This is a genomic window from Acinetobacter sp. YH01009 (assembly GCF_013420765.1).
Classification (GTDB): domain Bacteria; phylum Pseudomonadota; class Gammaproteobacteria; order Pseudomonadales; family Moraxellaceae; genus Acinetobacter; species Acinetobacter amyesii.
On record NZ_VOYE01000001.1, the window covers coordinates 403,238 to 460,148 of the forward strand.

The 56,911-nt window shown below is 39.5% G+C and carries 63 protein-coding genes, 2 tRNA genes and 2 pseudogenes (1 of these 67 only partly in view); 37 read left to right on the forward strand and 30 right to left on the reverse strand.

Features of this window, described 5'->3' with window-relative positions:
- The 10 genes from lepA to FTT76_RS02060 all read left to right on the forward strand — a co-directional run.
- Positions 1-1,009: the 3' portion of a translation elongation factor 4 gene (lepA, locus tag FTT76_RS02015; RefSeq protein ID WP_168378033.1), read on the forward strand. The gene continues 809 nt to the left of window position 1, outside the view; only the last 1,009 of its 1,818 coding nucleotides appear in the window; its start codon lies beyond the left edge, outside the window; the stop codon is at positions 1,007-1,009.
- Positions 1,010-1,030: 21 nt separating this feature from the next.
- On the forward strand, positions 1,031-1,858 hold the full coding sequence (lepB, locus tag FTT76_RS02020; protein ID WP_078192004.1) for a signal peptidase I: 828 nt from the start codon (positions 1,031-1,033) through the stop codon (positions 1,856-1,858).
- Positions 1,859-1,878: 20 nt separating this feature from the next.
- Positions 1,879-2,250 (forward strand): DUF4845 domain-containing protein, encoded by a 372-nt coding sequence (locus tag FTT76_RS02025; protein WP_180007637.1) that lies wholly within the window; start codon positions 1,879-1,881, stop codon positions 2,248-2,250.
- Positions 2,222-2,920, forward strand: a complete 699-nt coding sequence (gene rnc / locus FTT76_RS02030; protein ID WP_111883979.1) for a ribonuclease III — start codon at positions 2,222-2,224, stop codon at positions 2,918-2,920. The genes FTT76_RS02025 and rnc overlap by 29 nt, the downstream gene beginning before the upstream one ends.
- Positions 2,920-3,948, forward strand: coding sequence for a GTPase Era (gene era, locus FTT76_RS02035; RefSeq protein WP_180007638.1), 1,029 nt, complete (start codon positions 2,920-2,922; stop codon positions 3,946-3,948). Before rnc ends, era begins: the two co-directional genes overlap by 1 nt.
- 33 nt (positions 3,949-3,981) lie before the next feature.
- Positions 3,982-4,176: an NF038104 family lipoprotein gene (locus tag FTT76_RS02040; protein ID WP_180007639.1), complete on the forward strand. Its 195-nt coding sequence runs from the start codon at positions 3,982-3,984 to the stop codon at positions 4,174-4,176.
- An 8-nt stretch (positions 4,177-4,184) separates the two neighbouring features.
- Positions 4,185-4,901 (forward strand): DNA repair protein RecO, encoded by a 717-nt coding sequence (gene recO / locus FTT76_RS02045; RefSeq protein ID WP_180007698.1) that lies wholly within the window; start codon positions 4,185-4,187, stop codon positions 4,899-4,901.
- 9 nt (positions 4,902-4,910) lie between these two features.
- Complete coding sequence (gene pdxJ, locus FTT76_RS02050; RefSeq protein ID WP_180007640.1) at positions 4,911-5,636, forward strand: pyridoxine 5'-phosphate synthase; 726 nt, start codon at positions 4,911-4,913, stop codon at positions 5,634-5,636.
- 16 nt (positions 5,637-5,652) lie between these two features.
- On the forward strand, positions 5,653-6,306 hold the full coding sequence (locus FTT76_RS02055; protein WP_078191997.1) for a tRNA-(ms[2]io[6]A)-hydroxylase: 654 nt from the start codon (positions 5,653-5,655) through the stop codon (positions 6,304-6,306).
- A 136-nt stretch (positions 6,307-6,442) separates the two neighbouring features.
- On the forward strand, positions 6,443-7,267 hold the full coding sequence (locus FTT76_RS02060) for a DUF4198 domain-containing protein (RefSeq protein WP_180007641.1): 825 nt from the start codon (positions 6,443-6,445) through the stop codon (positions 7,265-7,267).
- Positions 7,268-7,329: 62 nt separating this feature from the next.
- On the opposite strand, the gene FTT76_RS02065 is transcribed toward FTT76_RS02060, so the two are convergent.
- Positions 7,330-8,403 (reverse strand): hypothetical protein, encoded by a 1,074-nt coding sequence (locus FTT76_RS02065; protein ID WP_180007642.1) that lies wholly within the window; start codon positions 8,401-8,403, stop codon positions 7,330-7,332.
- A gap of 88 nt (positions 8,404-8,491) precedes the next feature.
- A tRNA-Asn gene (locus tag FTT76_RS02070) sits at positions 8,492-8,567 on the reverse strand.
- A 251-nt stretch (positions 8,568-8,818) separates the two neighbouring features.
- Between FTT76_RS02070 and FTT76_RS02075 the strand changes: the two genes are divergently transcribed.
- Positions 8,819-9,277: a hypothetical protein gene (locus tag FTT76_RS02075; RefSeq protein WP_180007643.1), complete on the forward strand. Its 459-nt coding sequence runs from the start codon at positions 8,819-8,821 to the stop codon at positions 9,275-9,277.
- Between the two features lie 51 nt (positions 9,278-9,328).
- Here FTT76_RS02075 and FTT76_RS02080 read toward each other — a convergent pair.
- From FTT76_RS02080 to map, 3 genes and pseudogenes are all read right to left on the reverse strand, one after another.
- Positions 9,329-9,758: pseudogene (locus tag FTT76_RS02080) on the reverse strand (PaaI family thioesterase).
- A 287-nt stretch (positions 9,759-10,045) separates the two neighbouring features.
- Positions 10,046-11,272: a pyridoxal phosphate-dependent aminotransferase gene (locus tag FTT76_RS02085; RefSeq protein ID WP_111883988.1), complete on the reverse strand. Its 1,227-nt coding sequence runs from the start codon at positions 11,270-11,272 to the stop codon at positions 10,046-10,048.
- 270 nt (positions 11,273-11,542) lie between these two features.
- Positions 11,543-12,370: a type I methionyl aminopeptidase gene (gene map, locus FTT76_RS02090; RefSeq protein WP_168378021.1), complete on the reverse strand. Its 828-nt coding sequence runs from the start codon at positions 12,368-12,370 to the stop codon at positions 11,543-11,545.
- 207 nt (positions 12,371-12,577) lie between these two features.
- Here map and rpsB point away from each other — a divergent pair, with 207 nt between their 5' ends.
- The 3 genes from rpsB to FTT76_RS02105 all read left to right on the forward strand — a co-directional run bounded on the left by rpsB (position 12,578) and on the right by FTT76_RS02105 (position 15,025).
- On the forward strand, positions 12,578-13,324 hold the full coding sequence (gene rpsB / locus FTT76_RS02095) for a 30S ribosomal protein S2 (protein ID WP_078190314.1): 747 nt from the start codon (positions 12,578-12,580) through the stop codon (positions 13,322-13,324).
- A gap of 141 nt (positions 13,325-13,465) precedes the next feature.
- A complete protein-coding gene (gene tsf / locus FTT76_RS02100) occupies positions 13,466-14,341 on the forward strand; it encodes a translation elongation factor Ts (RefSeq protein WP_180007644.1) in 876 nt (291 codons plus the stop codon).
- Positions 14,342-14,515: 174 nt separating this feature from the next.
- On the forward strand, positions 14,516-15,025 hold the full coding sequence (locus FTT76_RS02105; RefSeq protein WP_180007645.1) for a DUF3465 domain-containing protein: 510 nt from the start codon (positions 14,516-14,518) through the stop codon (positions 15,023-15,025).
- 253 nt (positions 15,026-15,278) lie between these two features.
- Here the strand turns inward: FTT76_RS02105 and FTT76_RS02110 are convergent, their stop codons facing one another.
- The 7 genes from FTT76_RS02110 to FTT76_RS02140 form a co-directional block, all read right to left on the reverse strand.
- Positions 15,279-15,734, reverse strand: a complete 456-nt coding sequence (locus FTT76_RS02110; protein WP_180007646.1) for a DUF962 domain-containing protein — start codon at positions 15,732-15,734, stop codon at positions 15,279-15,281.
- 152 nt (positions 15,735-15,886) lie between these two features.
- Positions 15,887-16,501, reverse strand: coding sequence for a septal ring lytic transglycosylase RlpA family protein (locus FTT76_RS02115; RefSeq protein WP_180007647.1), 615 nt, complete (start codon positions 16,499-16,501; stop codon positions 15,887-15,889).
- A gap of 287 nt (positions 16,502-16,788) precedes the next feature.
- Positions 16,789-17,790 carry a lytic murein transglycosylase B gene (mltB, locus tag FTT76_RS02120; protein ID WP_180007648.1) on the reverse strand — a complete coding sequence of 334 codons (1,002 nt, stop codon included), beginning with the start codon at positions 17,788-17,790 and terminating at the stop codon, positions 16,789-16,791.
- 786 nt (positions 17,791-18,576) lie between these two features.
- Positions 18,577-19,227 carry a hypothetical protein gene (locus FTT76_RS02125; protein WP_180007649.1) on the reverse strand — a complete coding sequence of 217 codons (651 nt, stop codon included), beginning with the start codon at positions 19,225-19,227 and terminating at the stop codon, positions 18,577-18,579.
- A gap of 17 nt (positions 19,228-19,244) precedes the next feature.
- Positions 19,245-20,063: an NADPH-dependent 7-cyano-7-deazaguanine reductase QueF gene (gene queF / locus FTT76_RS02130; RefSeq protein WP_180007650.1), complete on the reverse strand. Its 819-nt coding sequence runs from the start codon at positions 20,061-20,063 to the stop codon at positions 19,245-19,247.
- Positions 20,063-20,836, reverse strand: coding sequence for an ABC transporter permease (locus FTT76_RS02135; protein ID WP_078190306.1), 774 nt, complete (start codon positions 20,834-20,836; stop codon positions 20,063-20,065). Before FTT76_RS02135 ends, queF begins: the two co-directional genes overlap by 1 nt.
- A complete protein-coding gene (locus FTT76_RS02140) occupies positions 20,833-21,768 on the reverse strand; it encodes an ABC transporter ATP-binding protein (RefSeq protein ID WP_180007651.1) in 936 nt (311 codons plus the stop codon). Before FTT76_RS02140 ends, FTT76_RS02135 begins: the two co-directional genes overlap by 4 nt.
- Positions 21,769-21,947: 179 nt before the next feature.
- Between FTT76_RS02140 and FTT76_RS02145 the strand changes: the two genes are divergently transcribed.
- From FTT76_RS02145 to FTT76_RS02170, 6 genes and pseudogenes are all read left to right on the forward strand, one after another.
- A tRNA-Arg gene (locus FTT76_RS02145) sits at positions 21,948-22,023 on the forward strand.
- Between the two features lie 468 nt (positions 22,024-22,491).
- Entirely contained in the window at positions 22,492-24,306 is a 1,815-nt protein-coding gene (gene atzF / locus FTT76_RS02150; RefSeq protein WP_180007652.1) for an allophanate hydrolase, read from the forward strand.
- Between the two features lie 19 nt (positions 24,307-24,325).
- Positions 24,326-27,925: an urea carboxylase gene (gene uca, locus FTT76_RS02155; protein ID WP_180007653.1), complete on the forward strand. Its 3,600-nt coding sequence runs from the start codon at positions 24,326-24,328 to the stop codon at positions 27,923-27,925.
- A gap of 2 nt (positions 27,926-27,927) precedes the next feature.
- Positions 27,928-28,617, forward strand: coding sequence for a GntR family transcriptional regulator (locus FTT76_RS02160; protein ID WP_180007654.1), 690 nt, complete (start codon positions 27,928-27,930; stop codon positions 28,615-28,617).
- A 159-nt stretch (positions 28,618-28,776) separates the two neighbouring features.
- Positions 28,777-29,178, forward strand: a pseudogene (locus FTT76_RS02165) (guanosine-3',5'-bis(diphosphate) 3'-pyrophosphohydrolase); the annotation flags it as partial.
- A 536-nt stretch (positions 29,179-29,714) separates the two neighbouring features.
- Complete coding sequence (locus FTT76_RS02170; protein WP_180007655.1) at positions 29,715-29,852, forward strand: hypothetical protein; 138 nt, start codon at positions 29,715-29,717, stop codon at positions 29,850-29,852.
- A gap of 28 nt (positions 29,853-29,880) precedes the next feature.
- Here the strand turns inward: FTT76_RS02170 and FTT76_RS02175 are convergent, their stop codons facing one another.
- Positions 29,881-30,576, reverse strand: a complete 696-nt coding sequence (locus FTT76_RS02175; protein ID WP_180007656.1) for a pirin-like bicupin family protein — start codon at positions 30,574-30,576, stop codon at positions 29,881-29,883.
- 192 nt (positions 30,577-30,768) lie between these two features.
- Positions 30,769-31,989: a L,D-transpeptidase gene (locus tag FTT76_RS02180; protein ID WP_078190280.1), complete on the reverse strand. Its 1,221-nt coding sequence runs from the start codon at positions 31,987-31,989 to the stop codon at positions 30,769-30,771.
- A 205-nt stretch (positions 31,990-32,194) separates the two neighbouring features.
- On the opposite strand from FTT76_RS02180, the gene hemE reads away from it, so the two are divergent.
- From hemE to FTT76_RS02205, 5 genes are all read left to right on the forward strand, one after another.
- Positions 32,195-33,265, forward strand: coding sequence for a uroporphyrinogen decarboxylase (hemE, locus tag FTT76_RS02185; protein ID WP_180007657.1), 1,071 nt, complete (start codon positions 32,195-32,197; stop codon positions 33,263-33,265).
- Between the two features lie 40 nt (positions 33,266-33,305).
- A complete protein-coding gene (locus tag FTT76_RS02190; protein WP_180007699.1) occupies positions 33,306-34,097 on the forward strand; it encodes a DUF817 family protein in 792 nt (263 codons plus the stop codon).
- A gap of 150 nt (positions 34,098-34,247) precedes the next feature.
- Complete coding sequence (locus FTT76_RS02195; RefSeq protein ID WP_078190276.1) at positions 34,248-34,718, forward strand: DUF3015 family protein; 471 nt, start codon at positions 34,248-34,250, stop codon at positions 34,716-34,718.
- Between the two features lie 109 nt (positions 34,719-34,827).
- Positions 34,828-36,702 (forward strand): DUF4105 domain-containing protein, encoded by a 1,875-nt coding sequence (locus tag FTT76_RS02200; RefSeq protein WP_373685449.1) that lies wholly within the window; start codon positions 34,828-34,830, stop codon positions 36,700-36,702.
- Between the two features lie 106 nt (positions 36,703-36,808).
- On the forward strand, positions 36,809-38,185 hold the full coding sequence (locus FTT76_RS02205) for a diguanylate cyclase (protein ID WP_180007659.1): 1,377 nt from the start codon (positions 36,809-36,811) through the stop codon (positions 38,183-38,185).
- Between the two features lie 80 nt (positions 38,186-38,265).
- Here FTT76_RS02205 and FTT76_RS02210 read toward each other — a convergent pair whose 3' ends face one another.
- From FTT76_RS02210 to FTT76_RS02265, 12 genes are all read right to left on the reverse strand, one after another.
- Complete coding sequence (locus tag FTT76_RS02210) at positions 38,266-38,622, reverse strand: cupin domain-containing protein (protein ID WP_180007660.1); 357 nt, start codon at positions 38,620-38,622, stop codon at positions 38,266-38,268.
- 118 nt (positions 38,623-38,740) lie between these two features.
- Positions 38,741-39,289 carry a GTP cyclohydrolase I FolE gene (folE, locus tag FTT76_RS02215; RefSeq protein WP_171262632.1) on the reverse strand — a complete coding sequence of 183 codons (549 nt, stop codon included), beginning with the start codon at positions 39,287-39,289 and terminating at the stop codon, positions 38,741-38,743.
- Positions 39,290-39,384: 95 nt separating this feature from the next.
- Positions 39,385-40,074 carry a Smr/MutS family protein gene (locus FTT76_RS02220; RefSeq protein ID WP_180007661.1) on the reverse strand — a complete coding sequence of 230 codons (690 nt, stop codon included), beginning with the start codon at positions 40,072-40,074 and terminating at the stop codon, positions 39,385-39,387.
- A gap of 111 nt (positions 40,075-40,185) precedes the next feature.
- Positions 40,186-41,169 (reverse strand): hypothetical protein, encoded by a 984-nt coding sequence (locus FTT76_RS02225; RefSeq protein WP_180007662.1) that lies wholly within the window; start codon positions 41,167-41,169, stop codon positions 40,186-40,188.
- A gap of 105 nt (positions 41,170-41,274) precedes the next feature.
- The gene (gene trpC, locus FTT76_RS02230; protein WP_180007663.1) at positions 41,275-42,081 is read right to left on the reverse strand and encodes an indole-3-glycerol phosphate synthase TrpC; all 807 of its coding nucleotides are present in this window, start codon (positions 42,079-42,081) and stop codon (positions 41,275-41,277) included.
- A 16-nt stretch (positions 42,082-42,097) separates the two neighbouring features.
- On the reverse strand, positions 42,098-43,144 hold the full coding sequence (gene trpD / locus FTT76_RS02235) for an anthranilate phosphoribosyltransferase (RefSeq protein ID WP_180007664.1): 1,047 nt from the start codon (positions 43,142-43,144) through the stop codon (positions 42,098-42,100).
- Between the two features lie 18 nt (positions 43,145-43,162).
- Positions 43,163-43,747 (reverse strand): aminodeoxychorismate/anthranilate synthase component II, encoded by a 585-nt coding sequence (locus FTT76_RS02240; protein WP_218945341.1) that lies wholly within the window; start codon positions 43,745-43,747, stop codon positions 43,163-43,165.
- Positions 43,748-43,863: 116 nt separating this feature from the next.
- Positions 43,864-44,067, reverse strand: coding sequence for an AlpA family transcriptional regulator (locus FTT76_RS02245; RefSeq protein ID WP_111884584.1), 204 nt, complete (start codon positions 44,065-44,067; stop codon positions 43,864-43,866).
- A gap of 94 nt (positions 44,068-44,161) precedes the next feature.
- Entirely contained in the window at positions 44,162-44,383 is a 222-nt protein-coding gene (locus FTT76_RS02250) for a hypothetical protein (protein ID WP_180175847.1), read from the reverse strand.
- A gap of 32 nt (positions 44,384-44,415) precedes the next feature.
- The gene (locus FTT76_RS02255) at positions 44,416-45,585 is read right to left on the reverse strand and encodes a hypothetical protein (protein WP_180189964.1); all 1,170 of its coding nucleotides are present in this window, start codon (positions 45,583-45,585) and stop codon (positions 44,416-44,418) included.
- On the reverse strand, positions 45,582-46,703 hold the full coding sequence (locus FTT76_RS02260; protein WP_180189965.1) for an ATP-binding protein: 1,122 nt from the start codon (positions 46,701-46,703) through the stop codon (positions 45,582-45,584). Before FTT76_RS02260 ends, FTT76_RS02255 begins: the two co-directional genes overlap by 4 nt.
- On the reverse strand, positions 46,703-47,128 hold the full coding sequence (locus FTT76_RS02265) for a hypothetical protein (RefSeq protein WP_257235007.1): 426 nt from the start codon (positions 47,126-47,128) through the stop codon (positions 46,703-46,705). Before FTT76_RS02265 ends, FTT76_RS02260 begins: the two co-directional genes overlap by 1 nt.
- A gap of 230 nt (positions 47,129-47,358) precedes the next feature.
- Between FTT76_RS02265 and FTT76_RS02270 the strand changes: the two genes are divergently transcribed.
- Entirely contained in the window at positions 47,359-47,706 is a 348-nt protein-coding gene (locus tag FTT76_RS02270; protein ID WP_180073661.1) for a hypothetical protein, read from the forward strand.
- On the opposite strand, the gene FTT76_RS02275 is transcribed toward FTT76_RS02270, so the two are convergent.
- The 4 genes from FTT76_RS02275 to FTT76_RS02290 form a co-directional block, all read right to left on the reverse strand.
- Positions 47,703-48,032 (reverse strand): hypothetical protein, encoded by a 330-nt coding sequence (locus tag FTT76_RS02275; RefSeq protein ID WP_180073662.1) that lies wholly within the window; start codon positions 48,030-48,032, stop codon positions 47,703-47,705. The genes FTT76_RS02270 and FTT76_RS02275 overlap by 4 nt on opposite strands.
- A gap of 123 nt (positions 48,033-48,155) precedes the next feature.
- A complete protein-coding gene (locus FTT76_RS02280) occupies positions 48,156-49,226 on the reverse strand; it encodes a tetratricopeptide repeat protein (protein WP_180189967.1) in 1,071 nt (356 codons plus the stop codon).
- A 335-nt stretch (positions 49,227-49,561) separates the two neighbouring features.
- Positions 49,562-50,596 (reverse strand): hypothetical protein, encoded by a 1,035-nt coding sequence (locus FTT76_RS02285; RefSeq protein ID WP_180189968.1) that lies wholly within the window; start codon positions 50,594-50,596, stop codon positions 49,562-49,564.
- 65 nt (positions 50,597-50,661) lie between these two features.
- On the reverse strand, positions 50,662-51,309 hold the full coding sequence (locus tag FTT76_RS02290) for a LexA family transcriptional regulator (protein ID WP_180189969.1): 648 nt from the start codon (positions 51,307-51,309) through the stop codon (positions 50,662-50,664).
- Between the two features lie 100 nt (positions 51,310-51,409).
- Here FTT76_RS02290 and FTT76_RS02295 point away from each other — a divergent pair, with 100 nt between their 5' ends.
- The 11 genes from FTT76_RS02295 to FTT76_RS02345 all read left to right on the forward strand — a co-directional run bounded on the left by FTT76_RS02295 (position 51,410) and on the right by FTT76_RS02345 (position 56,325).
- Complete coding sequence (locus tag FTT76_RS02295; RefSeq protein ID WP_180189970.1) at positions 51,410-51,613, forward strand: Cro/CI family transcriptional regulator; 204 nt, start codon at positions 51,410-51,412, stop codon at positions 51,611-51,613.
- Positions 51,614-51,634: 21 nt separating this feature from the next.
- Entirely contained in the window at positions 51,635-52,081 is a 447-nt protein-coding gene (locus FTT76_RS02300) for a phage regulatory CII family protein (RefSeq protein WP_180189971.1), read from the forward strand.
- Positions 52,082-52,136: 55 nt separating this feature from the next.
- Complete coding sequence (locus tag FTT76_RS02305; RefSeq protein WP_257235008.1) at positions 52,137-52,394, forward strand: hypothetical protein; 258 nt, start codon at positions 52,137-52,139, stop codon at positions 52,392-52,394.
- On the forward strand, positions 52,391-52,696 hold the full coding sequence (locus FTT76_RS02310) for a hypothetical protein (protein WP_180189972.1): 306 nt from the start codon (positions 52,391-52,393) through the stop codon (positions 52,694-52,696). The genes FTT76_RS02305 and FTT76_RS02310 overlap by 4 nt, the downstream gene beginning before the upstream one ends.
- On the forward strand, positions 52,693-53,049 hold the full coding sequence (locus FTT76_RS02315; RefSeq protein ID WP_180189973.1) for a hypothetical protein: 357 nt from the start codon (positions 52,693-52,695) through the stop codon (positions 53,047-53,049). Before FTT76_RS02310 ends, FTT76_RS02315 begins: the two co-directional genes overlap by 4 nt.
- Entirely contained in the window at positions 53,046-53,924 is an 879-nt protein-coding gene (locus FTT76_RS02320; protein ID WP_180189974.1) for a hypothetical protein, read from the forward strand. The genes FTT76_RS02315 and FTT76_RS02320 overlap by 4 nt, the downstream gene beginning before the upstream one ends.
- Positions 53,921-54,664 (forward strand): ATP-binding protein, encoded by a 744-nt coding sequence (locus tag FTT76_RS02325; protein ID WP_180189975.1) that lies wholly within the window; start codon positions 53,921-53,923, stop codon positions 54,662-54,664. Before FTT76_RS02320 ends, FTT76_RS02325 begins: the two co-directional genes overlap by 4 nt.
- Positions 54,661-54,903: a hypothetical protein gene (locus tag FTT76_RS02330; RefSeq protein WP_180189976.1), complete on the forward strand. Its 243-nt coding sequence runs from the start codon at positions 54,661-54,663 to the stop codon at positions 54,901-54,903. The genes FTT76_RS02325 and FTT76_RS02330 overlap by 4 nt, the downstream gene beginning before the upstream one ends.
- Positions 54,903-55,313, forward strand: a complete 411-nt coding sequence (locus FTT76_RS02335; protein WP_180189977.1) for a hypothetical protein — start codon at positions 54,903-54,905, stop codon at positions 55,311-55,313. Before FTT76_RS02330 ends, FTT76_RS02335 begins: the two co-directional genes overlap by 1 nt.
- Complete coding sequence (locus FTT76_RS02340) at positions 55,310-55,750, forward strand: hypothetical protein (RefSeq protein ID WP_180189978.1); 441 nt, start codon at positions 55,310-55,312, stop codon at positions 55,748-55,750. The genes FTT76_RS02335 and FTT76_RS02340 overlap by 4 nt, the downstream gene beginning before the upstream one ends.
- 422 nt (positions 55,751-56,172) lie before the next feature.
- Entirely contained in the window at positions 56,173-56,325 is a 153-nt protein-coding gene (locus tag FTT76_RS02345; RefSeq protein WP_180189979.1) for a hypothetical protein, read from the forward strand.
- Positions 56,326-56,911 lie beyond the last annotated feature (586 nt).

Sequence of the window (56,911 nt, forward strand, 5' to 3'; positions counted from 1 at the left end):
TATTAAAGATATTTTTGGTGCTCCAGTTGGTGATACGATTACCTTGGCAACTACACCAGAAGTTGAAAGCTTACCGGGTTTCAAAAAAGTGAAACCACAGGTCTATGCAGGTTTATTCCCAATCGATTCAAGTGAATTTGAACCCTTCCGTGAGGCGCTGCACAAACTGCAAATTAATGACTCAGCGTTGTTCTTTGAACCTGAAAGTTCAGATGCACTTGGTTTTGGCTTCCGTTGTGGCTTCTTGGGTATGCTGCACATGGAAATTGTACAAGAACGTTTAGAACGTGAGTATGATCTGGACCTGATTTCTTCAGCACCAACCGTAATTTATGAAGCGGTGATGAAAAATGGTCAAACCATTTATATCGATAGTCCTTCTAAAATGCCGGATGGTTCAACAGTTGAAGACTTACGTGAGCCAATTGCTGAATGTCACATTTTAGTACCGCAAGAATACTTGGGTAATGTGATGACTTTATGTGTTGAACGTCGCGGCGTTCAAAAGAATATGAAGTTCATGGCGAACCAAGTGGCCATTACGTTTGAAATTCCAATGGCTGAAGTGGTAATGGATTTCTTTGATAAGTTGAAATCATGTTCACGTGGCTTTGCATCGCTTGACTATAGCTTTGTCCGTTTTGAGAGTTCATCTTTGGTTAAGGTGGATGTGTTAATCAACGGTGAAAAAGTTGATGCCTTGGCCATGATTTGCCACCGACAAGATGCTCGCCATCGTGGTATTGCACTTGTGGAAAAAATGAAAGATTTAATTCCACGTCAAATGTTCGATGTGGCTATTCAAGCAGCGATTGGTGCACAAATCATTGCACGTTCAACTGTAAAAGCGATGCGTAAAAACGTTTTGGCTAAATGTTATGGTGGTGACGTGTCGCGTAAGAAGAAACTTCTTGCGAAACAAAAAGAAGGTAAGAAACGTATGAAACAAGTGGGCAGCGTCGAAATCCCACAAGAAGCGTTCCTTGCTGTATTGAAAGTAGAAAGATAATAAATAGAGGTTTATGAGCTCATGGATTTTGACTTTAATTTGATCCTTGTTCCTGCCACAGTCATTTTTTTCTTAATTTGGCTGTTGGATAAGTTTGTCTGGAAGCAACGGCAGACCAAAGGTAAGGGGAATGAAAATGTCGTTATCGCATGGGCTTATGATTTCTGGCCGATTCTAGCGATAGTTTTGGTGATGCGTTCATTCTTATATGAGCCATTTAATATTCCATCAGACTCTATGGTTCCAACTTTAGAGACAGGTGATTTTATTGTGGTGAATAAATATCAGTATGGCGTACGATTACCTATTATTAATAAAAAAATTCTTGATGTCGGTGAACCTGAGCGTGGTGATGTCATTGTATTCCGTTATCCACCACAACCAACCATCAGCTATATTAAACGAGTGGTCGGTTTACCAGGTGATCATATTATTTACGATCATGGTCAACTGAGTGTGAATGGTCAAAAGGTGGCAAAAGTTCCTGTAGAATTTAGCCGTGAAAAAGATCAACTTGATACACCTACATCGATTTATCATAAAGAAACCATGGGTAAGCATACGTTTACCATGCGTGAGCTTGAAGGCGTCAATGTTGCGCGCCAAGCACCATTTATCAACTATGTTGAAAATGGTAAATATTCAACAGAAAATGGTTTATATTGGGAAGTTAAGGTTCCTGAAGGTCACTATTTCGCGATGGGGGATAATCGTGATCAAAGTGCGGACAGTCGTTTTTGGGGCTTTGTACCTGAAGAAAACCTCACTGGACGTGCTTTTTACAAGTGGATGCATAAGGAACCTGGTTTAAAACTGCCTTCATTTAGTCGTAATGGCAGTATTGATTAGTCTTACATCAGGAAAATAAAATGAGACATCAACGGGGAACGTCTTATATAGCAATTTTAATTGCTATTATTGGTTTTGCTTTTTTAGCTAAAGCTTTAATTGCGGTTTGGGGACCGTATGTTGACGACCGTCTCGTCAACAATGAAATTGAAGATTTGATGAAGAGCAGTCCTAAAAATATTGCTCCTAGTAAGTTTGAGTCACAAATGTCACAACGCTTAGATATGAATGGTGTGCGTGATTTAAACTTTAAAGATATTGCTCAAGTCACTAATGTAGACGGTCTACAAGTGAAAACAGATTATGAAATAAGAAAACCTTTCTTATTGAATATTGATATTGTGTTGAAGTTCGAGAAAAGTTTTGATCAAAGCTCAGTCCAAGCTAAATGAAGCTCGTTTAGCAAGTCGTATCGGTTATCAGTTTAAACAACCTGAATTGTTACAACTGGCCTTGACCCACCGATCGGTGAGCCATAAATACAATTATGAACGCCTAGAATATCTGGGCGATTCATTATTGGGTATGATAATTGCCAATTATCTGTACCATGCCTACCCGCACGAAAATGAAGGGCGTCTAACGCGTATGCGTGCAACACTGGTTCGTCAGGAAGCGCTAGGTAAAATTGCCAATGACTTAAAACTCAGTCAAGAATTAATCTTGAGTACAGGTGAGTTGAAATCTGGCGGTCATCATCGTGAGTCTATACTTGCAGATACCGTTGAATCGATCATTGGTGCAATCTATGTCGATTGTCAGGATTTAAAAATTCTGGAACCGATTGTTCTTAAATGGTATGTACCATATTTAGATCATATTGAACCGACCGATCAACTAAAAGATCCTAAATCACGTTTGCAAGAGTATTTACAAGCACGTAAAAAACCTCTCCCGGTTTACGAGGTTGTAGATATTCAGGGTGATGCTCCGAACCAACATTTTAAAGTTGAATGTACAGTCGAAGGGCTCCCTGTTAAATACGGTGAAGGTTCAAGCCGTCGCTTTGCTGAACAAGCTGTAGCGGCAGAAATCTTAGAAATTTTGGAGAAAAAGTCTTAATGACTACTCATTCCGATCACGTAGATGCTGATCACGAGTCGCAAGGCGACAGCAACGATTTAATTAGTCAGTTTTTTAGTGCACAAGGAACTGAAATTCCTGCCGATTTTAAAAGTGGTTTTGTGGCGATTGTTGGTCGTCCAAACGTGGGTAAATCAACGTTAATGAACCATATTTTGGGTCAAAAACTTTCAATTACGTCTCGTAAACCACAAACGACTCGTCATAAAATTGTGGGTATTGACTCACGTGAAAAGTCTCAAGCGGTATTTGTTGATACGCCTGGGATGCACAAAAAAGAAGTCCGTGCCATCAATAAAATGATGAACCGTGCGGCGCATTCTGCACTTCGTGATGTGAACTTGGTTCTGTTTGTGATTGATGCAGACAAATGGACACAGAATGATGATTTAGTGTTAGAAAAGCTAAAAAATGCCGATATGCCGGTTATTCTTGTGATCAATAAAATTGATACGCTAGAAAACAAAAACCATGCATTACCATTGATACAAGAACGTGCAAAATTGATGAATTTTGCGGAAATTGTTCCTGTATCAGCGTTACGCGGTGCAAATTTGGATCATTTGCGCAGTACTATTGAGAAATATCTGCCGTTCCAACCACCACTGTATTCACTTGAGCAATTGACCGATCGTTCAGAGCGTTTCCTTGCCTCTGAAATTATCCGTGAAAAAATCATGCGTCAATTGGGTGAAGAGCTGCCTTATGATTTAACGGTTCAAATTGAGTCGTTTAAAACAGAAGAAGCAACAATTAATCCAAAAACAGGTCGTCCTAAAGCGGCGTGTACCTATATTGATGCGACGATTTTTGTCGATCGCTCTGGCCAAAAAGCCATTGTGATTGGTGAGAAAGGTGCCAAACTGAAGAAAATCGGTATGGATGCACGTGTGGATATGGAAAAAATGTTCGAGCAAAAAATCATGCTAACACTTTGGGTGAAAGTTAAAGGTGGTTGGTCTGATGATGAGCGTGCATTGAAAAGCTTGGGTTATAGCGATATTTAATTGCTAGAGATTTAAAACTTTGAGGGAAGAGTAATGATGAAAGTATTGGCCGTAGTTGCATGTGTTTTGTTTCTACAAGGGTGTATTCATAAAATCGTTACTGTTCCTGTCAAAGTGGCTTATAAAACCACAAAAGGCGTGGTTAAAGGTACTGCTGCAGTTGTGGGTGCAGTCATTCCAGATGGGGATGAAGATGAAGACGACAAGAAAAAGAAAGGCAAGGATTAATATTTCAAATCATGCGTAATGAGATACTGCATGGTTATTTAATTCACCATCGTAAATATCGTGAAAAAAGTCATATTGTGCACTTGTTTACTCAGGAGCATGGTCGAATTGATGGTATTCTCAGGCAAACGCCACCTCCCCAGTATCAACCAATTTGCTTGCAAGCATCTGGTAAGTCCGAACTTAAAAACTTTAGTAAACTCGAAATTGTAAATCAACCGATTTTCTTTTTTGGTGATGCTTTTTTTTCAGGGTTTTATCTGAATGAAGTCTTATTGAGATTATGTCCCTTAGAGGTTGAGATGCCTGAGACATTTGCTCAATATGCACACACCTTGGAAAAACTTCAATGCATGTCTGTCCAGGCCCACCCAGATCTATTCTTACGGCAAATCCTTAGACAATTTGAGCATGTGCTGCTTGAAGAGTTGGGTTTTGCGTTGGATTTTTCAACTGATGCAAATCAACAGCAAATTCAGCCTCATGAAAATTATCAATTTCATTTAAACGAAGGTTTTCAACCTGTCATTAAAGCCTCACGCGCAACATTGTCAGGTCAACATATTTTAAGTATGTGTGATTATGAAAAAGGTGGGGAATTTAATCCTGAACAGTTACAATTACTGTCTAAGTTGTACCGACAAATGATTACTTCCTTGCTTGGCGATCGTCCATTAAAAAGTCGTCAATTGTGGATACAGAATTCTCAAACTCAACGTCATTAGGAAAGAATTATGGCAGCTTTGCTTGGTGTAAATATTGACCATGTGGCAACACTACGAAATGCACGTGGGACAACTTATCCAGATCCTGTGAATGCCGCAATTATTTGTGAGCAAGCGGGGGCGGAAGGGATTACGCTGCATTTACGTGAAGATCGTCGCCATATTAAAGATGATGATGTACGTCGTATGCGTTCTGTATTAAAAACCCATATGAACCTTGAAATGGCAGTGACCAATGAAATGGTTGAATTTGCCAAAGAGATTCAGCCGCATCATGTATGCTTTGTTCCTGAAAAGCGTGAAGAAGTCACGACTGAAGGCGGTCTAGATGTGGTTGGGCATTTTGAAGATGTGAAAAACGCGACTCAAGCACTCGCGGCGATTGGTTGCGAAGTTTCATTATTTATTGATGCTGACTTTGCTCAAATTGATGCAGCGATTGCCTGTGGTGCGCCTACGATTGAGTTGCATACAGGTGCATATGCAGATGCTGAAACACCTGAAGCGCAGAAAGCAGAGCTGGAACGTATTATTCGAGGTGCTGAATATGCGGCATCTAAAGGATTGATTGTGAATGCTGGTCATGGCTTAAATCTTGAAAATGTCACTCCAATTGCGCGCATTGCTCAAATTCATGAATTGAATATTGGTCACTCGATTATTGCTGATGCTGTATTTATTGGATTGGCACAGTCTGTAAAACAAATGAAAGCTGCGATTAAATCTGCACGTTAATTTTTAAGTAAAGTATATGTCAAATATTGATTATGATGCCCTAATGAAGCCAGTCATTGGCTTCTTGGGGTGTGAAACACCAAAAGCATGGCTAGATGAAGCTTTAAATAATTTGGATATCCTGATGCAGGATCATGCCAATTGTGAAAAGAAAGCAGCAAGTACAGCAATGAATTTGATGTTTCGTTATAGTTTTTTCTCGGATTTACAAATCAAACTGGCACAGCTAGTACGTGAAGAAATGCTGCACTATGAGCAAGTGCTGGAACTGATGGCAAAACGTGGTCAGGAATGGACTGCAATCAGTGCTGGTCGGTATGCAGGTGGTCTACGTAAAGAAGTGCGGACTTACGAGCCAGAAGCGTTAATTGATATCTTGGTGATTGGCGCATTTGTTGAAGCACGGTCATGTGAGCGTTTCTATGCGCTTGCACCACATGTGGATGAAGAGTTGGGGCGGTACTACCGCTATTTGCTAAAGTCTGAATCACGCCATTATGAGGACTATTTAGCATTGGCCATGGATGTGGCGACGACCAATAAGCTAAAGAACCCGAAAGAAGATATTCAGATGCGTATTGAGCATATTCGTGAAGTTGAAAAAAATCTGATTAGCAGCCCAGATGATTTATTCCGCTTTCATAGTGGTGTGCCAGTCAAAGCAGCTTGATAAAATAATCCTCCAGAATGGGGGATTTTTTATGCACTTAAAATAAATGATAATAAGAATTATTTACAATTATCTTGGGTGAATCTAAAATGAAACGATCTCTATGAATCAAACAATTTAAGCTCACTTATTTAATATGAAATTACAATTCACTTTATTCTGTATCGCTTTGTGTGCGGTTGGTCAGGCTGAAGCGCATTATCCTTATGTGGCGCCATTAAACTATCAAATATTTAATAATCATAGTGCCATTCTTTCTGGTTTTTATGACAATCCGTTTGTTTCTGAAATAGCCATTAAAAACTTTAATTTCCATGTACATACACCATCAGGTGATAAGCTACATTTAACAGATGCTGATTGGGTAAAAACGCAAACGGTCAGCAGCTATAGTTTAGAAAATAAGCAGGATGGTACATATCGTATTCGCGGTGAAAAGCAAGGAAGTACAGCGCGTTTTGCTTATGATCAAAAGCAGTGGAAAGCGTTAATCAATGGTGTGCGTGATCCTCAAAAAGCTGCGAATGCAAATGTCATTTATACAGCCGAGTTGACTAAAAAGTCGCAAATCAAAAGTATTCAAACGCAGGAAATCATTGAAACTTTTGTATCGCGCCGTGTAACGTCTACAAATGTAGTGAATCATTTGCATGATGGTTTTGATGTGCAATTTAAAACTCATCCGAATGCCATTATGCAAAATGAGCCAGTACAACTGAAAGTGCTAGATCAGAAAAAAGCGGTTGCGGGTTTGCAGATTGAAATTTTGCAGCAAACGACGGATTACAGCCGTGAAGGAAAGGTTTATAAAACGCTTAAAACTGATCAAGATGGAAACTTGAATTTTAGCCTATCAGATCGTGGTCAGTATTTACTGAAAATTGACTATCAGCAGCCTTTTGAAATGAAGGGAGACGCATTAAAACGATATAAATATACTTTGAGTTTTAATGTGATCTAAAGCGAAGGGTAGTTAAATGAGAAAAAGCTCTGCGATTTGCAGAGCTTTTTTATGAAAATGATTTAGCTATCTTTAGGTTCAAGATAAAACATCGATAAACCTATCAATAAAATTAAACTGGTTTGAGCGAAAAAGTGTTTATTAAAACCGCCATAATATTGCTGCGAATAGCCTGCAATTAGTAAATAACCCGTTAAATAAAGCAATCGATAATATCGGCTCTCAAAACAATAACAGACACTTGCAAAACATAAAATCAAACAACCAATCACCATATAGTGGATATCCCAAATGATGGTGTTGATTACAAATAAAAGTGCTGAAAGTGCGCCGATAGATAAATTACGAAGGCTTTCAAACCCTTGAAAAATGTGCATCAAAGCGAATATGAAGAGTGGCAATAGAGCAAGTGCATATTTTATTTTCATACTGTTTTGCGTCATGACCATAAAATTTTGCTGTTTCTCAACAATGGGGCTGGTACCGATACTTAGCCTAAGCCATTGCAGGGTTAAGTGTTCAGGGATGTTGGCTTTAACTAAAAATTTGAGTGTGGCTTGCGGTGGAATAATATAATTTTCTTGGAAATCCTGGCCATAAAACATCCAAGATTTATTGGTCTCCAATGTGTGATATTGCGTATTTTTTTGAGTTGAGATGTTAAAGATTTGCCCACTTGCATTTAACCCAGCTTTCATACATGGCGTTTCTTTTTCGTTAACAATGCATAATGGGAGTACCGAAATTTCAAGATCTTTTCGTGTTTGTTGCTGACCTGCAAAATCTATATGGACATACAGTTGATCTGATTGGTTTTGCAGCGTAATCGGTGTGCTTGACCAATATTGTCCTTCTGTCATCTCGTTCAATACAGATTCAGATATTTCCGGAATAGTATTGTGATTTTGAATCTGCTGAGGTGGAATCAACCATTGTAGGCTGCTGTCAAGAAGGGTGTTGGTTTCACTATTATATAAATTGGGTGGCGTTTTGAAATGTTGCTCAATTTCACTTTCGGGTGTGCAGCTCACCAAATAAATTGCAAATGGGCTGATAATAATTAAAAGAAAAATGAATGCAGTGAGGTAGTGTCTTAAGGCAGTTTTATTTGATTCAGCATCAACTTGAATGAACATTTTTTTTATTTTAATGACAATGACTTATAGATTATATGTAAATCATAGGCATTAAAAAAGCCCATTTAAATAAATGGGCTTTAGAATTTGGCTCTCCAACCTGGGCTCGAACCAGGGACCTGCGGATTAACAGTCCGTCGCTCTACCGACTGAGCTATTGGAGAATCTGAATGCGATTATAAGCAGATTTTGAAGAGGGTCAAGCTAAAAATACCAATATGAGGAGAAATGCGTGATAGATGTTTTTTATTTGAACAAAAAGAAGGATTTTTTAGAAAAAATGAATCTTAGGCTTGCAAAGAAAAAATTCAATTGATAGTCTGAATGCAACAACAGAGCGTTTAAACATATGTTTAAACAGTGTGGATTTAAACCCAACTTGCCAGCACTAAAATGGCTAAACAGGAGAAAGCGAATGAATACGCTGACTATTTCTCAGATTTTTTCAAATTTTTCTTTTTACCAAGAAAACTATCTTTCCATTATTAGTAATCAAGAGCAATATCAAACACCTGTCGAAGGTGCGTACGTTGACGTTTGGCCTTTGGGTCGACGTGACTTGGCATTGGGTGATTTATTACAACTGTGGTTTAGTGAAAAATGGTTGATCAACACGCCATGTCATTTACGTTTTGAACATCAAGATGATGGCCGTCGTGTGCCTTTGCAACGCAAGCAAGATTTGTATTTATACCAATTGGCCGGTAATGCGTTATCAGGCTCAAATCGTTCTAAAGTATGGTCTATTTCAGAACAACAAGAACTTCGTGTTGAGTTAGATAGTGCTTTAAAATATTACTGCTTTCAAAAGGGCAGTAATCGCATTGATCTAAGCGAAGGCCAATTAATTCGCGCCTTACATTCAGCAATTTAAGTTTGAATCATCATCTGCTCGCATTGAATTGCGAGCAGAAAAATAAAAATATTAAGGACGTATAATCATGCAAGTTGCAGTTGCATGTGCATAAAGTTTGCCATTGTCATCAATAATTTTCCCTTCAGAAGTCCCTAAATTTTTACTGATATTAATGACTGTTCCTATCGCTGTAAGTTCAACATTCTTTGGGATTGGGCGACACATTTTTATATTTAAGTCGATGGTGCCATAACCTACACCTGCCTCTAATAACGTGTGAATGGCACAACCTGTCACAGAGTCGAGTACAGTAGCAGCAAAGCCACCATGCACGCCGCCTAGCGGATTTAAGTGTCGTGCATCTGCTTTAGCCTTAAAGCTAATACTGCCCTTAGATACTTCATAAGGCAATAGTTTCGCTAATACTTGCAGGAGGAATTTTCCCTGCACACATGGCTTGTAGAAGTTGCAGTCCGGTCATTTCTTTTGGGTTCATTATTCTGGCCTATTTTACGAGTTCTAAAAAGGAATCTAAGTTTAACATAGCTAATTGTTGAAATTATTGTCAAGTTGATTCTTTGAAGCTTTCATTGAGTAATCTTGCATTTAGTATTTTGGTATCGGCTAAAATCGGTGAGGAGTGTGTTCAGGAGGCATGGCATTTAACTGGCATACGCCGTCGTCTTATTATCCTTAAATGGAAACATAGCAAATATTATAAAATGGCTCAGATATAAAAAAACCCGCGAATATCGCGGGTTTTTTTGATTCGATCTTTAGATCAAATTATTTTTCAGCAGCAATTGAAGCAATCGCAGCATCTACGCCTTCGATTGAATCAGCAGCTTTCTTAATACGTGCAAGCGCATCTACAAGTACTTCGTCTGCAGTTGCATAAGAAATACGCATGTAGCCACCAAGACCGAACGCATCGCCAGGAACTACGGCAACACCAGTTTCTTCCAATAACCATGCAGAGAATTCTGTGCAAGATTTTAAACCTTTTGCACGAATCAATGGACGGATGTTTGCGTATGCATAGAATGCACCATCAGCAGGAAGGCAAGTGATACCGTTGATGTCGTTCAAGCCTTTCACAACTAGGTCGTGACGGCGTTTGAATGCTTCAATCATTGGCTCAAGAACGTCTTGAGGACCATTCAATGCAGCTTCAGCAGCAACTTGTGAAATAGAAGTTGGATTTGAAGTTGATTGAGATTGGATTTTTTTCATCGCACCAATAAGTTTAGCAGGGCCCGCTGCGTAGCCAATACGCCAGCCAGTCATTGCATAAGCTTTAGATACACCGTTAAGAACGATTACGCGATCGTAAAGGTCTGGTGCAACTGTTGCGATGTTGTAGAATTCGTCGTCCCAACGGATTGGTTCGTACATATCATCAGAAGCAACTAAAACTTCAGGGTATTTACGTAGAACGTCAGCTAAAGCAAGTAATTCTTCTTTAGTGTAGATCATACCTGTTGGGTTAGAAGGGCTGTTTAGAACCACTAAACGAGTTTTGTCAGTGATTGCAGCTTCTAATTGAGCAGGCGTAATTTTGAAACGTTGGTCTTCACCACATTTCACGATTACAGGAGTACCTTCAGCAATGATCACCATGTCTGGGTAGCTTACCCAGTAAGGAGCAGGGATAATTACTTCGTCACCTTTGTTTAACAAAGCAAGTGCCAAGTTAAAGAAAGATTGTTTACCACCACAAGAAACCAAGATTTGGTTTGCAGCGTAATCAAGGTTATTGTCGCGTTTTAATTTAGCAATAATTGCTTTTTTAAGACCTGGAGTACCGTCAACAGCTGTATATTTAGTGAAGCCATTGTTGATAGCAGCAATTGCAGCATCTTTGATGTGTTGTGGGGTATCGAAATCCGGTTCACCTGCGCCTAAACCAATTACGTTTTTACCAGCAGCTTTCAATTCAGCAGCTTTGTTAGTAACAGCAAGTGTAGGGGACGGTTTGATGCTATTTACACGATCAGACAGACGTACGTCCACGGCAGTATTCCTTCTTATAGGGATTAAAAAATAAAAAGCACACTATCTTAGCTTAAATGCACAGTAATGGGGAGTGGCAAAATCAACAATGTGCAAAAAAGTGTGATATTCTATCCTAACCATATAATTGAGAAAATTTACATTGAGTTACTTAAATTTTTAATCAAATTTTATGGCAAATTCTTAAAGTCACGGATAAAAAAAAGGCATAAAAAAGGCCACAATATCTGTGACCATTTTTAATAAAATTTTGTGCTTCAAATACTTTGCTTATTGAACAAAACGCGATAGATCTTCTTCGGGGCGAGCAGTTAGCACTTCTACACCATTTTTTGTTACAAGTAGCGTGTGTTCGTACTGTGCAGACAAGCTATGATCTTTAGTAACGACAGTCCATTTATCACCAAGAAGTTTGGTTTTCCAGTCGCCACCGTTCACCATTGGTTCGATGGTAAAGGTCATGCCTTCTTCTAAGATCATGCCTGTATTGGGTTGACCGTAGTGTAAAACTTGTGGTTCGTCATGGAAAACAGTACCAATACCATGACCACAATATTCACGTACAACGCCAAAACGTTCTGATTCAACATATTGTTGAATGGCATTACCAATATCACCCATGGTTGCGCCTGGTTTTACCACCGCCATACCACGGTACATGGCTTCTTGAGCAACTTTACATAAACGGTTCGCTAAAATAGATGTTTCACCGCCTACGATATACATCATGTTGGTATCACCGTGGTAACCATCTTTAATCACAGTGACATCGATGTTTAAGATGTCACCTTTTTTTAACTTTTTGCTTTCAGATGGAATACCGTGACACACCACATGGTTCACTGAAGTACAGATCACGTGCTGGAACGCTGGACGACCCGGCGCAGCACCATAACCTAAACAAGCAGGAATAGCTTCTTGTTTGTTGACAATATAGTCATGACAAATCGTATCAAGTTCTAGGGTAGTCACACCTGGAACAATATGCGGTTTGATCATATCCAAAACTTCTGCCGCCAGTCGACCCGCGACGCGCATTTTTTCAATTTCGTCAGGCGTTTTAATTAATCGACGTGGAGCTTCGTAAGTACTGTTCATGATCTCTAAAAACTTTTGGAAATTTGTATGTGACTATGGTATAAATAGCCGCCCATTTTATCAAATGCTTTTTCGTGAATATCTTTCACGAGCTTTGTGCGATGGGGCAATAAAATCCGCACATATATCGACACATTTCTCTGGGTGCCTTTTTAGGTGGAGAATGCGGGTATATGGAGGCCTAACCCAAACTTTAAGGTAAAGAAAATGGCAGATTACAACGTAAGCATGCGCGACCTTCTTCAAGCAGGCGCACACTTCGGTCACCAAACACGTTTTTGGAATCCAAAAATGCGCGAATACATCTTCGGCGCGCGCAACAAAATTCACATCATCAACCTTGAGCACACTGTTCCTGCGTTAAATGATGCTTTGAACTTTGCTAACAACTTGGCTAGCAAAAAGAACAAAGTTTTGTTCGTTGGTACAAAACGTGCAGCTTCTGCAATCATCCGTGAACAAGCTCAACGTGCAGGTCAACCATATGTTGATCACCGCTGGTTGGGTGGTATGTTGACTAACTGGAAAACTCTTCGCCAGTCAATCAACCGTCTAAAAGACCTTCAAACTCAATCTACTGACGGTACTTTCGCTAAACTTACTAAACGTGAAGCTTTAGAACGTACTCGTGAGATGGAAAAACTTGAACGCGCTCTTGGCGGCGTTAAAAACATGGGTGGTTTACCTGACGCATTATTCGTAATCGATGTTGATCACGAAGCAATTGCAATTAAAGAAGCTAAAAACCTTGGTATTCCTGTTATCGGTATCGTTGATACAAACTCTAACCCAGACAACGTAGACTACGTTATCCCTGGTAACGACGATGCGATCCGTGCAGTTACTCTTTACGCTTCTGCTATGGCTGATGCGATTCTTGCTGGTAAAGAATATGCTCAATCACAAGCAAATGCACAAGCTAAAGGCGAAGAAGCTCCTGCTTCTGAGGCTTAATGCGTTTGACGTAAGCTTGTCATTTTTGCGACACGTGATGGTGGCAAAGTAAGCGTCATGTATGCAGACGGCCCAAGAGACAGCTCTGGGCCGTTTCTGTTCTAAAAAGAATTCATTTTCTACCGTATTTAGGAGATTAACATGACTGCAGTTACAGCAAGCATGGTTAAAGAATTGCGCGATCGTACTGGTCTTGCAATGATGGAATGTAAAAAAGCATTAACAGAAGCGGGCGGTGACATCGAATTAGCGATCGACAACCTTCGTAAATCTGGTCAAGCTAAAGCTGCTAAAAAAGCGGGTAACATTGCTGCTGACGGCGCGATCACTATCGCTCAAGAAGGCAACAAAGCAATCCTTGTAGAAGTTAACTGTCAAACTGACTTCGTTGCTAAAGACGAAAACTTTGCTGGTTTCTCTGCTAAAGTTGCTGCTGCTGCGCTTGCTGCTGGTGTAACTGACGTTGCTCAAATTGCTGAATTGAAACTTGAAGATGGTGCTACTGTAGAAGAAGCTCGTATCGCGCTTGTTCAAAAAATCGGTGAAAACATCCAAGTGCGTCGTGCTCAAATCGTTGAAGGCGACAACCTTGCAGTTTACAAACACGGTTTAAAAATCGGTGTTGTAGTTGCATACGCTGGTGATGCTGATACTGGTAAAGGTTTGGCTATGCACATCGCTGCATTCAACCCAGTTGCTGTAAACGAAGCTGGCGTTTCTGCTGAACTTATCGCTAAAGAAAAAGAAATTGCTGAAGCCAAAGCAATTGAATCTGGTAAACCAGCAAACATCGTTGAAAAAATGGTAACTGGTTCAGTTCAGAAATACTTGAACGAAGTTGTTCTTGAGAACCAAATGTACGTTATCGACAACGATAAGAAAGTTGCAGAAGTTCTTAAAGCAACTGGTACTACTGTTGCTAACTTCGTACGTTTCGAAGTTGGTGAAGGTATTGAGAAAAAAGCTGAACTTTCTTTCGCTGAAGAAGTTGCTGCTGCTCAAGCTGCTGCAAAATAATCTCTGATTATTTGTAGAAAAAAGCCCTCGTTTTAGAGGGCTTTTTTTATGGCTGTAGCTTTACTGATTTCAAAGCTATTTAAACTTTATATTGTGTGCATTCTTGTGCATAGATTCTATTTTTATCCATATTAATGACTATAATGAGTTGAAAATTTAGATTTAAACTATCTTATGGCAAACAAAACAAATTTAACCATCGGCGGAATTATTGTTGCGCTTACAGCCGCTTATTTCGGAATCGATTTACAACAACAAAAATCTGCACCAGTTCAGACGACAGCGGAACAAAACGCACAGCCAAAAATAGAATCAGTACAACCTGTAGATGCTCAACAAAAAGGGCAGAGTGCTGAAGATATTATTGCACATGCATTTAAAAATAAACTCAGTAATGTTCAGGTTGAGGGTGCAGGTCAAGTCAAAGCGGTACTTCGAGATGATAATGAAGGTAGCCGACATCAAAAGTTCATTTTGACCTTAAATAATGGTCAAACGCTTTTAGTCGCACATAATATCGATCTTGCTCCACGCATTGATGACTTGGAAAAAGGCGATACAGTTCAATTTTACGGTGAATATGAATATTCAGATAAGGGAGGTGTGATGCATTGGACACATCACGATCCGAATGGACGTCATCAAGATGGTTGGTTAAAGCATCAAGGTAAAACCTATCAATAAAAATCACGTAGTCATTTTTAACTTTAGTCATTTAAATGATCATGATTCAGATGAAGCTATCAACATAAAATTGGATTAACCATATTGAGTAAAAGCCAGTGTTTAAACACTGGCTTTTTGGTCGTATAAATAGAAAAAATGATTGGAAATACCAGAGATAAATACACCTATAAACAATAGGGTTTTAAGCATCGAATATGAAGAAAACCAATGTCGAATAAGTGAAAAAGAGATCTATGAAATTAATCGTGCTCTAAATGCTCTTTATTTGCGATTTATGGTGTGTTTTCCAATTACTAAGTACTTTGCTTGCAAATGTATCTAAACACCAAATAGGGCCAATGAGGAGGAATTGGAGATCTTTGAAAAAAGAGGGCTTTTTACCTTCAATTTTATGGCCATAAAATTGACCAATCCATGCGAATACAAAGAGTGCGATATAAAAGCCATAACCAACTGGTAGTACCCAAATTAGCCATACCATGATTAACGTTAACGCGGCCATTGCAACAGCAAGGACAATGTCTAAACGTGCGTAAAAGATAAATGCTAAAGCAAGTAAGACAGCAGTAAGTAGCGCGCTAAAATGTGCCAATATGCCAACGATTGAAAAATAAATCGTGGGTACGCAAATCCAGTGAATAATTTTATTGGTTTTATTTTGATGACTTTCGCTGTATTCATCAAACCATTCGTTGATTGTTTTCATGATAGTCCTTAATCATGGGGAAGGACTTCAATATAAACAAGAATGCGGGAAGGGTCAAAATCAGGATTACTGAAGATTAGAAAGGCTAAGAGGCTTCAAATAAAAAACCACGCTAGGCGTGGTCTGTTAAATGCAGTCACTTCATTGGAGAATTAAGAATTTGGACCGTCTACGCGCTCAATGCTCACATTTGCAGTACCCGCACTGGTAATACCCAATTGCTTAGCAGCACCATAAGATAAATCAAGAACACGGTTACCATGGAATGGACCACGGTCATTTACTTTCACCACGACGCTTTTACCATTATTGCGATTCGTAACACGAATAAAGCAATTAAGTGGCAGGCTACGATGTGCTGCTGTAAGTGCGTTCATGTCAAACGTTTCACCGCTTGCTGTTTTACGACCGTGGAATTGACGACCGTACCAAGAAGCAGTACCTGTTTGAGTGAACTTACGAACAGTATTCGATGCAACAGTATTTAACTTTTCAATCACTGAAGGCTCATCTTCAGGAATTTCGATTTTAGCAGCGATTGTTTGACGACGAATTTTATCGCCAGAACGCTCAGTGATTGAAAGGCTACTTAAATTCGTAAAGTTTGAATTGAAGCTTTGAGCTTCTTTATTCAATACACGAGCTGCAAGACGAGAGTTGTCATTATCATGATTGAATGATGATGACTGAACCATCTCAGCTTGTGACTGACTTAGCGCAACTGCCGTGGCAAGCGCTAAGGCATATTTAATAATTGATGACTGCATTGTTTATCTCCCAATGGCATATTTACTGGTTCAACTAAGTCGCTGATATCCATGTAAACACGTCTGATATTTCACTTTTGCAACTATATTTAACGAGATGGATAATATTCATGCCATCAATAGGCTGTCTAGTGTTTAATTAAAATACTTTGAAAATGTCTAAAAAATTAACAATAGTTGGTTAAAAAATAATCAATAATGTAACAAGGTGTGTAAAATGTCGAATAAATGCTCATTTTGGTGAAAATATTTGTTGACTTTTTTGCTCTATAAGAAAAAAACCAGTCTTATCGACTGGTAACTTCAGTGCCTAAAAGCCATAGTGCAGTCGCATACATACGGCTTTTGTTATAGGTTGTAATGACCTGAAAATTTGGATAAGTAATGTAATAAATTGGTCCATAACTATCTTGCAATTGGATGACATTGACTAAATCGAGATCATCGATTTTTACCAATGGATTCATAGGGGTTACACCTTGAGCCTTGAGTACACCATAGGGTGTTGGCTGGTTTAAATCCTTTGCAATAATAGCATCTGGGTTATTTCCGCTATAGCGAGCAGCAAAAGCAATCGGTTGATTACGCTGCCAACCATAATTTGCTAAATAATTTGCAATTGAACCAATGGCATCGACAGCTGAATTACGCAGGTCAACATGACCATTGCCATCGTAGTCCACACCAAATTTTGGAATGTTACTTGGCATAAATTGAGGATAACCCACAGCACCTGCATATGAACCGACGACAGAGTTGGTTGGAACACCATCTTTATATGACCAAGCAATCAGTGCAGCAAGTTCATCTTGGAAATATTGCGCACGGCGTTCATAGCCAAAACCAAGGGTCGCCAAAGCATCACGGGTAATAAAATTACCTTTATTGCTGCCATAGCCTGTTTCAACACCCAAAATGCCTAAAATCACGGATTGAGGCACACCAAATTGTTGTTCTGCACGATTTAAAGTGTCGGCATATTGATTTTTGAAGCGAACACCGCGTTGAATTGTACTTTCAGCTAAAAAATTGGTTTTATATTGATACCAAGGCTTTGATTCGCCGGGTCGATTCATAATGCTAATAATATTGGGTAGGTTTTTACTACCTTGCATTGCCCAATCAATTTGACTCTCACTTAAACCATAGGTTTGCATGGTATTTTGTTTAAAAGCTGCATAGGCTGGATGAGACTGAAAGTCGTTGGCTTGACAGAAACTAGTCAGTGAAATTGAACCGGCCATAATGGCAATATGTGATAGTTTTTTATAAAAATTTCGATTTAGCATAAATAAAAAATTTCCAGTTGCTTTAGCGATGAGTATGAACAAAATTTCGAGGGGAAAAGATCCTGAAAATTGTGATGACCTTCTGGTTTCATAGCTCATTAAAGGTAAACGTTACCAATAGCAACTAAGATACCACTGACAGCGCATGCTTTCATAAATAGATATACAAAAAAAGACAAAGCAAAGGGTTTTTTCGCAGTTAACATATTGAAAAGTGACATATTCATTTACATAACTTTCAAATATTCACAAATCATTTGAAATAAAGATGACTCTAAAACTCATGCGTCATAAAAACGCAGAACGAGTAAACTTTATCGCGTTGCGAAATACTGTTTAGAAGCTACAAAAGTTGCAATGTTATATCTAAAAATAAAGGGATAGGATTAAAAAGGTATCGGTCTAAAACACCCATATGCAAGCAGTGTTTTATTCATTACATAGTTTTTGTTCGCCAGCGCTTCAATGCTGTTGAAAACGTCGCTATATAGTAGAAATATAGACTGAATGATAAAAAAGAAAGAGATTGAATATTAAAATGGACGCATTGAAATTTAAGCCAAAATGACGGCTCACATTAAAATATGATCTATATTCAGGTTCTTCCTGTTCTTTGTAGATTTTTAAAAATTGTGGATATCAATGTACTGTCTTTCTTTTAATAAAAATCTGTTCAATTCTAGAACTGTGTTTGCATGACTATATAGTCATTGTATCGGGATTCGATTTTATGCGTTTAGCCATAAAAAAACCTAGCTGAAGCTAGGTTTTGACGAGTAGTGCGATTTATTTGTTAAACATCGAATCATGTGCTTCTGCAAGGGCACCTAGCTCTTCTTTGGTCAGATTTGGGAAAATCTTATCAATTGCAATATGAATAGCTTTAATCACAGCAGAAGAACCGATATCGGCTGCTTTACGCTTAATCATGCCTAAATCGAGTGTTTTATTAAAGTCATTCATAAAATGACGCACTGCAGCTTCAGCAAACTGTTTATACAGTTCACCAAAAGCAGCTTTATTGATATCTACACCCGATTTAATTTCGGCATAACTGTTCTTAAGGTTAGTGACCAATCCTGCATCTAAGCTCAGACCTACACGATAAGTGCCAGTCGCGTCTTGAAATAAACTTCGTTCTGAAAATTCAATGGATTGTTTCACCACATCATTCGGAGATTTACCCAATAGCTGCTTTAACAATACAGCGACTGTTGATTTGACATAGCCAGCCAGTTTTTCTGCTGTGTCGCGCTTATCGCTTGCAGGAAACAGATGAACAGGAGCTAATATAGTTGCACCAATGATTTCTTCATTAATCAGCAAAGCTGTTTTATCACGTAAAGGATAAAGGGGTTCACTCGAATTTTTTTTCGCGTGACCATTTTGGATACTGCTTAGAAGTTCCTCAGAAGGAATAAAACCAAAAAATGGCATCACTAACCTCAATTTTTTTATTGTCGCGCCAATCGAATGGGGCGAGGCATCCATGTTAAATCCGATACACGACAAGGGTTGATATCCAATCCACCACGGCGTGTATAGGCAGCATATACCATCAGCTGACTTGGTTTTAAATGTTGCCAAATATCGGCAAACATTTGCTCCACACATTGTTCGTGGAAACCATTATGCTGACGGTAAGAAATAATATAAGCCAGAATACTACGATAACAAGGCTTAGTACCTTTATACCTTATAAATACCGTTCCCCAATCAGGTTGACCCGTGACTGGGCAGTTACTTCTTAATAAATGTGAATAAAGTTGAATTTCAACTTCTTCTTGCGCTGCATCTTCGTCTAAAGAGAGTAAAGCTGCATTTGGATGATTTTCTAACTGGGTGGGTTCTAAGTCATCAATACAGATGCCTTGCGGTTTTGAAATTTCAACTTCATCAACATGAAATAGATCAATAGTCACAGCGGCATTGGCTGCAGCAGATAAGTCTTTTTCAACGGTTGCTTTAAACGCTGCCTGAGAATCAAATTTGGTAAAGTTCATACTATTAAAGTAGAGCTTTAAAGATTTCGATTCGATGAGGTTGTCTGAACTTGCAGGCAAAGTTAAACGGCCAATAGCGACTTGAGGCACACCAGAAGCATTTAACCAAGAAATTTCAAAAACATGCCACCAGTCTGTACCTTGGCGGATGCCTTCCACATGGGCATATTGTTCACGTGCAGTGGCACGTGCAATCGGAAACAGAATAGCAGGTTGATATTCTGTTGGGTAATTGGTGTCTTTGCCTAAAAGGGATTGCTCTACACTCATTATTCACGCATTCCTGAACCACGAGAAAGTAAATGATACGCCACGCCATAAAGTACAACGCAACATGCAGTAATAACTGTCAATGAAATGCCGACATTCACATCGCTATGACCTAAAATACCGTAGCGGAATGCATTGACCATATACACGACAGGGTTGATTAAAGAGAGATTTTGCCAAAAAGGACTCAGTGATGAGATGGCATAGAAAACACCGCCTAAATAAGTCAGCGGAGTCAGGACGAAAGTCGGGATAATCGAAATGTCGTCAAAAGACTTTGCATAAACAGCATTAATAAATCCGCCAAGAGAAAACAGCAGCGAAGTAATGAGAACTGTATATATAGTTACGAAGATATTGGTCAGGTGTAATTCAGTAAAAAATAGGCTCATCGCAGTGACAATAAAGCCGACTAAAACACCACGGCAAACACCACCGATCACATAACCCCAAAGCACCATGTGTAACGGCACTGGACTCATGATTAATTCTTCGATGCTTTTTTGAAATTTTGCACTAAAGAAACTGGATGACACATTGGCATAGCTGTTGGTAATGACCGCCATCATAATTAAGCCGGGCACGATGAACTGCATATAGCTAAAACCACCCATTTGCCCAATGCGTGAACCGACTAAATTACCGAAAATCACAAAGTACAAACTCATGGTGATTGCCGGTGGGAGAAGGGTTTGCGGCCAAATACGCATGAAACGGCGAATTTCTTTATACACTAAGGTGTAGAGGGCAATACACAGTTGGTTAAAATTCATTGTGCTGCACCTTCAAGATTTTTTTCGACCATACGGACAAACAGTTCTTCTAGTCGGTTAGATTTATTACGCATACTTCGAACCTGAATACCTTGAGATTCCATGAGTTGGAATAAATCATTTAAGGTATGAGCTTTATCCATGGTGACTTCTAGGGTCACTGCATCAATTAGGTTGAAACGTACACCAATAATATCTAAATGAATGGGTTGAATCGGTTCAGCTAAATCAAAAATAAAAGATTCTTCACTTAACTGGTTTAAGAAGTTTTTCATTGAAGTGTCTTCTTTAATCACACCACGATCAATAATCGCGATACGACGACACAACATTTCCGCTTCTTCTAAATAGTGGGTGGTGAGAATGATTGAAGTGCCTTTATCATTCATTTCTGTCAAGAAATCCCACATTGAACGACGCAGCTCAATATCTACACCTGCAGTGGGTTCATCCAAAATAAGCAGTTTCGGCTCGTGCATCATGGCACGTGCAATCATTAAACGACGTTTCATACCGCCAGACAGCATTCGCGCTTGAGTGGCACGTTTATCCCATAAACCCAGTTTTTCTAAATATTCTTCGGCACGTTGCTCGGCAACTTTTTTAGGGATGCCGTAATAGCCTGCTTGTGTGACCAAAATATCAAAGGTCTTTTCAAACTGACCAAAGTTAAATTCTTGCGGTACTACCCCTAAACATTGCTTGGCTTGGGATGGTTGGGTATCTAGATTATGCCCAAAAATTTCGACGGTACCTGCAGTTTTTTTGGTAAGAGAACTGATGATGCTAATGGTTGTAGATTTACCTGCACCATTGGGTCCAAGTAGGGCATAAAACTCGCCTTCAGGAACGGTCAAATTAATTCCTTTCAGTGCTTGGAAACCATTTCGATAGGTCTTTGACACGTCCCTTAACGTCAATGCATCAGTCATGAAATTCTCACTTGAGGAATAGAGCCACTATTGTGAGCGATCCACGTCAATAAACCAAGTAAGTTACATGGAATTCTATGTTGCAAGTTTGGAACATTGTTTAAAGCATAAGCATAAAAATACGTAACTTATATATAGTTGCTTTACCTTCAGCAATTTTTTGTTATGATGTGCAGCGCGCGCTCATAGCTCAACTGGATAGAGTACAGGTCTCCGAAGCCTGTGGCGTGGGTTCGAGTCCCGCTGAGCGCACCATTTTTTAGTTTTGATTGTTGAACTAAATTTTGCGAATCAATAGCTTTTATTATTACTACTTTTCTATTCAACCCGATCAATCTCAAAGCCCAATATTGCTTTAGCCATCATTGATGTATCTTTTTCTATATATAAAATTCAAAATATTTCTCAGTTCTTTTTATTCTAAGTTCAAAGTCATACAAAACATCTAAATTGAAAGCTTATAAAGAGTGAAAATAGAAAGTTCACTGTATTTATATCTGCATCTAAATGAAAAGAATCTATTGAAAACACGATTATAAAAGTCATGCACCAAAATAGTGGAGCTTGGAAACTTAATAGAACATTTATCCTTTTGTACTGGCTAAATAAAATAGGCAAATGATTGATAAAATATATTAAGATATTGAAAAATAAATAATAATTAGAGTTGGCATGATGTGTGCAACACAGTATTCAAACTTGAATACAAGAATGAGCACATCAATGAACTCAATAAAAACTTTAGGCTGGACCTTAGCGGAATGGAAAGCGGCCTACACGAATAACACAATTCAACTTGAAGACTTATATGCCTTGGTCGAGCAATTTGATCGCGTAGACCCAGCATGGATTTCCATTGCATCTATAGAGCAATTAACTTCTCAGATTAAAGCTTTAAAACAAATTGAAAATGCTACGGCCTTACCTTTATTTGGTGTGCCTATTGCAGTGAAAGATAATATTGATGTGGTGGGCTTTGCATCGACGGCTGCGTTTAAATTATTTACGGACATTAAAACTGAAGATGCCTCTGTGGTGCAGCGCTTAAAACAAGCAGGTGCCATCATTGTAGGTAAAACCAATTTAGATCAATTCGCTACTGGTTTAGTCGGTACGCGTTCGCCATTTGGTGCCGTGCCGAATACTGTTAATCCTGACTATGTAAGCGGTGGTTCAAGCTCTGGTTCAGGCAGTGTAGTAGCACGTGGTTTAGTCCCGATTGCACTCGGTACAGATACTGCAGGTTCAGGACGAATCCCTGCAGCTTTCAATAATATTGTCGGTTTAAAGCCGACCAAAGGTCGCTTTTCAAATACAGGCTTATTGCCTGCCTGTAAGAGCTTAGATTGTATTTCAATTTTTGCCTTAACCGTCGCTGATGCAACTGCAGTGGCAGAAGTTATGGAAGGTTTTGATGTAACCGACAGCTATTCACGTGTGAACCCAGCAACAGCGCCTGCAAAGTTCAGCGCACAATTAAAGTTAGCCATTCCAAAACAGTTAGAATTTTTTGGCGATGCTCAATCTGCTGATGCATTTCAGCAAGCACTAACTGAATTAAAAAACTTAGGTGCAGTACTAACTGAAATTGATTTCAGTCCTTTTGCAAAATTGGCTGCACAACTGTATCAAGGGTCATGGGTAGCAGAGCGTACGGCAGCCGTAGCTGAAATTTTAGACAGCCATGCAGATGACTTTGATCCAACAGTTTTAGAAATTATTCAAAAAGGGCAGCAGTACACTGCGGTGGATGCTTATAACGCCGAATATTTAAAGCAAGATTTGGCACGCCAAATTCAGCAAACCTTAGCGCAATTTGATGCTTTAGTGGTGCCAAGTTCGCCAACCATTCACACACTGGCTGAAATGGCAGAAGCGCCAATTGAAAATAATAGCCACTTTGGCACCTATACCAACTTTACTAATTTAGCTGACCTCAGTGCCATCGCTGTACCTACAGGCTTTCGTGCCGACGGGCTGCCTTTTGGAATCACATTCATTGCGCCGGCTTGGCACGATACGGCTCTAGCAGACTTTGCAGAAAAATGGCAAAACCACCTGCAATTACCGCTGGGTGCAGTAGCTAAAACATTGCCTGACGCAGCTTCAGTCATTTCTGCACCATCAGCACAGCATTTTCGTGTTGCTGTTGTAGGCGCACATCTCACAGGTATGCCACTCAATTTCCAACTGACAACACGCCAAGCCGTGCATGTTGAAACCACAACGACTTCTGCCGATTACGCCCTCTATGCACTGCCGGGCACAGTACCGCCGAAACCAGGTTTAGCGCGTCAGGAAGCGGGTCAAAAAATTATTGTCGAGCTTTGGGATATTCCAAAAGCACGCTTTGGTGAATTTGTCGCCGAAATTCCAACACCACTAGGTATGGGCAATGTCGAGCTTGCCGATGGACGTTGGGTGAAAGGCTTTATTTGTGAACCTTATGGCCTAAACGGTGCAAAAAATATCAGTGAATTTGGCGGCTGGCGCGCTTATATCCAATCACTGCAAGCAACAACAGCAAAATCAAATTAAAAAAATCGGGGAAATAATCATGTTTAAAACAGTTTTAATTGCAAACCGTGGTGAAATTGCTGTTCGTGCGATTCGTACTCTAAAAAAATTAGGTGTGAAATCTGTTGCCGTGTATTCAGAGACCGACCGTTATGCACAGCATGTGTTAGATGCAGATGTAGCGGTTTCACTTGAAGGTGTTAAACCTGCAGAAACTTATTTAAGTATTGAAAAATTGATTCAAGCAGCCAAACAAACTGGCGCTGAAGCAATATTTCCCGGTTATGGTTTTTTATCTGAAAGTGCCGACTTTGCCCGTGCATGTGAGGAAAATAACATTGCTTTTATGGGGCCAACGGCTGAACAAATTTTAGAGTTTGGTTTGAAGCATCGTGCACGTGAATTGGCTGCGGCCGCCAATGTACCCATGACACCAGGCACAGGTTTATTGGCAAGTTTGGATGAAGCACTCGCATCTGCTGCAGAGATTGGCTATCCAATCATGCTGAAAAGCACCGCAGGTGGTGGCGGAATTGGTTTAACCCGCTGTGATGATGAACAATCATTAAAAGATGCGTATGAAAGTGTAAAGCGTCTAGGCGAGCAATTCTTTAAGGATGCAGGTGTTTTCCTCGAACGTTTTGTCGATAAAGCCCGTCACGTAGAAGTACAAATTTTTGGTGATGGTTTAGGTCAAGTCGTTGCCTTTGGGGAGCGCGATTGTTCATTGCAGCGCCGTAACCAAAAAGTCGTTGAGGAAACACCTGCACCGCACTTACCAGAAGCAACCCGTCAAAAATTGCACCGTGCTGCTGTAGAGCTTGGTCAATTGGTGAAATACCGCAGCGCAGGTACGGTTGAGTTTATCTATGATGCTGCCCGTGATGAAGTGTATTTCCTTGAAGTGAATACCCGTTTGCAGGTTGAACACCCAGTCACTGAAATGGTGACGGGCTTAGACCTGATTGAATGCATGCTGAAAGTGGCGGCAGGTGATGCTTTAGATTGGGAAAAACTCAGCAATATTCAACCCAATGGTGCTGCCATTGAAGTGCGAATTTATGCGGAAGATCCAGTGAAAAACTTCCAGCCAAGTCCGGGTGTGTTGACGGATGTGTATTTCCCTGAAGATATTCGTGTGGATACTTGGGTGTCTACAGGTACTGAAATTTCACAATATTTTGACCCGATGATTGCCAAAATTATTGTGCATGCTGCAGACCGAGACAGTGCGATTGCCAAGTTAAAAACAGCCTTGGCTGAAACCCGCTTGAATGGCATCAGCACCAACTTAGACTATGCGCATACCGTAGTGTCTGATGCACGCTTTGAAAATATGCAAATTTGGACACGCCTGCTGGATGATTTTAAATATGTGCCAAATGTGATTGAGGTGCTGCAACCAGGTACACAAAGTACGATTCAGGATTATCCGGGGCGTGTGGGCTATTGGGATATTGGTGTACCGCCATCAGGCCCAATGGATGATTATGCATTTCAGTTGGCCAATCAAGTTGTGGGTAATCCAAAATCGGCAGCAGGCTTTGAATTTACCTTACAAGGACCAAGTCTTAAATTTCATGCCAACAGCATCGTAGCCTTAGCAGGTGCGCCATGCAGCGCGGCTCTAGATGGAGTAAATGTCGATTTTTGGCAGCCGATCAACATCAAAGCTGGGCAAACTTTGGTACTAGGACAAGTTGAATCGGGTTGCCGTACATATCTTGCAATCCGCAATGGGTTAAATGTACCTAAATATCTAGGCAGTCGTTCAACCTTTGCATTGGGTAATTTTGGCGGTCATGCAGGGCGAGTGCTGCGCGCAGGCGACATGATTAAAATGGTCAACCCTAGCCTGCCTTTGGATGGATTGGAAATTGCTACAGCAGCACCACAAGCTTTGGCAGCAGAGCGTATTCCAAGCTATGGCAAAGAATGGAAAATTGGCGTGCTGTATGGTCCGCATGGTGCACCCGATTTCTTTAAACCTGAATATATTGAAGAATTCTTTGCTTCAACATGGAATGTGCACTTTAATTCAAACCGTTTAGGTATTCGCCTAACAGGTCCGACACCAAGCTGGGCACGTGAAAATGGCGGTGAAGCAGGTTTACATCCATCCAATGTGCATGATTGTGAATATGCCATTGGGGCGATTAACTTCACCGGTGATTTCCCTGTGATTTTGGCTAAAGATGGCCCAAGCCTCGGTGGCTTTGTTTGCCCAGTAACCATTGCCAAAGCAGAACTTTGGAAGATTGGTCAGCTTAAAGCAGATGACAGCATCAGTTTCTATCCGATGAGTGTTGAACAAGCCAATGCCTTGGAAGTTCAACAAATTGCCGATATCCAAAACTTTGCTCAAGCACCTGAAGCAAAACAGGCGGCAACTTTTGAATGTAAGCCAGAAGGGATATTGGCAGTGCGTGAAGCAGATGCGTATGCGCCGAAAGCTATATATCGTCAGGCAGGTGACAGTTACATCTTGCTGGAATATGGCGAAAACGTTCTCGACCTTGCATTGCGCTTACGTGTTTATCGACTGATGCAGCTGATTCGTGAAGCGAATATTGATGGCATCTTAGAGCTTTCACCAGGTGTACGTTCACTGCAAATTAAATATGATGGATTGCGTTTCAGCCAAGCGAATTTGATTCAGTTCTTATTGGGTCTCGAAAATGAGATGGGCGATTTGAGCCAAATTAAAATTCCATCCCGTATTATTCACTTGCCGATGGCATTTGAGGATTCGGCAACTTTAGGTGCTGTAGAACGTTATCAAGAAAGTGTTTGTGCCAAAGCGCCATGGTTGCCAAATAACGTCGATTTCATTCAGCGTATTAATGGCTTAGACAGCCGTGAGCAAGTCAAAGACATCATTTTCGATGCAAATTACTTAATTTTAGGTTTGGGCGATGTGTATTTAACTGCACCTTGTGCAGTGCCAATTGATCCGCGTCATCGTTTGCTCAGCTCGAAATATAACCCTGCACGTACTTTTACTGCAGAAGGCACAGTGGGTATTGGCGGTATGTACATGTGTATCTATGGCATGGACTCACCAGGCGGTTATCAATTGATTGGCCGTACACTGCCTATTTGGAATAAGTTTAAAAAGAACAAACAGTTTGGCGATCAGCAATGGTTCTTACGCTTCTTTGATCAAATTAAATATTATGAAGTAACCGAAGCTGAACTGGATCAATTCCGTGCTGACTTTGCCAATGGTGTGGCGGAAATCAAAATTGAAGAAACTGAATTTGATTTTGCAGCCTATCAAGCCTTTTTAGAAACAGAAAAGGACAGTATTACCGAATTTAAAGCGCAGCAGCTGCAGGCATTTACAACTGAAGTTGAACGCTGGAAAGATGAGTTTGATGCGCCTGCGGAAATGGAAATCCTGCAAGATGATACCGACTATAGCCAGTATGCAGCCTTGAATGCATCGATGACCGGCAACATTTGGAAAATTTTTGTCGAAGCGGGACAGTCTGTGAAGAAAGGTGAGACTGTAGCCATTATTGAAGCGATGAAAATGGAGCTTCCAGTCTATGCCGATGATGATGGTATCGTGAAAGCGATTATCTGCCGTGCAGGACAAACGGTACATAGCGGTGAGCCGCTGGTTTATATGGAATAAACATGACCACAACCACCATTGTTGGGAAAAGCTCAGACAACTTGTCTGAGCTGGTTTTCCAAAAAATAAAAAACGATATTTTTGATTTCCAGCTCAAACCGGGCGCACGTTTTACCGAATCTGAAATTGCCGAGTTGTATGAAGTGAGCCGTACACCCGTACGTCAGGCTTTATACCGTTTACAGCAAGATGGCTATGTAAGAGTACATTTTCGTAGCGGTTGGGAGGTGAAGCCGCTGAACTTTAAAGCTTATGAAGAACTGTATGATTTGCGGATTTTGCTTGAATGCTATGCCATTGAGCAGCTCTGCAAAATGGAAACAGAACAACTCAAACAGGCTTTACAAGACTTGGTGAATCTGTGGTGTATTCAGCCTGAGCAGTATTTGCATGATTTAAAAACTTTATCGATGCAAGATGAAGCATTTCACTGTCAATTGGTTGAAGCAATAGGCAATAGTGAAATGGCAAAGGTGCATCGGGATGTGAGTGAAAAAATCCGTATTATTCGACGTTTAGATTTTTCTAAAGATTATCGAATTGAAGCCACTTATGCAGAGCATCAACAAATTTTACAATTGATCTTTGGACATAATGTGACAGCGGCATTGGAGAAAATGCGCAGCCATATTCAGCAAAGTAAAGAAGAGGTGAAAAAAATTACTTTGGAAATGTTGGCGCGAATGGCATAGAAGTATTTGCAAAAGATCTACCTCACGATAATTCACGGTAGATATGTATTTTACGAGTCAATCTGTGTCGTTCGAGTAGCGCTTAGAGTTACAAATATCTGTATTCATTGGTTAATATGATGGAGAAAAATAAAAAAGACCACGAAGGGGAGATTCTTTATTTCAACTTTAGAAAATGCGATTTCTTTGGCGACTGAACGCCATTTCGGACAAGTCGATAAAGCGGGACAAGCCTATATTCAACATCCACTTCGTGTGATGCAAAATGTGCAACATCCCGACGCTAAAATCGTCGCTGTATTACATGACATTTTAGAAGATACAGAGACAACAACGGATGAGCTTCATGCTTTAGGTTTTCAAGCCCATATTATCGACGCAATACAGGCACTAACTAAAACAACAGGTGAGAACCGATTTCAAGCGGCGCAGCGTACTGCTAAAAATGCAATAGCGTGTGAAATAAAACTCAGTGATTTACACGACAATATGGATTTGTCTCGCTTAACTTCGGTCACAGTAAAAGATAAACGTCGGTATCAACAATATGTAAAAGTTAAACATAGATTAGAGTGTGCTCGGAGCGTCCATTTACATCTGATCAATTTAAATCTAACAACAGATTATCCGAGATTTCAATTTCAAAGTTCACAGCAAAATTTTCAATATCTTCTCAATGCGATGTTTGATCTAGAGCATTCATTAGGTGGCGTTCAGATTGGAAGTCCACAGGAATGGTGGATTTTATTTGAAGATGTCAGCGCATATTTTGCATATTGCCAAAGAAAGGGAGTAGTTCCCAAGCAGGCAACATTCTTAGATTTAATTTTAACTACAGATGGGGACTATTTCGGGGGCATTTTTCAAACTGAACAAGATCGGCAATTATTTGCCTCTATGTTTTGCGTCTTTATGCAAAATCATTTTTATCGCGTGGAAACCGAAGGTTGATTAGATAGATTGCATCAGCAATAGAATAAAATCACCTTTGATTGATGAATTTTATCTAGATAATTAGATGCTGAGTGTCATTTAAGAATATCTCGAAATGCGTGATTTCGAGACGTTTAAAGTGATTCCATCCATTGACATCTCCAATGAAACATGTGGCCATGCTTGCTGAACCTTATGCCTCAATCCTACATGGCATCATGGTGACTGCGGGATTTATCATTCCAACTTTGGTGTTGATGTGGTTGTATAAACGCAGTGAACGCCTGAGACAAACTGTATAAAAAAGCCCTCACATTTGAGGGCTTTTAATTATTTAACTTCGGGTAAATCAAACCAAATCACTTGAGCATCTTCAAGCGCTTCAATTTGGCTATCTTCTAAGAACGCAATTGCACCACCAGCTTCAACTTTATGTTCAGCAATTTGCACTGAACCTGAAATAACATGGATATAGTTGATATGCTGCGTTGCACGGATCTCTAAAGATTGACCTTTCGTCAAAAATGCGGATTTAACTTCCGCTTGCTGACGAATATACATAGCTGCATCGTCATTTGGACCGACAATTAAATGCCATTGATTGGGTTGATCGCGTGGATCACATTTAATTTGTTGATAGGTCGGTTCAGCATCACGTTCATTTGGAACGATCCAAATTTGTAGTAAATGTACATCTTCATCACCTTGGTTCATTTCGCTATGACGCACACCTGTACCTGCGCTCATCAGCTGCCATTCACCTGCAGAAATGCCACCATGGTTGCCCATACTGTCTTTATGCGTAATGGTGCCTTTTAACACACAGGTTAAAATTTCCATGTTGTCATGTGGGTGTTGACCAAAACCTTCATGTGCTGCTATTAAGTCATCATTAATTACACGAAGTGCACTAACGCCCATGTATTTCGGGTCATACCAGTTACCAAAAGAAAAGCTGTGTTTAGACTCAAGCCAGCCCATTTTTACGTGACCACGGTTTTCACTTGGATGTAAAAAAGCATTCATGGCATTCATCCTTATCTTAATTATTGAACATGTACCTATTTTAAGATTGAACTAAATTGGGATATATAGTTTTTTAGCGACAATTCATCCTATTTTTGCAACGCTCAGCCAAGATTGAGTCTTTTGTTATGCATGAATGCACAGCTATAAAAAAAGCCTGCACGATGCAGGCTTTTTTAAATATGACTAAAATTATTCTAAGAATTTAACAGTCACACCAGATTTCACTTTCTTACCTAAGTCATTTGCATCCCAGTTGGTCAAACGAATACAACCGTGTGACGCAGTTTTAGAGATAGCAGATGGGTTCGGTGTACCGTGAATACCGAATGATTTTTTGCTCAAGCCAATCCAGATATTACCAACAGGGCCATTTGGACCAGGTGGTAATGAAAGTGGTTTTTTGTTGTTGCCTTGAACAAAGTTAGACGGTGAGTAGCTGTACCAAGGGTTTGGTGCAACACCTGTGACTTTATATGTACCTGTAGGCGATGGAGTATCAGAACTACCAATCGTTGCAGGGAATGAACCGATCATTTGGTTGCGGCTATTAAACAAGTAAAGTTGTTTCGCGCCTTTATGTGCAACGATCAGGTGAATATCTTCAGGAACTTCGTTACGAATATTCGCTACTAAGATTTTTTCACCAGCTTTTTTAAATGTCGCTTTGGGATTCAACTTTTTCAAAAAGTCTTCATCCATGTGGAATTTTTCACCCAACATTTCAGTCACACGTGTGTAGTACAAGCCTTTCATTTTTGCTTGTAATGCATAGTCGTGTGGAATCGATGCTGCATAAGGACCTTTCAAGTCTGCGTCAGTCAACGTGTATTCAATAAATGCAGGTTTAGAACCTTGTTTCGCAATCAGCGCATCCCAAGTTTCTTTGGTTAAAGTCCCTGTAGGTTTCAAGCTATTCATTTGTTGGAATGAAGCGATCGCCTTTAAGGTATTTTTACCACTGGTACCATCAATTGCACCCGGTGAAGCATGTGCATTATTGAGCATGACATGAGCACGTGCATAAACAGGGAACTGACCTTTTCCAATGTTGTCATACCACTGTGCATTATTTAGGTCATTTAAACCCCAAGCAACTTTGGCAGCAGGCGAAGTTGATGTTGGAGTTGTAGCAGTCGCTGTAGCAGGTGCAGCACCGATGTCGGCTTTAACATCTTCTGATTGTTGCAGGCTGTCTAAAGTTTGCGATGCTTGGTTCAGATCTTCTTGTTCTTGAGCGCTAATCTGGCTAGTTGCAGATGAAGCTTCAGTCGCTAACGGATCAATGGGATCCTGAACTGCAACATTAGTCACTTTTTTTGGCGTTAATGGTTGTTCAGCAGTAGATGCGGCAATAGCTGTACCAGCAAATATGCAACTTAGGCTCAGTGCGAGCATGGTGCGAACGAACATGTAATTCAACCTTAAGAATTATTCATTTACTGTGTATTAAAAACTGGCTAAGTATTACAGAAAAAAAGTAGAGATGCAGTAGTTGTTTTGTGTAAATATCATTTTTGGCACTCAACATGATCGGTTTTTAAATGCTTGAGAAGTTATTATATTTACAACCTTTTTGATATGATGATGCCAATATCGAATTAAGTTGGGAAAGTGAATGACGACCTTAAAAAATGATCGTTTCTTGCGTGCCTTATTACGTGAACCGGTAGATGCAACTCCGGTTTGGATGATGCGTCAGGCTGGCCGTTATTTACCAGAGTATCGTGAAACACGTGCAAAAGCGGGTGACTTCCTATCCCTTTGTAAAAATACAGAATTTGCTTGTGAAGTTACTTTACAACCTTTGCGTCGTTATGACTTAGACGCAGCCATTTTATTTTCAGACATTTTGACAGTACCTGATGCGTTGGGTTTGGGACTGTATTTTGAGGCAGGTGAAGGTCCGAAGTTTCATAAAACTGTACGTACCGAACAAGATGTACTGAATTTACCTAAGTTTAATGCCAAATCTGACCTAGATTATGTCATGAATGCAGTGACTACGATTCGTTCAGCATTGGGCGGACAAGTCCCATTGATTGGTTTCTCAGGCAGTCCTTGGACACTGGCAACCTATATGGTGGAAGGCAGTTCAAGCAAAGATTTCCGTTTTACGAAACAAATGATGTATGCACAACCTGAAGTGTTGCATGCCTTATTAGACCGTTTAGCTGTGGCAGTGACTGAATATCTCAATGCGCAGATTGATGCAGGTGCCCAAGCCGTACAAATCTTTGATAGTTGGGGTGGGGCACTAGCACACCGTGAATACATCGAATTTTCACTAAACTACATGCAAAAAATCGTGGCAGGTTTACAGCGTGAAAAAGATGGACGCAAAGTCCCTGTGATTTTGTTTACCAAAGGTGGTGGTCAATGGTTAGAGCCAATGATTGCAACGGGTGCAGATGCCTTTGGTTTAGATTGGACTACGCCATTAAATGTGGCACGTCAAACAGTCGCAGGCCGTGCAGCATTGCAAGGTAACTTAGACCCAGCAACATTGTATGGTTCGCCTGAAGCAATTGCGAAAGCGACGCGTGCTATGTTAGATGACGCATATGCCAATGGTGAAAAAACCGGTTATGTGGCGAACTTAGGCCATGGTATTACCCAGTGGGTAGATCCAACCAATCCGAAAGCCTTTATTGATACGGTACACGAATATAGTGCCAAGTATTTATAAGGCTTCAGGGAAATAGGTTTAGGATTCAACCGTGGTCAAGATGATAAAATCATGTTTTGAGTTCTCTTATAAGGCAGCTTCGGCTGCCTTATTTGGGATATTACTGCTGATCGCTTTTGCATTCACTGCAGCAATGGGAAGTCAGGAATATTTTGGCTTTTACCGTTATGACTATTTATTGTTTTATGCACTGATCATTCAAGTGTGTTTACTCTACTTAAAACTCGAGTCTTGGGCGGAAGCCAAAGTCATAGCACTGTTTCATCTACTGGCTATGGGGATGGAAATATTTCTCACTCATCCACACATTGCTTCATGGCAATATCCGCAGCCTGCGGTTTTCAAACTGCTGACCGTGCCATTATTTGCAGGTTTCATGTATTCGGCAGTAGGAAGTTTCTTTGCACGTTCGTTACGTCTATATCAGGTGTCGTTCAGTAACTTACCGCGTTTTGGCAATATGCTGTGCTTAGCCGTTTTGTCATATCTTAATTTTATGACCAAATTTTTTGTGCCAGATATTCGTATGTTTTTGTTTGCTTGGAGTGTGGTGATCTTTTGGAAAACCAAGCTGAGTTTTCAATTACAAAATCATGTGATTCAGTTGCCTATGTTACCAGTACTGTTGATTTTGGCATTCTTGATTTGGATCGCAGAAAATATCAGTACCTTCTATCAAATTTGGTTATATCCAAGTCAGGTCGATGCATGGCATATGGTCGGTTGGGGGAAACTCGGTTCTTGGTATTTGTTGCTATTACTCAGTCTGGTTTTAGTACTCAAAATCCTTGGAAAACGGGATGAAAATGGTACTTGGTTGCTCAAAAAATAGTGAAAAAGAACGTATTATTTTTAGCCAAAAGTTTTAGATGAAAATGTTTTGCCTTATCTGAAAGATCAAGTTAATCTACAGGTGTGTAATCAAAATTACACATGTTTTAATAATTAAAAACAATGGAATAAAATTCCCTGGAGAAGTGCTATGTTAAAAAAATTAGCTTTAGTTGCAGTCGTTGCACTAGGTTCTACAGCTGCTTTTGCTGACCGTGACGTAGGTTGTGGTGTTGGTTCTCAAGTTTGGGCTGGTCAATCAGGTAAAATTCCTAAAATTTTAGCTGCGACTACCAACGGTATTTTTACTAACCAGTTACTTGGTATTACTTTTGGTACTTTAGGTTGTAGCGGTACTGGTACAGTGACTGCTCAAGCGGTAACATTTACCAATGAAAATGCTGAATCACTTGCTCGTGATATGGCGGTTGGTCAAGGTGAGAGCCTGAATGTTTTGGCTGAGCTTTTAAACATCCAATCAACAGATAAAGCACGTTTCTTTGCTGTGTCTAAAGCAAATTTTGCTGAAATCTATTCAGCTGAAAACCAGTCTTCTCTACAAGTACTTGCTTCATTACAAAGCGTAATGGCGAAAGATGAAGTACTTAAAGCATACGTTTAATCGATGCTTTCAAAACCCTGTCTCTCGGCAGGGTTTTTTATTATCTAAAATATATAAAAATGGATTTGAATATAACTGAATGAAATCAATTGCTTTATTTTGTACCTTTATGATTCCGAGCATCTTATATGCTCAGCAAGTTGTAGATCCAAACCTCTCTAAAACCGTAGAGCTACAGCGATATATTGAACTTGCACAATCAAAAAAACTGTCTGAACACATCAGTTGGCAACGACTTTTATATACAGATCATAAAGGACAAAGTGAAGTTGCCTATACAGGTTATTTTTTAGCTGAAAATGGCCGCCAAAGTGCTCAAGCTGAATTAGAGGCAGATATCGCTGCACTGTTTCAACCCGCCGAACCTAATCAAGCCTTTCGTTGTCGTTTCCCTGCGCGTAGTCAGTGGCTGATGCAAGAATTATCCATCCGTTCAGAGCAGTTACCAGTGGTGAGTTGCCCTGAGTTTGATGAATGGTTTGGGAAAATTAAGCCGTATAAAGCGACATTAATTTACGCCACAGACTTTATGGGTAATCCAAGTTCTATGTTTGGACATACCTTATTGCGTCTCGATCCGAAAGATCAAAAAGAGCTAAATTTGGTGTCCTATGCCATTAACTATGCAGCGACAGTTGCAGGTGAAGATAACTGGTCTTATGCATGGAAAGGCTTAACAGGACAGTATCCTGGTGAATATTCCTTGATGCCGTACTACCGAAAGGTGAAAGAATATGGTGATTTTGAAAGTCGTGATTTGTGGGAATATGAGCTAGCACTGACCGAGCAAGAAACCAGTTATTTGGTTAAACATCTTTGGGAAATGCAAAATGTCAGTTTTCCCTATTATTTTGCCAGTGATAACTGTGCATATCGATTATTGGGCCTAATGGATTTGGTTCGCCCGACACTGAATTTAACCGAAAAATTTAAAGTCGCTTCCATTCCTGTTGAAACGATTAAAGCGATCAATGATGAACAACTGATTCAAGCAGCGGTGTATCGTCCTGCATTAGAAACGCAGCTTTTATCACAAGCGCAGCAACATGGATATCGTTTAGCACGTGAAGCGCATAAGCTCGCTGAAATTGAACCTGCGATGATGTCGACAGCACTCGCTCAGTTTAATGAAGCAGAGCAAGCGAAAATATTAGAAATGGCGTATGACCATCTGTATTTATTGCTGATTGGTCGAAAGGTGAGTGCGGAAGAAACGCAGCCTAAATTGCGTCAAATCTTGGCCTTACGTAGCCAATCTTCACAACCGAAACAACGGACTGAACCTAAGCAGCCAAGTCTAGACCCTGTCAATGGACATCATGCGCGAAATTTTTCAGCTACCGTGGGTGAAGTTCAAGGTGAAAAATATATCGAACTCGGTCATCGTCAGGCTTATCATGATTTGATCGATCCGCAAGGTGGCTTTCGGATTGGTACGCAGTTGATGTTTTGGGATGGCTCGATCCAATATCGTGACGAACAATTCAAGATCAATCATTTTGATTTTTTATCGGTCAATTCTTACAACCCAATCACGCCATTTAAAACACCACTAACTTGGGGTTTTAATTTTGGCTGGCAGCAAGTGTCTGTAGATGCAGGTCAATTTAGTGAAACGAAACAACATGGTGTAGCTGAATTAAAAGCTCAATCTGGATATAGCTGGGCCAATCAGGAACGCACACATTTGTGTTATGTGCAGTCTCAAATGCAGGTGCAGGGCGGCAAGTCACTCGATCAGGGATGGCGAGTTGGACTTGGGCCGACACTGGGTTGTCAAAATATTTGGTCTGAACGATTCAACAGTCTAGTGCAGGCAGAGCTTCCGTATTGGGAAGATGTACATCAGTGGAATCTGAAACTCGATGCTGAATTACAATATATCGTCAACCAACAAAATGCCTTAAGACTAGGTTATGAATACCAGCAGCAAGATGATCAAGCTTGGAATAAATTGAAATTGAGTTATGTATTTTTCTATTAATTTTTAAGATAGATAAAATGTGAAATATCAAATAAATTTGTTTTTTTATGTAAGTAAAGCAAGGTATGATTGCTAGCTTTGTAATAGCTGTGGTTTGTGTCACCGAATGAATCAAGAATGTATTACAGGTCTAAGTCAGACTTGGAAAAATATTTGTGATCAATATACTGAAAATGAACATCTTGCAGCATTGCAATTTATCCAAAGACATGTTGAACATTTAGTAACTGTTTTTTATGAACAAATGTCACGTGAGCCAGAGTCAGCTGAATTTTTTAAAGACGATATCATTCAAAAAAGGCTCATCGACACTTTAAGAAAATGGTTGTTAGAAACGTTTAATGTCGCACTGAATGGTGAATTTGAAAGCTCAGTCAAAAGACAGCAGAAAGTTGGAATGGTACACGCGCGTGTTGGTATTCCGTCATGGTTCATCATACGTGGTGTGCGTGAAATAGAACGTAAAATATTTGAAATTTTAGAGCTAAACCAAACGCAAAGTATTCTCCATATGTGCAGTTATATTGTGCAAATTATGGGGTTCAGCACAGAAATTATGTGCCGATCTTATGAGATCAATACGGAAAAAAACCAAGAAACAAAACACAATTATCGCTTATTTTCAGCGATGCAAGATGTGGCCGTGCATAAAGATAAACAACGGGGTTCATTGCTCGACTGGGAAAATGAACTGATGTTTAAAATCTTTTCGGGCAATGTTGGTTTTTATCATCCCTTATTTTCAAAATCAGAGTTTGGGCTATGGTTCATTCATAAAGCGGCATATGCTTTTTCAGGTTCAGATCAGGTTCAACTGATTATTGACAGAATTTATGAAGTGGATCAATTAACCCAGCAAACGATGCAGATGACGGAAAAAGATCAGCTGCAACAGTTGATTCAACAGATTCGTGAATTGAACCGTGAAATTCAGCATCTAGTTGATCAACTATTTCAAGTGGCTGAATATATTGAGTCTGGCAATGATTCTTTGACTCAACTCCTAAACCGTCGTTATCTCAGTACGATTATTTCACGTGAAATTACCTTTGCGCGGCAAAATGAAACGCCGTTGTCTTTGCTCGCCTTTGACGCGGATTATTTTAAAATGATCAATGATAAGTTTGGTCATGCGGCAGGTGATCTTGCGCTCAAATTTATTGCCGAAGCCTTACAGCGTTATAGTCAAGGTAGCGATTATGCATTCCGTATTGGTGGGGAAGAGTTCTTATTACTCTTGGTGGATACTGGTGTAAACCGTGCGATGAAAATTGCAGAAAATATTCGCCAATATATTGAAAAGGGTTTGATCCGAACGGCACAAGGTCAGCAATTTAGTTTTACCGTAAGCATTGGTTGTGTACAGTATGATGGACATCCTGATTATCAGCGTTTCTTAGATGCAGCAGATCATGCGCTGTATGCGGCAAAAAATAATGGTCGAAACTGTATCCAAGTCACTAAGCATTTGTCGTATATCTAATTCGTTCAGAGTATAAAAAAACTCCCTTATGTGGGAGTTTTTTATGGGTAAATGCGTTTTATGGCGAGATGTGCCGTAATTTAAACTTCAACAACCACATAGTATTTTTTGACGGCTTCGACAACTTCAAACTTGCCCTGAAACGATGGGGGAATAATGCCCGCTTGGCCAGCGGAAACTTCAATATACCCGCCTTGTTGATCATGAATACGTACTAATCCTTCAAGGATTGTAAAAAACTCTTGTTTATTGGGTGCAAAGACAATATTCCATGCGCCAACTTCACATTGCCAAATCCCGCAGTCCATATTGGGGTGTGCATACATGCTTGCAGTTTCACGTTTGGGATTGCCCTGAACCAAACGGTCTGGGCGAGGGTAATCTATGCTGTGATCGGCTTGCGCTAAACCCTGACCAGCAATATATACATCTGACATGATTCATCCTGAAAATAGTGCTTTGCTATCAAAGCAAATGATTTGGGACATTAAAACACAAATAAAAAAGCCTCAAGAGTTTGAAGCTTTTTTATGAGTGCTAACGCTGAATGTTCTGTTAATAGCTTTCAGGTACAGCACTTAGGAATTCACGGCGTTCTTCTTTATTGGTTTTAAAGTCACCGACAAAAGAAACGGTACGGGTTGTAGACTCTTGTTTACCCACACCACGCATCATCATACACATGTGAGCTGAATCAATCACCACAGCAACACCACGCGCGCCGGTCACTTCAGCCACAGCTTCAGCAATCTGCTGAGTAAGGTTTTCCTGAATTTGTAAGCGACGGGCAAACATTTCTGTAATACGTGCGAATTTTGATAAACCTAAAACATTGCCTTCTGGGAGATAAGCAATATGTACACGGCCATAAAAAGGCAATAAATGGTGCTCACACAAAGAATAGAATTCAATATTCTTAACTAAGACCATTTCACGGTTATCGGATGGGAAAACCGCATTGTTGGTCACTTCTTCAAGTGTCTGGCTATAACCAGAAGTAAGATATGAAAAAGCTTTAGCAGCACGCATAGGCGTATCTTTAAGACCTGGGCGATTCAGATCTTCACCAACGGCAGTTAGGATATTTGCGTAGGATTGCTGCATAGACATAAGACGTGTTCACTTACACTGAGAGATTGAACAAGGACGGCATTGTAGCAGAAAACTATTACAATGCCTTCTTTTGGAGTTAAATCCGATTATTGTTTAAACTGTGGGTTCTTTTCTGCACGTTTAAGCAGAACCAGTACAGCACCTGTACCGCCTTGTTTTTCTGGGGCGCTCACAAATGCCAATACATCACGATGTTGACGTAACCAACTATTTACATAAGTTTTTAAAATTGCTTCTGGTCCTTTGCCATGCACAATTTTAATGACGTTTTGATTGTCATCTTTCGCCATTTGAATGATTTGCAGCACAGCCGAACGAGCTTCTTCTACAGTGCAACCGTGTAAGTCGACTGCTTCGAACCAACGTAGATTACCGGCTTTTAAATCTTCAAAAACTTTATGTTGTAAGGTTGCAATGCGATAGCTTAAGGCCGCTTGACTGGCAACAGGGTTGAGCATCGCTTGAGTATCAGAAAGCAATGCATCATCTGTTTCCATAGGACCAATTGCAGCAGCACGTTTAGCCAAGGTTTGCGCATCAGGTTTTTTACGACCCACTTTTTCCATTTTTGCAGTATTTCCTGCATTCATTTTTTGAACACCTTGCATTTGCTTTTGGAAAAGCGCTAAGTCTTCTTCCTGCTCTTGTTCAACAGTCTTTGGCGTTGGCTCAGGCTGTTTAGCAATCGTAGAGGAATGTGGATTCGTAATTTGCTTTTTAAAAGATTTCAGTAGGTTGTACTGATCTTTTGAAAGCGAAGAATCGTGTTTGCTCATAATGAAAAAACGGGAAATATACAAAAATTTAGAGCAATTATAGCCTTAAATGGCACTGATTTGAACTGGAAAGACTTTATATAAAGAAGATCTCTTAATTCATTACAAATCCTATTTGGGCTTCAAAGTTGAATTAATTAATTTAATAACTTTTTTATTTTTATATTGTTCTGCAAGAGCTAATGCTGATTGTTCTTCATTAAATTTAGAAATACACACGATTTCGGTTGAAGCGCCTTTTTCAAGTAAATAAGAAATTATCTGATATTGATTTAGGCGAATAGCTTTACCTAATGGGGAGTATCTAGTGAAATAATATGTCTGTGGTTCAACTTCATCTACTACAAGTTCATTTATTTTTCTCAGCTTCATTTTTTTAATGAAAGAAATATCTGCATGCTCGATTGCCGCCATAATTAAGGTGGTATCATAAAATTCATTGTTTTCACCTAAATTTAAATATTCAAGATACAAGTTTTTGGCTTTTTCATAATTATCAATATCATTTTTCTGTGCCAGGTTCTTTATCGCATTTTGGAAAAAATCATTCATATCATCAAAATCATTTATTGCTGCATGGAACATGAATAGATTTATTAAATATGGCTCATCAGCTAAATTCTTTTTCAATAAATGTGGGTTATCTTTATAAAAAATCTGTTCAAAATGATTTAATTTTTCCATGGAAATAGGGTGAGATTTAATATTGATTGGTTTTGATAAAGAATTTTTATGTTCTTTAGAAATAGAAAAATAGGTTGAATTTTCAATATTCTTGTTTTTAGTATTGACTGAGAAATTAATGACTATTGGTAAGCCTTGATAACTAATGATTTCAATTTGATTCTTATTGAAATCATAATTTTTGCCCTTTAGCACGTTAGTATTTATATTTGGAAAAATTTGATTTAGGTCAATCTGAGCAGCAATGATGCCTTCGGGCATAGTGGAAATATTAAAGTAGAGGATATGATTTTGGTCAATATGATACGGTGAGCCAGTATTCAGATTTATATTTTTTGCCCAACTTAACTGGTGTAGTGAAACCAAGATTAATGAAATGAATAGAAGAGTAGAAGAAATAATCGACTTCATTATTTTTAATTCTCAATTGAATAAAATTATAAAAAGGATGTGTAATTTTTTTAATATGGATGCAAAAGAGAAAAAGGGTGAGCGAACTCACCCTACATATTTCATTTATATTTTATCAGGCACACCAAACAGCTCTTTAAAAGCCTGATCAGGGCGTGGTTGCTTCATAAAACTTTCACCGACCAAGAAGGCATGAATGTCATGTTCTTGCATCATGGCTACATCAGTAGGTGTTGCAATACCGCTTTCTGTTACAAGTAGGCGAGAAGGCTCAAGTAACTTCTTCAAACGTAATGATGTATTGAGGTCAACATCAAAAGTTTTTAGATTACGGTTATTGACGCCAAGTAGACAGTTGTCAGAAAGACGCATTGCACGCTCAAGTTCTTCTTCGTCATGTACTTCAACCAACACGTCGAGATTGTGCTCAAAAGCAGTTTTCGACATTTCTTCGAGTTGTTGATCAGACAAACAAGCCACGATTAATAAAATACAGTCCGCATGTAAAGCGCGTGCTTCAATTACGCCATAAGGATCAATTAAAAAATCTTTACGCAGCGCAGGTAAGTCACAGTTCTTACGTGCAATCTGAATGTTTTCATCGGCACCTTGGAAAAAATCCACATCGGTGAGAACAGACAAACATGCCGCACCAGCATCTTGATACTGCTGCGCAATTTCAGCAGGGTTAAAGTTTTCACGAATGATGCCTTTCGATGGTGATGCCTTTTTAATTTCAGCAATCACCCCCGGACGTTTAGAGCCGAGGTTTTGTGCAAAACCTCGAACAGGTGTAGCTGCTTGAGCTAGCTCTTCGACATCTTTATAGCTACGTTGTTTAAGACGGGCTGCAAATTCTTCTTTTTTACATTCAACAATTTTACCCAAAATTGTATTGGCGATATCTACCATGATCTGTGTCCTAATCTTAAGCTTCGTATTCTTTTAAAGTTTTAGTAAATTCAGACAAAATGCCCATTTTCTCTAGAGCTTGACCGCCATAAATAATGTCATGTGCTAATGCAACACCTTGTTTATAGCTTTTGGTTAAGCCTGAAACATAAATGCCTGCGCCTGCATTTAGGGCAATCATATTCGCGGCTTTATCACCGAGTGCAGATTTGTTTTTACCTAAAGCATCTTTGATCAATTTTAGACTTTCAGCAGCACTATCTACAGATAGACCCGTTAAGGTTTGCGACACGATATCTACGGTTTCCGGCTGAATTTCCCATTCAGTGACTTCGCCATCTTTGAGTTCAGCAACATAAGTACTTGATGCAAGGCTAATTTCATCTAAACCGTCTTTTGAATGCACCACCAAGACATGTTCTGCACCGAGTTGTTTTAAAACTTCAGCCATAGGACGACATAATTCTGTAGAGAAAACACCAATCACAAAACGTTTTACGCCGGCCGGATTCGTAAGCGGGCCAAGTAGGTTGAAAATACTACGGAAGCCCAATTCTTTACGTGGACCAGCAGCATATTTCATGGCTTTATGATGATTAGGTGCAAAGAGGAAACCAACGCCCATTTCACGAATACAACGTTCAGTTTGCTGCATGTTAAGGTCAAGGTTAATTCCAGCTTGTTCTAAAAGATCAGAAGAGCCTGATTTTGATGAAACACCACGACCGCCATGTTTAGCAATGGTTGCACCTGCTGCTGCAATGACAAAACTAGACGCAGTAGAAACGTTAAATAAGTTTTGACCATCACCACCTGTACCAACGATATCCACCAAATGTGGCAGATCACTGACATCGATTTTGATCGCAAATTCACGCATTACACGTGCTGCGGCAGTGATTTCATCAATACTTTCACCTTTTTGGCGTAAGCCCATCATGAGTGCGCCAATTTGAGCATCGGTTGCTTCACCTTGCATGATGGTACGCATCACTTCTTCCATTTGAGGTTGAGTGAGTTCAATATTTTTCGTGATGTTATTTAAAGCTTGTTGAATATTCATAATATTTTTTGCACTCGATTAAGCGTAAATTTCTAAGAAGTTTTTAAAGATTTGATGGCCATGTTCACTGAGGATTGACTCAGGGTGAAACTGCACGCCTTCGACAGGCAATGTCTTATGTTTAACACCCATGATTTCTTCCATCGTGCCATCTTCCTCATTGGTCCAGCAGGTCACTTCTAAACATTCTGGCAAAGTCGCTTGATCAATCACCAAAGAGTGATAGCGAGTAGCGGCAAATGGAGAAGGGAGGTTGCTGAAAATGCCTTGATCGCTGTGATACATGTCAGATAAACGACCGTGCATCACTTTTTTAGCGCGAATAATATCGCCGCCAAAAGCTTGTCCTATGGCTTGGTGGCCTAAACACACACCCAGTAAAGGAATTTTTCCCGCAAAGTGTTGAATCGCAGGAATTGAAATGCCTGCTTCACTTGGCGAACAAGGGCCAGGACCAATGACTAAATACTTCGGTTGCCATCGCTCGATATCTTCTAAAGTCACGGCATCGTTACGTACAACTTTTACTTCCTGATTTAACTCGCCAAAATATTGGACGATGTTGTAGGTAAAAGAGTCATAATTGTCGATCATGAGAAGCATATCAAGCGTATCCCTAAGAAATTTATACTAATATTTTGTTTAACGTTTTTTTGTTACCCGTAACGTTACCCGTTTTAAGAACTTCAACTTAAATTAGGCACAAAATATAAAGCCTGCTAAGTGCAGGCTATATTATCAGATTCTTGTTTGTATTTTTCGACTTCTTTCTTCACTTGAGATTCGTGCCAAAAAACATCTTTTTCGCTTAAACGGATAGGCTCGGGGAGCTCTCCTTGCTTTAGCATTCTATAGAACTTCGTTTTACCAACTGAGAGAAGTTTCATAAAATCATTAGCACGAACTCGACGATCAATTTCCATCAAGACACCTCCTTTAAAATTTGTTTCACTGATTCAAGAAAATCCTCAGAAATACTTTCATGTCCTATATCTGTATCTTCGCCGTTGGGATCCATCACGCCACCTTTAAAATAAGGGCCTGGGCTTGAAGGCGAAGAATAAATTCTTTGCCATTCTTTAGCCATAATTTAAGAAAAAGCTCATAACGCTTTTGAGCAGCACCATTCATGTTTCCCGCATTATCAATCTTCAAACCAGGTTTATTTGCTTTAGTGAAAACAGCTTCACCAACAATTTTATTAATTACGCATTGATATCCATCACTTGCTAAAAACATTGTGAAGGCCGGGACTAATTATTTAGGACAAATCATGAGCTCACCTCACTTGCTTGATTCTCAAGCTCGAAGCGACGCTTTTTAACGTAGTCCATTAACTTGGGTTGTATTTCAGGACTACGAGCAGAGACATCAATTTCCAAAGCATCCAATGCAGTTAAGTCTGGTGCATTCTGAATCTGAACCATCAGTGAAGGTGGAGTCTTAATTTCAGCTTCTGCAGGTGCAAGCTCACGTAGGCGCTTATGAATAGCATCCAATAATGGTTTACGCTGTGCTTCTGTCCAGTTGCGTGTATAACCGGTAAGGGCGGTGGCTTCCCTTGGTGTTTTCGCATTTGTTGCACTGGTTATTAAATCTTTCAAAAGATTTTGATATTCATCATCTGTTGATTCACTAGCTAACTTTTTATCTGCTACTAACTTTTCAGCCTCAACCTGCAAACGTTTGAGTTCTTCTACACTTAAGTTGTCAGTCGTATGTTCTGGCTTAGGTGTGTATTGCTCAGGATCTAGTTCAAGCAGCTTGCCCTCAGTTAACTTACATAGGTGCTGAGTGTGTTCACGTTCTAAATGACCATTTGCCATAAACACCGGACGTAATGCCAAGACTGCTTCGTTGGTGGTGCATGCATTAATTTGCATAGTGAACTTTTCAACCAGTTTCACTGGATCTGTTTCAATTTCTTCAACTGTAGATTGCTCAGATGTCTTTTCTTCCACATCATTTGATGTTTGAATTTGGCTATTTTCAGCTTCTGTAGCCGATTCATCCTCCCAAGGCAATGATGTATCAGAGGCAGGTTTCTCTTTATTTAAAGACCCGCCACTTACTGAAATCAATGCCTGAGCATGAACTACCGCATTATCTTCATATAGATGAACTAAGCCACGAGTGAGTAATTCCAAGTCCGATTCAGAGTTTTTCCATTTGAATGATTTACTCAATTCAGCTGTTAAAAGTGAAGGGGCAAAACATGGAGTGCCTTTTGCCGGTGCTTCGGATATTGCTTCTGGAACTTGCATGGTACCAATGGCCATATATACGACAGCAATGCGGAATTCATGATCAGGGTCAAAGAAAACAGTCGCAGGGAAGTTGCGAATGTTATCAAAATCTAAATCAGATCCAGTATGACGACATTCAATGTTTTGACCTGAAGCCATGGCAGCAAATGCTTCTTGTCCGTTTAAGATAATCATGAATTTACTCCCGCTTTAGCAATTTGATCTATTTCCTGTTTTACTTCTTGAATTTTCGATACATCGATCTGCATCAGCGAATCTATACCTAGATGTTCACATACAGTTTTTGTATCTAATCCACGCTCATCGATGAAGGCCAATAGATCATCACGTTGCGCATCTGATATGCCATTAAATTCAGGTGGACTGATCCACGTTTCTTTATGCTTATCAAAGTTACAATTCAGTTCTTTGGCCTTAAGTAGCATGGCTTGGCGCATGTTTTGGTAATACATATGGCTCTTATCAAGGGACTCAGTTAACTGGTTTAGGTCACTGGCATATAGCGCTTCATCACAGCTTTGTTTCCAGTTTTCCAAGTCTTCAAGTGCTTTTGCTGAAGCCAATTGCGCAGGGGTTAATGTATTGATGTGTGCCTTAGCTGCTGAAATTAATTGTGCTAAAAACATCGGTTCTGTTTTTAAGTCAGGTACCCAAACTTCACCAGTTTCTCCACCAAGAGCACCTGAGTTTTTTGCATGATGAGTTGGAGATGGTTTGAAGTTGATGACACGAGCATTCTTACCTTCGCCAGTAGTGACAGTAGTCATGTAGCCCATCATATCTGCAATACGGTACAGCTCATTTCTATTCTTACCGCCTAAGTCAGGACGGTAGATGATCTGATCATTATTTTGGTCCTCAGAGGCGTGAGCAATAAAAACAACATCCTTACCCATGCTGATTAGGGTATTCACATATTGCTTGAATGTTTGATTGGCCAAACCTTGGGCTTTAAGTTTTAAAGCGCCATCTTTCTGCCGGTTGTTAGGATGAAGTAGTAGGTGGGTTTTAATGCATTCAAGCATCGCGCCTACTGTATCAATAACGACAGTGTTGTAAGGTGCTAAGTCTTGAGTTGTAAGACCTGCAACGTCAGCCCATTGTTGAACTGGAATTACTGCACCACGACGAAGTTCACCGGTACGATGAGCACCACGGTCGAAGTCAAAGGAAACAGCTTTATCAGCAGTAAAGCCTAAAGAGGATTTACCGAGGCCTGGATCTGCATAGATGTAAGTGATGATGGCACTGACATTTAGTGCTTGGTCTGCCGGAATAATATTAATAGTCATTACACTTCTCCCAACAAACGGTTTTTAATCATGTGCTGCACCAACATTTCATTGATGTTGCGGTGGTCGTTGTAGTCCGTGAAGTCTGGGAAAGGGTTACCGTATTCATCGGAGATCTGATCTACAGAGAGCTGGGTAATTTCAGCCGTATCAAATTCACTACCGGGTACGCCGTAGCTGTCTTCAAATGGTTCAAAGTCAAAGCTTACGTCTAGGGTAAAGTTGTCTAAACGAATAACTGCGCTACCTGAAGTTTTAGAAGTGAGTTGCATTGCTGCGACGGTAGTAACTTCAGGAATGCTTTTATGAAGCACTTGAGTATTGGCAGCATGAGGCTTATAAGCGAATGCCAATGCACCGATTGTTACTGTTGCAGCGACAAGTGTTACCTTGAGGCTATTGAAAGGGGTTAAGGTTTTGTTCATACTTATCTCGCAGTTTGCAAAGCACATCAGGAGTTAAGAGGTCTGGTGTGCTTTTTTGTTGTCTGTGAGACAAAGGTAAGTTAACTTACATTTATAGTCAAGTTAATTTGGTAATAAAAGTTACTTTTTATTTTTTTGCTTTATATTAAGCAAAAGAAAACCCACACGAGGTGGGGTGGATGGAGTTATGCTAAGCTCTCACTACTTCTAATAAAAATATGAGTATTTAAATGTTCAAATTCTACTCTTTAATCATGATTGGCTGTGCAACAGTGATGACGTGTCATGCGAATGCTGACCAATCAACTTTTGATGAAAATGTGCAAGTTAGATGGTATGAGGCTGTTAAGCATTATGATGATGTTATGAAAAGAGCAAGCATAGCCAAACAAGAATACGACAATTGCCAGAAAAAAATAAATTGTGATGCAGTTAAAGCAAGATCATCTGATGCGTATTATGCAAAAGTTATCGCTGATGCCAAAGCAAGACTAGACGCTGCAGAACGCGATCTTTATCCTAAGATAGAAAAAACTGATGCCGGAAATGCCCAACAGACGTTAACTTCTAAACCTTAGTTACATTGAATGTTATATTTCGATTTGTATGAGTTGAAAGCATTCATTAGATCTTTAGAATGGTCTGTTTCATGAGTACCCTCAAGCTTGATCATTAAAGGTTTGTATTCTTGTTCATATGCAGTAGGGAAGTCACTACAAATAATTTGCTTACGAAGCTCATTTTCTGTTGCGGGACCCACCAATTGAGCTTGATACCACATAAACTTTGAATCAAGTTCTTTATACTCCAGTAGTAATTGTTCACGCTCAGGATCTGGATGCTCAGGCTCATAGCAGCCAAAAATTCCAAAAGTGATTAAACATAAAAATGAGATGGTTTCCATAGGTTCAAATTCTTCTAAGTTGTGGCTAGTCTAGTAGGGCACGTGATAAAAGAAAACCCACCGTAGGGTGGGTTGGATCTTCGATTAGATGGGCTTTTAGGATGTTTTGTTAATTCATATCAATTAAAAATCTTGCTTCAATTTGAATTCTGCCGCTCGATTCCCTTTTTTAGCAGCTTCTATGTACCAATGCTTAGCTTTGGTGTAATCGCGAGGGACACCATCACCATTGAAGTACATATCGCCAATATTTTTAGGTGCAAAACTGTCTCCATTTTTGAAAGCTTTTTGATACCATCGCATTGCTTCTGTAGTATTCATTTTTACACCATTTCTACCAATATGATGTATAACACCTATTGCGTTCATGGCCTCTGAATCACCTTGGTTTGCCGCTTTGCTATACCAATATAGAGCTGAATTACCATCTTTAATATAACTGGCATAAATATAACCTACTTCTTTAATAGCTTTAATATTTCCACTTTTAGCCGCTTCCTTATACCATCTTAATGCATCGTAATAATTTTTACGGACGCCATTTCCATCAAAATACATTGCCCCCAATTTCATTTGGGCATCAAGATTTCCTTTTTCTGCAAGATCAATAATATATTGAGGGGATTGGATGTATTGTTGTTTTTGATAATTTTCAAAATTTTGCTTTGCTTGTTCGATATTAGTTTTAATTTCATTTACTTTATTTTTTACGGTATTTTCTGCTTCAGCTTTGCTGATTACATTGCTTTTTAATGTTACATAATCTACATCAGGTAATGATCCTATTGCTTTTTTCGTAGCTGTAGTAATTGGTTGGATGGATACATACCATGGTTGCGCTATTGGGCATTTAAAGATTCCCATGCCTTGATCAATATTATTTCTAATCAATGCGGGATTGTTTTTATCACCTCTGAAATTATTAAAATATGTTGGTAAAAGCCTATCTAATTCAGCTCCTTTATTTTTACACAAATTATTAAAAAAAGAATAAGGAATCAAAGCATTATTAAGGGTTTGCATATTTGAATATTCTTTTCCTTTACCATCTTTTCCATTAAGCTCCTTGCCTTTAATTAATTCATCAGGACTGTGAAATTGCTTTACACTTGAGGGAGTAATTGAATTGGCGGTCATGCATCCAGTTACTATAAAACTTCCTGCGAAAATTATGGCTAATTTAATGTTATTCATTGGAATTCCTATAAGTTGATAAGTTTTGCTAAATCTGGCTTAGGTTTGGGACTTCCTCTTCAGGCTAGTTATTAAGCTTTATTTCTAGCAGTTTCAATTAATTCCCTGACTGCAGTCGATTAACTGCCGCTTCAATTTCCTTTTTAGCAGCTAAGTAACTCTCAACCTAAAATTCAGAATTCGTCAGGTTGAGTTAGCTGGGTGATCTATATACTGTTTGCCAACCTTGGCTTTAGTGAGTTCTAAAATAAGCGATTCTTTTATCTTTTATTTCATATAAATCTCCACCCGATCACTTAAGGAAAATGATCAGGTAAACTTTTTTTATGAGTAATTCAATTTATTTGACGAGCTTCTAAAATTTCAGCTTCTTTATATATTCCATTCAACTCTTTAGCTCTGACTTTCAAGAAAACATGTGTATAGCCCCATTCAGCATTCTGAATAATATCAAGATTTCTTTGATCTAAAGTATCATTTTGCAAGATTGCCAAAACCTCTTGTTGGGTTTCAGTATTTCGAATTCTTATTTTTCTTTTAGCAGAGTGAGAAGAATCTACATTTACGACAAAATATGTTCCATCAATACGAACATCCACCCATTTACTAGGTGATGATTTAGTTAATTCTTTAGCGGCATCGCCAGTGAGTTGAATCTCACCATTATTAAAATCAATAGTATCAGCAGCTTGAGCACTCTTAATTAACGAGTGGCTTGCGTTTTTTGCTTCCTCTTTAATGGTGTTAACTTGTGGAGCGACTGCAGCAGCTCTTGCTAGAACTTCTTTAGTTTCATCAGCGGATTTATCAGAAAGCAGGGCTACAGTCGCAAGTCTTTCTTGTTTGGAGCTCACGTCTTTTTCAAGGGAAATTTCAGCCAACCGAATATCTTTTTGAGTAGTCAAATAATCATTATAAGATTTATATCCACCATAAAGTAGAATAGTGGATAAAACGAGTATAAAAACATGTTTACTAGTCAATTTATCCGCCAACAAAGTAATTAGTTTTTCAAAAAGATCTTGAGGATCAAAGCCAAAACCCGATGATCCGTCTATCACTTTAATTTCTAATTCTAATTCATCTTTTTCTTGTTTCGAAAGACGCAGAATTGAAGATTCATTATACTTGATTTGAGCGTATGATCGATAGATTGCATTTTGCAAATCTATAAAACCTTTCATAACAGAAGGAGTAATTGTTTGATGGAACTTATTACCAACCAAGTGCATCGAAAATTTTTCTAAATCTGCAACACGAAGATTATAATGGTCTAATTCATCATTTAATGCGAGTTGTAATAACTTCACAGCATCATCTAAGCTATTTATAATATGAGGTTCATGTACAACTTCTACTTCTTCAATCATTTTTAAATTTCACTTATTGGTAATAAAATTATTTAATTAAAAAATTAGGATTGCCCAATTTGTTTTTAAACATCCCGATACAGCCCAACAACTTTACCAACCAACTTACAACCATCCTCTAAAGCAATAGTTTTCTCTGGCCAGTCAGGGTTTAAAGGCTGCAAATACATATTTCCACTTTCAACAATCAGCTTCTTAAACGTCGCTTCACTATCGCCTTGGCAAGAAACAATAACTAAATCACCTGTTTTTAAATCCGTTATTTGAAAGTCAGGATTTACATAAATCTTATCGCCAGGCCTAAAGTCGGGGAGCATTGACTCACCAACCACTTCCAAACCATAGCCATTCTTTCCGCATTTAGGATTTGGCGGTAACCATTCTTCAAACTGTGTACCTGCGGGAACAGAATCTACAGTTGTCCATGCACCGGCTTGTACCCATGAAATTACTGGTACTAATCGACCTGCAAGTGGGAATGGCACAGAAGTGTTTGACTCCAAACCACCAAGTGTCTTACCGCTAAGCAAAAAATCAGGCGATACCACTAGTGCTTTAGATAAAGCCATCAAGCTTTCATGTTTAGGGAGGTTGTCATCTTTCTCCCAATAAATTACAGAAGTTTTAGATACGCCGATTGCGTCAGCAAGTTGTTGCTGAGTTATCTTTTTTGTTTTTCTTAATGCTTTTAGGCGTGTACCCAGAGTTTCCATAATTTAAGCCCATATTCAATGTAAGGAATCTTACCATTTGACTAGGTAAGTTTTATGCTGTTTAATAAGGTAAGAAAAGTTACCTTTGTGAGTAAAATTAATGACAAAACAAGAAGCTCTAAAGCTTTTGAATTGTAATGTCGCGGATTTGGCTTTGAAGTTAGAAATAAGTTCTCAGGCTATTAGCCAATGGCCTGAAACAAAGATTCCTTTAATGCGTGAATATCAAATTCGTGATTTAGCAAAAGGGCAAATTCCTATAAAGCGTTCTACTAAAAATAGTAATAACCCAGCCATCCAATAACCACGTTCAAAGGAAACCGATATGAACATATTGGATGCTGCTTACAACACTGTTCACGACTACCAAGGTGGAGCGAATGCATTGGCGCCACGAATGGGCATTAAAAGCCCAGCGGTACTGAACAGCAAAGTGAACCCCAATACGGAAACACACCACATCACCTTGCTTGAGGCTTCAAAACTTATGGAGCTAACAGGGGATTACCGAATTCTGCAAAGACTGAATGCTCATCACGGAAAAGTGGCCATTAACTTGCCGAATATTCCCGAATGTCGAGATACAGCGCTGACGGATTTAGTTCTGAGTTTTGGAATGGGCGGCGGGGATATCTACACGCTATTCAAAGAAATGATGGCAGACGGTCGGATCACTCGTGGTGAAGCGATTGATATGTCGAAGGTCATCCATTTTCTGCACGAAATATTGGCCGAGCTAGAAGCTCAAATAAACAAATGCGTCGAGCAATAAAAAAGCCTGATCTCGAACATCAGGCTTTCAATTCAATTTATGAGGGAAATCACAAATGAATATGAAACCAAATATACCACAAAACAATGACATGGCAAACGATGGATTCCTCAATGGCGACGTCGTGGTCTTCACAGACCCAATCAAACCAGGCCATCTAATGACCGTACATAAAGTCCAAGGTGATGGCGTGCTACTGAATGGAAATCACAACTTTGCACTGAGCCATTTAGTGCGTCCGGCAACAGTTGCAGAGGTCTTGGCTAAACGTCGATTGACTGCAGCTGAACAAGCGCTTGCGGAGGTTCCATGATCACCAACAAGGCAATCAAAAAGCAGCCTGAGCATAAACACCTGCAAGGCGTTCAAAGTTGGTATGACCCAGCGCTACGCACGCTCAATGGTTTATTGGATATCCGTAAGGCCAACTTACGCAAGATCAATCGTGATGAAGCCAATGCTGCAGTCACACGTGATGAGTTTATCGAAATGCTAACCAATGAACATCGGATCTCGGCCTGGTATGCCGGTGAAATTATCTCAAGCTTACTGCGTTCAGAAATGATTTTGATGTTTGGACGTTTTATATGGATTAATGAGGGTGAGGGGAAATGAGATATTCAGCAAAAAGAGAAGCGAAAAACGCTCAGGCTCCAGCACCGATTGAATCGATTATTCCTTTGCTTGATCCAGTAAAAATATATTCAGCAAAAGAGTTGGCGGCGATGCCATTGTCCCAAATGAACGCTGCTATTGAAGCTCAAGAATCATATTACATCTTGGAGCACACCACACAAATGGGGGGGCGAGCTATTTCTATTCGTCGACAAATGCAAAATGGCGAGAAGCTTGTTCAGGTCAAAGAAAAGTCACGTGTACGATACAAGATAAACAACGAATTTGTAGAGCCTCGAATTATTCGCCAATTGGAGAAACGTGGCCTGGTCAAATTGGAGTGTGCTAAGTGAGCCATTATTCAACATTAAAAGGGCTTGGTAGAGCGATTGCGTACTTCCCAAAGCTTGGTATTCACCTTGGTAACCCTTTGGCTGGTATTTTTCTAAGTCAGCTTATTTACTGGCACGATAAAACAGACAATGAATTAGGTGTATACAAGACATCTGAAGAGTGGTTGATGGAGACTGGCCTAACTTATAGACAGCAAGCAACCGCTCGCACACTGCTTAAAAATTTAGGTATTTTGAGTGAAACAGAGAAGCGTTTAGAGCATAAATTATACTTCAAATTAAACATTCAAGCGTTCGATTCATGGTTTGAGAACTGCATAAATTCCGATCAAATTGACATGGAAAAAGTGAGTAATTCCCGAACTGCGGATGATGCATTTCCCGAACGACGAATCCGCAATTCGGGGGAATACGAAAGCGCAATCCGCGGAGATACGGATGCGCAATTCGTTACTACAGAGAATACAACAAAGAATACTACAGATATAAACACACACAGTAACGCGCACGTTGAAAATCAAAATGTGGATTCGTGGACACCAGATCTTGAGCAGCTGGCATTCGCTTTGAAAACCACAAAATACTCTCAACGAGTTTCTGAAATTCTTGGCATGGCAGATTTTCAATTCCATCTTGGGAACTTCAACGCTCACCACGAAAATAATCACCAGATCACGAACAACCAAAAACTTCGCAAGTTTGCACAATGGATTTTTCAGGAATTTGAAAAACAATTGGCCAAAGCAGAGCGTGAAGCAACAAAAACGAAAAACCATACCACTGAAAAACAAAATTCTCGAAACGTAAATGATGCTTGGGGTGAAGTACAGCAGTATGCACCTGCAAGTGATATCGACTGTGGAGGACTGCTATGAACGCCTCAATTTTAAATGCGCAGATCCAGTTGAGTTCTGAATACTGTGAAACACACCGAACTCAAAAAATACAAATTGGTCGTACCGCAGTATGTAAGCAATGCGCTACAGAGATTTTGAACAAAGCTCATAAGGACCACGAGATTGAGGTAAATCGCATGGTTCGTGAAAAGCATTTTGAAGGAGCTAAGTTACCGGCTCGTCATGCAAACAATGGCTTTAGAGACTATGTGATTAGCAATAACGGACAGATGAATGCAAAGCAGCAATGTATGTCGTTCACTAGTGATTTCAAGAATGACATCAAACGCAATTTAATCATGGTTGGCCGTACTGGCACAGGTAAAACACATCTAGCGTGTGCCGTTGCTAGAAATGTCTTGGAGAATCGTAAGTACGCTCGTTACATCACATCTGAAGATATCGCCAACGAAATTGCGAATGCTTGGAAAAAAGCCGATGACAGTGAGGATAATGCAGTACAGCGCTTCGCTGACTATGACTTGCTGATTGTAGATGAATACGGTTTGCACGACCGTCATGAAAATAGACTTCAGTTGGTGCACAAAGTTTTATACGAACGTTATGACCAGGCCAAACCAACCATGCTGATTTCAAATATGACAATTGAGGATTTGCAAAAAGATCTAGGTGATCGTCTTTGGTCTCGTTTTCAACATGATGGCCTGGTCACAGTGGAATGCAATTGGGAAGATCAGCGAACAGGCGGTGCAGCATGAATACGTCATACGTTAAAAAATTTGAAGAGATTAAAAACGTACTTGTATACATCGCATTTTCTACTGGTGAGGTGACTGCTTTAGAGCTTGAGGAAAACGTGACTGATTGGGGCCGTTGCCAATTAAATTTACATCTTAAGAAACTTGTAGAAGCAGGGTATCTGCAGAGTAATGGCAAGCAAGTAGAACGTGCTTATACCGCTACTGAAAAAACAAAGCAGTTATTTGGAGTGAAGTAGTGACCAGCTACTCAATTGCTGAATATAAACAAATGATCGGTGGTGCCAAACCTAAACGAGGTAGCAAAAGACCTAAGGTTAAAAGTCAAAAGGTACCGAATGAGTTTGAATTGAAACTGGCACTGGAACTCAAGGCATTAAAGATAGATTTCGAGCAAGAGTTTAAGTTTCACCCGAGCCGTAAATGGAGAGCTGATTTCCATCTAAAGGAAAGAATGATTTTGATTGAGGTTGAAGGTGGTATTTGGAGCAGCGGGAGGCATACAAGAGGCAAAGGGTATCTGGGTGATATGGAGAAATATAACGCAGCAACAATGCTGGGTTATCAAGTCATACGGTTTAGTACAGAGCAAGTGAAGTCAGGTTTAGCAATTCAGCAGATTGAGAAGATGGTAGGGGATTTAGGATGAATGCAGCGGCAAAGCTAGAAGTAATGGATTGGTCTAAATTCACAGCTGAGGAATGGTTTAAGCAGTACGGGGCATACATTCAAACCTGTCGCATGAAATCAGGGAATGCGCCAGATACGTTAGGAGTAAACCAAATCTATTGGCTCATTTGTGAAAATAATAAAGGCGTGGCACCACGTAAAAATCAATTAACTTGTCAAATAACCGACTATGAAGCGGATGAAGTGCACAAGCTGATTATTGATCTAAAGTTTTCAAAACGCATATGTGATTCAGCCAAAGTGGCGGTCAATCTTTTTATTGAGAAGAATATTCGCGGGATGTCACTTCGACAAATGGAAAATGAGTTCAAGCTCGGGAAGACCTCAATCGATAATATGATTTTTGCAGGAAAGTATTTCTTGAATGGCCATGACAAAAGATTAAGAATCAATTGACTGTCCGGACAGCATATGGCATATTTCTGCTATAGTGGACGAAGTTATAGTAATTCACTGAACCTATTTAGTTAAATATGCAAGCTAACAGCCTAGTCTGATGATTAGGCTTTTTAATGAAATTTAACAGTTGATATACCCGACCTTCCTAGGCGGGTATTTTTTTGTCAAAAATTTAAAGTTACGCTTAATGATGTTTAAATATATATTTTAAATATATTGAAAAAGTTGATATAAAATAAATATTTATTTTTAATACTTGTGTGATATATAGTTGACTGTTTTACTATAGTTTTAGTTTAAGATGCCAGATAAGAATTCGTATTTAATGATTGAGCAAATCTATAATTTCGTATGCATGAAGCCCAGCATTAAATCTAAGAGTAAATACATGCAGATGTATATCTTCTTTGAAGAACTTCATGAATCGACAAAAGACAGATTCATTGCCAATAAACCCTTTACTTATTTTGGTGTATTCAATGGGGTTGAAAAAAAAGATATATGCTGACGCTGCACCGGAATTTTTTGATAAAGAAAAGTTTGTAAATTGGGTTGTAAAATCAATTAATTAAATTTATATGGTTATAAATATTGTCATTTTTCGCCAGTGTAAAGTTATGTAATAGTTTGGAAAATAACCAATAGAAACCGCTGTTGTTTCTGTCACCCTAACGGGTAATCCTTCGAGCCTACTTCCCTGAAAGTAGGCTTTTTTTTGAATAGGGGAAAACAATGTTCCAAGTTCTAATGTGTTTATTTGGATTGCATGGCGTGACGGAGATTGACCACACCATTGATGGTGATGAGATAAAAGTTTGTCGAAGTTGTTTGAAGGAAGTTAGATAATTTGCCGAACGTATTACGGCACATAAGGCCCTGCTCAATTCTGGAGATTTGAGTGGGGTTTTTCTTTTCTTATTTGAGGTATTCGGAAATACCGGAAGGCTGGGATTTATGCAACAGGCTGTAGTGGTTTTTGCGGTTATAGTTTTTCAGACATTCTGTATTGCTACTGCTGTCTCTAATGAAAGTATGAACTCAGCAAAGGTTTTTTTGATCGGGTTTTGCATTGCAGATATTTTTTCATTTGCGATTTATATGGCGTTTACATTTAAGGATGACTAGCCATGACAGACAAAGTACAAGCAAAACAAGACT

Coding starts and splice junctions, on each gene's coding strand:
- FTT76_RS02295 (WP_180189970.1), top strand. CDS start 51,410: ATGACAAAACAAGAAGCTCTAAAGCTTTTGAATTGTAATGTCGCGGAT.
- FTT76_RS02055 (WP_078191997.1), top strand. CDS start 5,653: ATGTCAAATATTGATTATGATGCCCTAATGAAGCCAGTCATTGGCTTC.
- FTT76_RS02065 (WP_180007642.1), bottom strand. CDS start 8,403: ATGTTCATTCAAGTTGATGCTGAATCAAATAAAACTGCCTTAAGACAC.
- FTT76_RS02140 (WP_180007651.1), bottom strand. CDS start 21,768: ATGACTGATGCATTGACGTTAAGGGACGTGTCAAAGACCTATCGAAAT.
- mltB (WP_180007648.1), bottom strand. CDS start 17,790: ATGCTAAATCGAAATTTTTATAAAAAACTATCACATATTGCCATTATG.
- FTT76_RS02110 (WP_180007646.1), bottom strand. CDS start 15,734: ATGAAAACAATCAACGAATGGTTTGATGAATACAGCGAAAGTCATCAA.
- FTT76_RS02200 (WP_373685449.1), top strand. CDS start 34,828: ATGATTCCGAGCATCTTATATGCTCAGCAAGTTGTAGATCCAAACCTC.
- FTT76_RS02340 (WP_180189978.1), top strand. CDS start 55,310: ATGAATGCAGCGGCAAAGCTAGAAGTAATGGATTGGTCTAAATTCACA.
- FTT76_RS02330 (WP_180189976.1), top strand. CDS start 54,661: ATGAATACGTCATACGTTAAAAAATTTGAAGAGATTAAAAACGTACTT.
- FTT76_RS02220 (WP_180007661.1), bottom strand. CDS start 40,074: ATGAGCAAACACGATTCTTCGCTTTCAAAAGATCAGTACAACCTACTG.
- tsf (WP_180007644.1), top strand. CDS start 13,466: ATGACTGCAGTTACAGCAAGCATGGTTAAAGAATTGCGCGATCGTACT.
- FTT76_RS02270 (WP_180073661.1), top strand. CDS start 47,359: ATGTTCAAATTCTACTCTTTAATCATGATTGGCTGTGCAACAGTGATG.
- FTT76_RS02275 (WP_180073662.1), bottom strand. CDS start 48,032: ATGGAAACCATCTCATTTTTATGTTTAATCACTTTTGGAATTTTTGGC.
- era (WP_180007638.1), top strand. CDS start 2,920: ATGACTACTCATTCCGATCACGTAGATGCTGATCACGAGTCGCAAGGC.
- FTT76_RS02325 (WP_180189975.1), top strand. CDS start 53,921: ATGAACGCCTCAATTTTAAATGCGCAGATCCAGTTGAGTTCTGAATAC.
- rpsB (WP_078190314.1), top strand. CDS start 12,578: ATGGCAGATTACAACGTAAGCATGCGCGACCTTCTTCAAGCAGGCGCA.
- FTT76_RS02180 (WP_078190280.1), bottom strand. CDS start 31,989: ATGTTCGTTCGCACCATGCTCGCACTGAGCCTAAGTTGCATATTTGCT.
- FTT76_RS02170 (WP_180007655.1), top strand. CDS start 29,715: ATGAAACATGTGGCCATGCTTGCTGAACCTTATGCCTCAATCCTACAT.
- FTT76_RS02280 (WP_180189967.1), bottom strand. CDS start 49,226: ATGAATAACATTAAATTAGCCATAATTTTCGCAGGAAGTTTTATAGTA.
- FTT76_RS02225 (WP_180007662.1), bottom strand. CDS start 41,169: ATGAAGTCGATTATTTCTTCTACTCTTCTATTCATTTCATTAATCTTG.
- FTT76_RS02300 (WP_180189971.1), top strand. CDS start 51,635: ATGAACATATTGGATGCTGCTTACAACACTGTTCACGACTACCAAGGT.
- atzF (WP_180007652.1), top strand. CDS start 22,492: ATGAACTCAATAAAAACTTTAGGCTGGACCTTAGCGGAATGGAAAGCG.
- FTT76_RS02345 (WP_180189979.1), top strand. CDS start 56,173: ATGAATCGACAAAAGACAGATTCATTGCCAATAAACCCTTTACTTATT.
- FTT76_RS02160 (WP_180007654.1), top strand. CDS start 27,928: ATGACCACAACCACCATTGTTGGGAAAAGCTCAGACAACTTGTCTGAG.
- trpC (WP_180007663.1), bottom strand. CDS start 42,081: ATGGTAGATATCGCCAATACAATTTTGGGTAAAATTGTTGAATGTAAA.
- uca (WP_180007653.1), top strand. CDS start 24,326: ATGTTTAAAACAGTTTTAATTGCAAACCGTGGTGAAATTGCTGTTCGT.
- trpD (WP_180007664.1), bottom strand. CDS start 43,144: ATGAATATTCAACAAGCTTTAAATAACATCACGAAAAATATTGAACTC.
- FTT76_RS02245 (WP_111884584.1), bottom strand. CDS start 44,067: ATGGAAATTGATCGTCGAGTTCGTGCTAATGATTTTATGAAACTTCTC.
- FTT76_RS02240 (WP_218945341.1), bottom strand. CDS start 43,747: ATGCTTCTCATGATCGACAATTATGACTCTTTTACCTACAACATCGTC.
- FTT76_RS02210 (WP_180007660.1), bottom strand. CDS start 38,622: ATGTCAGATGTATATATTGCTGGTCAGGGTTTAGCGCAAGCCGATCAC.
- queF (WP_180007650.1), bottom strand. CDS start 20,063: ATGAGTGTAGAGCAATCCCTTTTAGGCAAAGACACCAATTACCCAACA.
- FTT76_RS02195 (WP_078190276.1), top strand. CDS start 34,248: ATGTTAAAAAAATTAGCTTTAGTTGCAGTCGTTGCACTAGGTTCTACA.
- FTT76_RS02190 (WP_180007699.1), top strand. CDS start 33,306: ATGATAAAATCATGTTTTGAGTTCTCTTATAAGGCAGCTTCGGCTGCC.
- FTT76_RS02025 (WP_180007637.1), top strand. CDS start 1,879: ATGAGACATCAACGGGGAACGTCTTATATAGCAATTTTAATTGCTATT.
- FTT76_RS02290 (WP_180189969.1), bottom strand. CDS start 51,309: ATGGAAACTCTGGGTACACGCCTAAAAGCATTAAGAAAAACAAAAAAG.
- folE (WP_171262632.1), bottom strand. CDS start 39,289: ATGCAGCAATCCTACGCAAATATCCTAACTGCCGTTGGTGAAGATCTG.
- FTT76_RS02115 (WP_180007647.1), bottom strand. CDS start 16,501: ATGCAGTCATCAATTATTAAATATGCCTTAGCGCTTGCCACGGCAGTT.
- FTT76_RS02175 (WP_180007656.1), bottom strand. CDS start 30,576: ATGAATGCTTTTTTACATCCAAGTGAAAACCGTGGTCACGTAAAAATG.
- FTT76_RS02135 (WP_078190306.1), bottom strand. CDS start 20,836: ATGAATTTTAACCAACTGTGTATTGCCCTCTACACCTTAGTGTATAAA.
- FTT76_RS02040 (WP_180007639.1), top strand. CDS start 3,982: ATGATGAAAGTATTGGCCGTAGTTGCATGTGTTTTGTTTCTACAAGGG.
- FTT76_RS02260 (WP_180189965.1), bottom strand. CDS start 46,703: ATGACTATTAATATTATTCCGGCAGACCAAGCACTAAATGTCAGTGCC.
- FTT76_RS02250 (WP_180175847.1), bottom strand. CDS start 44,383: ATGTTTTTAGCAAGTGATGGATATCAATGCGTAATTAATAAAATTGTT.
- FTT76_RS02125 (WP_180007649.1), bottom strand. CDS start 19,227: ATGCCATTTTTTGGTTTTATTCCTTCTGAGGAACTTCTAAGCAGTATC.
- FTT76_RS02285 (WP_180189968.1), bottom strand. CDS start 50,596: ATGATTGAAGAAGTAGAAGTTGTACATGAACCTCATATTATAAATAGC.
- pdxJ (WP_180007640.1), top strand. CDS start 4,911: ATGGCAGCTTTGCTTGGTGTAAATATTGACCATGTGGCAACACTACGA.
- FTT76_RS02310 (WP_180189972.1), top strand. CDS start 52,391: ATGATCACCAACAAGGCAATCAAAAAGCAGCCTGAGCATAAACACCTG.
- FTT76_RS02315 (WP_180189973.1), top strand. CDS start 52,693: ATGAGATATTCAGCAAAAAGAGAAGCGAAAAACGCTCAGGCTCCAGCA.
- map (WP_168378021.1), bottom strand. CDS start 12,370: ATGAACAGTACTTACGAAGCTCCACGTCGATTAATTAAAACGCCTGAC.
- FTT76_RS02105 (WP_180007645.1), top strand. CDS start 14,516: ATGGCAAACAAAACAAATTTAACCATCGGCGGAATTATTGTTGCGCTT.
- hemE (WP_180007657.1), top strand. CDS start 32,195: ATGACGACCTTAAAAAATGATCGTTTCTTGCGTGCCTTATTACGTGAA.
- FTT76_RS02060 (WP_180007641.1), top strand. CDS start 6,443: ATGAAATTACAATTCACTTTATTCTGTATCGCTTTGTGTGCGGTTGGT.
- FTT76_RS02205 (WP_180007659.1), top strand. CDS start 36,809: ATGAATCAAGAATGTATTACAGGTCTAAGTCAGACTTGGAAAAATATT.
- FTT76_RS02265 (WP_257235007.1), bottom strand. CDS start 47,128: ATGAACAAAACCTTAACCCCTTTCAATAGCCTCAAGGTAACACTTGTC.
- lepB (WP_078192004.1), top strand. CDS start 1,031: ATGGATTTTGACTTTAATTTGATCCTTGTTCCTGCCACAGTCATTTTT.
- FTT76_RS02255 (WP_180189964.1), bottom strand. CDS start 45,585: ATGATTATCTTAAACGGACAAGAAGCATTTGCTGCCATGGCTTCAGGT.
- FTT76_RS02075 (WP_180007643.1), top strand. CDS start 8,819: ATGAATACGCTGACTATTTCTCAGATTTTTTCAAATTTTTCTTTTTAC.
- FTT76_RS02305 (WP_257235008.1), top strand. CDS start 52,137: ATGAATATGAAACCAAATATACCACAAAACAATGACATGGCAAACGAT.